This is a genomic window from Pseudomonas sp. MN1F (assembly GCF_009391885.1).
Lineage (GTDB): Bacteria > Pseudomonadota > Gammaproteobacteria > Pseudomonadales > Pseudomonadaceae > Aquipseudomonas.
This window is the reverse complement of sequence record NZ_VZII01000029.1, coordinates 1-56,625: the sequence shown is the minus strand read 5'-3', so window position 1 is coordinate 56,625 and position 56,625 is coordinate 1. Positions and strand designations below refer to the sequence as shown.

The 56,625-nt window shown below is 65.1% G+C and carries 51 protein-coding genes (1 of these 51 only partly in view); 12 read left to right on the top strand and 39 right to left on the bottom strand.

The annotated features are described in order from the left end of the window. On the top strand, positions 1-637 hold the 3' portion of the coding sequence (locus F6X59_RS15460) for an AI-2E family transporter (RefSeq protein WP_152956964.1). The gene continues 371 nt to the left of window position 1, outside the view; 637 of the gene's 1,008 nt are visible here — the last part of the coding sequence; the start codon falls outside the window, past its left edge; its stop codon occupies positions 635-637. A 36-nt stretch (positions 638-673) separates the two neighbouring features. Here the strand turns inward: F6X59_RS15460 and F6X59_RS15455 are convergent, their stop codons facing one another. Continuing rightward, positions 674-1,945: an Hsp70 family protein gene (locus F6X59_RS15455; protein ID WP_152956963.1), complete on the bottom strand. Its 1,272-nt coding sequence runs from the start codon at positions 1,943-1,945 to the stop codon at positions 674-676. 163 nt (positions 1,946-2,108) lie between these two features. On the opposite strand from F6X59_RS15455, the gene cbpA reads away from it, so the two are divergent. Together cbpA and F6X59_RS15445 are read left to right on the top strand one after the other, a co-directional pair. Continuing rightward, positions 2,109-3,077, top strand: a complete 969-nt coding sequence (cbpA, locus tag F6X59_RS15450) for a curved DNA-binding protein (RefSeq protein WP_152956962.1) — start codon at positions 2,109-2,111, stop codon at positions 3,075-3,077. 2 nt (positions 3,078-3,079) lie between these two features. Continuing rightward, positions 3,080-3,385 (top strand): chaperone modulator CbpM, encoded by a 306-nt coding sequence (locus F6X59_RS15445; RefSeq protein WP_152956961.1) that lies wholly within the window; start codon positions 3,080-3,082, stop codon positions 3,383-3,385. A gap of 64 nt (positions 3,386-3,449) precedes the next feature. Here F6X59_RS15445 and F6X59_RS15440 read toward each other — a convergent pair whose 3' ends face one another. From F6X59_RS15440 to cbiE, 19 genes are all read right to left on the bottom strand, one after another. Beyond that, positions 3,450-3,965 (bottom strand): GNAT family N-acetyltransferase, encoded by a 516-nt coding sequence (locus F6X59_RS15440; protein ID WP_152956960.1) that lies wholly within the window; start codon positions 3,963-3,965, stop codon positions 3,450-3,452. A 31-nt stretch (positions 3,966-3,996) separates the two neighbouring features. Beyond that, a complete protein-coding gene (urtE, locus tag F6X59_RS15435) occupies positions 3,997-4,695 on the bottom strand; it encodes an urea ABC transporter ATP-binding subunit UrtE (protein WP_152956959.1) in 699 nt (232 codons plus the stop codon). 19 nt (positions 4,696-4,714) lie between these two features. Next, positions 4,715-5,572, bottom strand: coding sequence for an urea ABC transporter ATP-binding protein UrtD (urtD, locus tag F6X59_RS15430; RefSeq protein WP_152956958.1), 858 nt, complete (start codon positions 5,570-5,572; stop codon positions 4,715-4,717). Beyond that, positions 5,569-6,648 (bottom strand): urea ABC transporter permease subunit UrtC, encoded by a 1,080-nt coding sequence (gene urtC, locus F6X59_RS15425; RefSeq protein ID WP_152956957.1) that lies wholly within the window; start codon positions 6,646-6,648, stop codon positions 5,569-5,571. The genes urtD and urtC overlap by 4 nt, the downstream gene beginning before the upstream one ends. Beyond that, positions 6,648-8,135, bottom strand: a complete 1,488-nt coding sequence (gene urtB / locus F6X59_RS15420) for an urea ABC transporter permease subunit UrtB (protein ID WP_152956956.1) — start codon at positions 8,133-8,135, stop codon at positions 6,648-6,650. Before urtB ends, urtC begins: the two co-directional genes overlap by 1 nt. Before the next feature lie 138 nt (positions 8,136-8,273). Continuing rightward, complete coding sequence (gene urtA / locus F6X59_RS15415; RefSeq protein ID WP_152956955.1) at positions 8,274-9,539, bottom strand: urea ABC transporter substrate-binding protein; 1,266 nt, start codon at positions 9,537-9,539, stop codon at positions 8,274-8,276. Between the two features lie 274 nt (positions 9,540-9,813). Next, positions 9,814-11,220: a D-serine/D-alanine/glycine transporter gene (cycA, locus tag F6X59_RS15410; protein ID WP_152956954.1), complete on the bottom strand. Its 1,407-nt coding sequence runs from the start codon at positions 11,218-11,220 to the stop codon at positions 9,814-9,816. Between the two features lie 172 nt (positions 11,221-11,392). Further along, positions 11,393-12,760 (bottom strand): PepSY domain-containing protein, encoded by a 1,368-nt coding sequence (locus tag F6X59_RS15405; RefSeq protein ID WP_152956953.1) that lies wholly within the window; start codon positions 12,758-12,760, stop codon positions 11,393-11,395. Positions 12,761-12,818: 58 nt separating this feature from the next. Continuing rightward, positions 12,819-14,876, bottom strand: a complete 2,058-nt coding sequence (locus F6X59_RS15400) for a TonB-dependent copper receptor (protein WP_152956952.1) — start codon at positions 14,874-14,876, stop codon at positions 12,819-12,821. 66 nt (positions 14,877-14,942) lie between these two features. After that, positions 14,943-15,380: a DUF2946 domain-containing protein gene (locus F6X59_RS15395; RefSeq protein WP_152956951.1), complete on the bottom strand. Its 438-nt coding sequence runs from the start codon at positions 15,378-15,380 to the stop codon at positions 14,943-14,945. 25 nt (positions 15,381-15,405) lie between these two features. Continuing rightward, positions 15,406-15,891, bottom strand: coding sequence for a copper chaperone PCu(A)C (locus F6X59_RS15390; RefSeq protein ID WP_152956950.1), 486 nt, complete (start codon positions 15,889-15,891; stop codon positions 15,406-15,408). Between the two features lie 46 nt (positions 15,892-15,937). Next, complete coding sequence (locus F6X59_RS15385; protein ID WP_152956949.1) at positions 15,938-16,327, bottom strand: DUF2946 domain-containing protein; 390 nt, start codon at positions 16,325-16,327, stop codon at positions 15,938-15,940. A 120-nt stretch (positions 16,328-16,447) separates the two neighbouring features. Continuing rightward, positions 16,448-17,302 carry an SPFH domain-containing protein gene (locus F6X59_RS15380; protein WP_152956948.1) on the bottom strand — a complete coding sequence of 285 codons (855 nt, stop codon included), beginning with the start codon at positions 17,300-17,302 and terminating at the stop codon, positions 16,448-16,450. Positions 17,303-17,329: 27 nt separating this feature from the next. Then, positions 17,330-17,767, bottom strand: coding sequence for an NfeD family protein (locus tag F6X59_RS15375; RefSeq protein ID WP_152956947.1), 438 nt, complete (start codon positions 17,765-17,767; stop codon positions 17,330-17,332). A gap of 120 nt (positions 17,768-17,887) precedes the next feature. Next, a complete protein-coding gene (vapC, locus tag F6X59_RS15370; RefSeq protein ID WP_152956946.1) occupies positions 17,888-18,307 on the bottom strand; it encodes a tRNA(fMet)-specific endonuclease VapC in 420 nt (139 codons plus the stop codon). Further along, positions 18,307-18,537 (bottom strand): type II toxin-antitoxin system VapB family antitoxin, encoded by a 231-nt coding sequence (gene vapB / locus F6X59_RS15365; RefSeq protein ID WP_152956945.1) that lies wholly within the window; start codon positions 18,535-18,537, stop codon positions 18,307-18,309. The genes vapC and vapB overlap by 1 nt, the downstream gene beginning before the upstream one ends. 81 nt (positions 18,538-18,618) lie before the next feature. Then, the gene (locus F6X59_RS15360) at positions 18,619-19,347 is read right to left on the bottom strand and encodes a cobalt-precorrin-6A reductase (protein WP_152956944.1); all 729 of its coding nucleotides are present in this window, start codon (positions 19,345-19,347) and stop codon (positions 18,619-18,621) included. Next, complete coding sequence (locus F6X59_RS15355; protein ID WP_152956943.1) at positions 19,344-20,438, bottom strand: cobalt-precorrin-5B (C(1))-methyltransferase; 1,095 nt, start codon at positions 20,436-20,438, stop codon at positions 19,344-19,346. Before F6X59_RS15355 ends, F6X59_RS15360 begins: the two co-directional genes overlap by 4 nt. After that, positions 20,431-21,642, bottom strand: a complete 1,212-nt coding sequence (cbiE, locus tag F6X59_RS15350; RefSeq protein ID WP_152956942.1) for a precorrin-6y C5,15-methyltransferase (decarboxylating) subunit CbiE — start codon at positions 21,640-21,642, stop codon at positions 20,431-20,433. The genes F6X59_RS15355 and cbiE overlap by 8 nt, the downstream gene beginning before the upstream one ends. A 180-nt stretch (positions 21,643-21,822) precedes the next feature. Here cbiE and cobG point away from each other — a divergent pair, with 180 nt between their 5' ends. From cobG to cobJ, 4 genes are read left to right on the top strand one after another with little or no spacing between them, the layout of a single operon-like run. Continuing rightward, the gene (gene cobG / locus F6X59_RS15345) at positions 21,823-23,154 is read left to right on the top strand and encodes a precorrin-3B synthase (RefSeq protein ID WP_152956941.1); all 1,332 of its coding nucleotides are present in this window, start codon (positions 21,823-21,825) and stop codon (positions 23,152-23,154) included. After that, the gene (locus F6X59_RS15340; RefSeq protein ID WP_152956940.1) at positions 23,147-23,773 is read left to right on the top strand and encodes a precorrin-8X methylmutase; all 627 of its coding nucleotides are present in this window, start codon (positions 23,147-23,149) and stop codon (positions 23,771-23,773) included. The genes cobG and F6X59_RS15340 overlap by 8 nt, the downstream gene beginning before the upstream one ends. After that, the gene (locus tag F6X59_RS15335; protein WP_152956939.1) at positions 23,770-24,504 is read left to right on the top strand and encodes a precorrin-2 C(20)-methyltransferase; all 735 of its coding nucleotides are present in this window, start codon (positions 23,770-23,772) and stop codon (positions 24,502-24,504) included. The genes F6X59_RS15340 and F6X59_RS15335 overlap by 4 nt, the downstream gene beginning before the upstream one ends. After that, entirely contained in the window at positions 24,492-26,198 is a 1,707-nt protein-coding gene (gene cobJ / locus F6X59_RS15330; protein WP_152956938.1) for a precorrin-3B C(17)-methyltransferase, read from the top strand. The genes F6X59_RS15335 and cobJ overlap by 13 nt, the downstream gene beginning before the upstream one ends. 9 nt (positions 26,199-26,207) lie before the next feature. On the opposite strand, the gene F6X59_RS15325 is transcribed toward cobJ, so the two are convergent. The 12 genes from F6X59_RS15325 to F6X59_RS15270 all read right to left on the bottom strand — a co-directional run bounded on the left by F6X59_RS15325 (position 26,208) and on the right by F6X59_RS15270 (position 41,170). Further along, a complete protein-coding gene (locus F6X59_RS15325; protein WP_152956937.1) occupies positions 26,208-26,804 on the bottom strand; it encodes a MarC family protein in 597 nt (198 codons plus the stop codon). Positions 26,805-26,872: 68 nt separating this feature from the next. Beyond that, complete coding sequence (locus F6X59_RS15320; protein ID WP_372240401.1) at positions 26,873-29,650, bottom strand: response regulator; 2,778 nt, start codon at positions 29,648-29,650, stop codon at positions 26,873-26,875. Between the two features lie 135 nt (positions 29,651-29,785). Beyond that, positions 29,786-31,081 (bottom strand): phosphoribosylamine--glycine ligase, encoded by a 1,296-nt coding sequence (gene purD, locus F6X59_RS15315; RefSeq protein WP_152956935.1) that lies wholly within the window; start codon positions 31,079-31,081, stop codon positions 29,786-29,788. Between the two features lie 182 nt (positions 31,082-31,263). Then, positions 31,264-32,871 carry a bifunctional phosphoribosylaminoimidazolecarboxamide formyltransferase/IMP cyclohydrolase gene (purH, locus tag F6X59_RS15310; protein ID WP_152956934.1) on the bottom strand — a complete coding sequence of 536 codons (1,608 nt, stop codon included), beginning with the start codon at positions 32,869-32,871 and terminating at the stop codon, positions 31,264-31,266. 80 nt (positions 32,872-32,951) lie between these two features. Next, positions 32,952-33,272 carry a DNA-binding transcriptional regulator Fis gene (gene fis, locus F6X59_RS15305; protein WP_008093076.1) on the bottom strand — a complete coding sequence of 107 codons (321 nt, stop codon included), beginning with the start codon at positions 33,270-33,272 and terminating at the stop codon, positions 32,952-32,954. Beyond that, on the bottom strand, positions 33,269-34,282 hold the full coding sequence (dusB, locus tag F6X59_RS15300) for a tRNA dihydrouridine synthase DusB (RefSeq protein ID WP_152956933.1): 1,014 nt from the start codon (positions 34,280-34,282) through the stop codon (positions 33,269-33,271). The genes fis and dusB overlap by 4 nt, the downstream gene beginning before the upstream one ends. 205 nt (positions 34,283-34,487) lie before the next feature. After that, complete coding sequence (locus F6X59_RS15295) at positions 34,488-35,816, bottom strand: DUF3426 domain-containing protein (protein WP_152956932.1); 1,329 nt, start codon at positions 35,814-35,816, stop codon at positions 34,488-34,490. Positions 35,817-35,858: 42 nt separating this feature from the next. Continuing rightward, positions 35,859-36,737 (bottom strand): 50S ribosomal protein L11 methyltransferase, encoded by an 879-nt coding sequence (gene prmA, locus F6X59_RS15290; protein ID WP_152956931.1) that lies wholly within the window; start codon positions 36,735-36,737, stop codon positions 35,859-35,861. Between the two features lie 219 nt (positions 36,738-36,956). Then, positions 36,957-38,063 (bottom strand): acetoin dehydrogenase dihydrolipoyllysine-residue acetyltransferase subunit, encoded by a 1,107-nt coding sequence (locus F6X59_RS15285; RefSeq protein ID WP_152956930.1) that lies wholly within the window; start codon positions 38,061-38,063, stop codon positions 36,957-36,959. After that, positions 38,060-39,082: an alpha-ketoacid dehydrogenase subunit beta gene (locus F6X59_RS15280; protein WP_152956929.1), complete on the bottom strand. Its 1,023-nt coding sequence runs from the start codon at positions 39,080-39,082 to the stop codon at positions 38,060-38,062. Before F6X59_RS15280 ends, F6X59_RS15285 begins: the two co-directional genes overlap by 4 nt. 32 nt (positions 39,083-39,114) lie before the next feature. Beyond that, positions 39,115-40,092 carry a thiamine pyrophosphate-dependent dehydrogenase E1 component subunit alpha gene (locus F6X59_RS15275; RefSeq protein WP_152956928.1) on the bottom strand — a complete coding sequence of 326 codons (978 nt, stop codon included), beginning with the start codon at positions 40,090-40,092 and terminating at the stop codon, positions 39,115-39,117. 22 nt (positions 40,093-40,114) lie between these two features. Next, the gene (locus F6X59_RS15270; protein ID WP_152956927.1) at positions 40,115-41,170 is read right to left on the bottom strand and encodes an NAD(+)/NADH kinase; all 1,056 of its coding nucleotides are present in this window, start codon (positions 41,168-41,170) and stop codon (positions 40,115-40,117) included. A 279-nt stretch (positions 41,171-41,449) separates the two neighbouring features. Between F6X59_RS15270 and F6X59_RS15265 the strand changes: the two genes are divergently transcribed. After that, the gene (locus F6X59_RS15265; RefSeq protein ID WP_152956926.1) at positions 41,450-43,303 is read left to right on the top strand and encodes a sigma-54-dependent Fis family transcriptional regulator; all 1,854 of its coding nucleotides are present in this window, start codon (positions 41,450-41,452) and stop codon (positions 43,301-43,303) included. 64 nt (positions 43,304-43,367) lie between these two features. On the opposite strand, the gene accC is transcribed toward F6X59_RS15265, so the two are convergent. The 6 genes from accC to F6X59_RS15235 all read right to left on the bottom strand — a co-directional run bounded on the left by accC (position 43,368) and on the right by F6X59_RS15235 (position 51,259). Further along, on the bottom strand, positions 43,368-44,723 hold the full coding sequence (gene accC, locus F6X59_RS15260; protein WP_152956925.1) for an acetyl-CoA carboxylase biotin carboxylase subunit: 1,356 nt from the start codon (positions 44,721-44,723) through the stop codon (positions 43,368-43,370). Between the two features lie 17 nt (positions 44,724-44,740). Further along, complete coding sequence (gene accB, locus F6X59_RS15255) at positions 44,741-45,199, bottom strand: acetyl-CoA carboxylase biotin carboxyl carrier protein (protein WP_152956924.1); 459 nt, start codon at positions 45,197-45,199, stop codon at positions 44,741-44,743. A gap of 100 nt (positions 45,200-45,299) precedes the next feature. Then, a complete protein-coding gene (aroQ, locus tag F6X59_RS15250) occupies positions 45,300-45,752 on the bottom strand; it encodes a type II 3-dehydroquinate dehydratase (RefSeq protein ID WP_027920816.1) in 453 nt (150 codons plus the stop codon). A gap of 179 nt (positions 45,753-45,931) precedes the next feature. Beyond that, positions 45,932-47,710 (bottom strand): protein-disulfide reductase DsbD, encoded by a 1,779-nt coding sequence (locus tag F6X59_RS15245; RefSeq protein ID WP_152956923.1) that lies wholly within the window; start codon positions 47,708-47,710, stop codon positions 45,932-45,934. Positions 47,711-47,812: 102 nt separating this feature from the next. Then, positions 47,813-48,592 carry a methyl-accepting chemotaxis protein gene (locus F6X59_RS28985; RefSeq protein WP_372240402.1) on the bottom strand — a complete coding sequence of 260 codons (780 nt, stop codon included), beginning with the start codon at positions 48,590-48,592 and terminating at the stop codon, positions 47,813-47,815. A gap of 1,287 nt (positions 48,593-49,879) precedes the next feature. Further along, on the bottom strand, positions 49,880-51,259 hold the full coding sequence (locus F6X59_RS15235; protein WP_152956921.1) for a diguanylate cyclase: 1,380 nt from the start codon (positions 51,257-51,259) through the stop codon (positions 49,880-49,882). Positions 51,260-51,505: 246 nt separating this feature from the next. Here F6X59_RS15235 and F6X59_RS15230 point away from each other — a divergent pair, with 246 nt between their 5' ends. The 4 genes from F6X59_RS15230 to speA all read left to right on the top strand — a co-directional run bounded on the left by F6X59_RS15230 (position 51,506) and on the right by speA (position 55,767). Continuing rightward, positions 51,506-52,573, top strand: coding sequence for a DUF2333 family protein (locus F6X59_RS15230; protein ID WP_152956920.1), 1,068 nt, complete (start codon positions 51,506-51,508; stop codon positions 52,571-52,573). A 2-nt stretch (positions 52,574-52,575) separates the two neighbouring features. Beyond that, a complete protein-coding gene (locus F6X59_RS15225; protein ID WP_152956919.1) occupies positions 52,576-53,112 on the top strand; it encodes an NUDIX hydrolase in 537 nt (178 codons plus the stop codon). Positions 53,113-53,329: 217 nt separating this feature from the next. Next, entirely contained in the window at positions 53,330-53,701 is a 372-nt protein-coding gene (locus F6X59_RS15220; protein WP_346654028.1) for a translation initiation factor Sui1, read from the top strand. A 152-nt stretch (positions 53,702-53,853) separates the two neighbouring features. Continuing rightward, complete coding sequence (gene speA, locus F6X59_RS15215) at positions 53,854-55,767, top strand: arginine decarboxylase (protein WP_152956918.1); 1,914 nt, start codon at positions 53,854-53,856, stop codon at positions 55,765-55,767. 101 nt (positions 55,768-55,868) lie between these two features. Here the strand turns inward: speA and F6X59_RS15210 are convergent. Next, positions 55,869-56,625, bottom strand: a 757-nt coding sequence (locus tag F6X59_RS15210) for an MATE family efflux transporter (protein ID WP_256669338.1), incomplete at its 5' end; no start/stop codon positions are given.

Here is a 56,625-nt window from a genome sequence, read left to right as displayed (position 1 = left end):
GTTCAAGGTGGCCATCGGTGACTGGATCAAGAGCCACCTCAGCGACCTGCAGCTGGTGGGCAAGGGCATGGCGCACATGTTCGTGACGCTGCTGATCGGCATGATCCTTGGGGCCATCATCGCCCTGCAGCGCATTCCCGACATTTCCCGGCGCAAGCCCTTGGCTGCGGCCCTGTTCGAGCGGCTGAACCTGCTGGTGCAGGCGTTTCGCAACATCGTCTTCGCGCAGATCAAGATCTCGATGCTCAACACCGCGTTCACCGGCATTTTCCTCGCCGTGGTGTTGCCGTCGTTCGGCGTGCACCTGCCGCTGACCAAGACGCTGATCGTGCTGACCTTCCTGCTTGGGCTGCTGCCGGTGATCGGCAACCTGATGTCCAACACCCTGATCACCATCGTCGGCATGTCGTTGTCGATCTGGGTGGCGGCGGCGGCGCTGGGCTATTTGATCGTGATCCACAAGGTCGAGTATTTCCTCAACGCGAAGATCGTCGGTGGGCAGATCAGTGCCAAGGCCTGGGAGCTGCTGCTGGCGATGTTGGTGTTCGAGGCGGCGTTCGGCTTGCCGGGGGTGGTGGCGGGGCCGGTCTATTACGCCTACCTGAAGAGTGAGCTGAAGCGGGCCGAGCTGGTCTGAAAGATTGCTGGGGCTGCAAAGCAGCCCCAGGATGGCTCAGGCAGCGCCGTAGCGCTTGCGGGCCTCGATAGCCAAACCGCTACCGATGCTGCCGAAGATGTTGCCTTCTACATGCCGCGCATTCGGCAGCATCGCCGCCACGCTGTTGCGCAGTGCCGGGATCCCGCTCGAACCCCCGGTGAAGAACACCGTATCGACCTGGCCCGCGCTCACGCCAGCCTTGGCCAGCAACTCGCTCACACTGCCGCGCACCCGCTCCAGCAGCCCTTCGATGGCCTCCTCGAACAGCACCCGGGTCAGGTCGACACTCAGTTCGCGCTCGACACGGCTGAGGTCCACGCGGCGGCTGGCCTGGTCGGTCAGCTCGATCTTGCTGGCCTCCACTTCCATCGCCAGCCAGTGCCCGGCGCGCTCTTCGATCAGCTTGAACAGGCGATCGATGCCCAAGGTATCCTCGATGTCGTAGCGCATGCTGCCCAAGGCCAGCTGCGATTTCTGCGAGTACAGGGCGTTGATGGTGTGCCAGGTCGCCAGGTTCAGGTGGTAGCTGGTGGGCATCAGCGCGCCACTCTTCATCCGGCTGCCATAGCCGAACAGCGGCATCACGCCCTGCAGGCTCAGTTGCTTGTCGAAGTCGGTACCGCCGATGTGCACGCCGCCGGTGGCGAGGATGTCGCTCTGGCGCTCGGCCACCAGGTGGCGCTCGGGCGACAGGCGGATCAAGGTAAAGTCCGAAGTACCACCGCCGATATCGACGATGAGCACCAGTTCTTCACGGCTGATGCCCGACTCGTAGTCGAACGCTGCGGCAATCGGCTCATACTGGAACGACACGTCCTTGAAGCCGATCTTGCGCGCTACCTCGGCCAGGGTGTCCTCGGCCTCCTGGTCGGCGGCCGGGTCTTCATCGACGAAGAATACCGGGCGGCCCAGCACCACCTGCTCGAATTCACGACCGGCGGCAGCCTCGGCGCGCTTTTTCAGCTCGCCGATGAACATGCCCAGCAGGTCCTTGAACGGCAGGGCGCTGCCCAGCACGCTGGTGTCGTGCTTGATCAGCTTGGAACCCAACAGGCTCTTGAGCGAGCGCATCAGGCGGCCTTCGTAGCCTTCCAGGTACTCGTGCAGCGCCAGGCGACCATACGCCGGGCGACGCTCCTCGATGTTGAAGAACACCACCGACGGCAGGGTGATCTTGCCGTCTTCCAGGGCGATCAGCGACGAGGCGCCCTCGCGGTGCCAGCCGACCGTGGAGTTGGAGGTGCCGAAGTCGATGCCCAGGGCGCGGGCCGGCGATACGTCAGACATGGGAAAAGGCTTCCGGAGGCAAAACGGCCGCGCAGTGTATGCGAGTTGGCTACAGAATCAAGACCGATCGTCTGCCTTGAGGCAACCCCAAGCGCACCTTGAAAGGCTATGCTTGAACCCTATCTTCAGCTGCAACACGAAAATTCACACTGGTGATCCATAGATGGACTTCAAAGACTACTACAAGATACTCGGCGTAGAGCCCACGGCGGACGAGAAGGCGATCAAGGCCGCGTACCGCAAGCTGGCGCGCAAGTATCACCCTGACGTCAGCAAGGAACGTGACGCCGAGGACAAGTTCAAGGAGGCCAACGAGGCCTACGAGGTGCTGGGTGATGCGCAAAAGCGCGCCGAGTTCGACGAAATCCGCAAGTACGGCGGCCAGCATGGCCGGCCGTTCCAGGCGCCACCGGGCTGGCAGAGCCGTGGCGGCGCGGGGGGCGCTGGCGGTGGCTTCGAGGGCGGCGACTTCTCCGACTTCTTCAGCTCGATCTTCGGAGCCCGCGGCGGTAACCCGTTCGGTGGTGGCGGCCGGCAACAACAACGCAGTGCCGGTAGGCGAGGGCAGGATGTGGAACTGGAACTGGCGATCTTCCTGGAAGAAACCCTCAGCAAGGAATCCAAGCAGATCAGCTTCCAGGTGCCGCAGACCAACGCGGCCGGCCAGCGCACCGGGTTCACCACCAAGACCCTGAACGTGAAGATCCCCGCCGGGGTCACCGACGGCGAACGCATCCGCCTCAAGGGCCAGGGTGCTCCGGGTGTCGGCGGCGGTGCCAATGGCGACCTGTTCCTGACCGTGCGCATGGCACCGCACCCGCTGTTCGATGTCGAAGGTCATGACCTGATCATCACCGTGCCGCTGGCGCCGTGGGAGGCTGCCCTGGGTACCAAGGTGGCGGTGCCGACCCTCACCGGCAAGATCAACCTGACCATCCGCCCCGACAGCCAGAGCGGCCAGCGCCTGCGGGTGCCAGGCATGGGCCTGGCGAACAAGAACGGCGAGCGTGGCAACCTTTATGCGCAGCTGAAAGTGGTGATGCCGCCGGCTTCCGACGCTGCTACCCGTGAACTGTGGACCCAGCTTTCCGAGAAAGCGGCGTTCGACCCGAGGACACAATGGAGTAAGTGATCATGAGCAGCACCCTGATCGTTCAACTGGATATGCGAACCCTGTGTCAGGAAGCCGATATCACGGCTGACTGCGTGATCGAAATCGTCGAGCACGGCATTGTCGAACCTTCCGGGCGAACGCCGGAGGACTGGTTGTTCGACGATCAGGCGCCGTTGCTGGCCAAGCGCGCGGCGAAGCTGCATCAAGAGCTGGAACTGGAATGGGAAGGGGTGGCGCTGGCGCTGGAACTGTTGCAGGAACTGCAGCAGTTGCGCAGCGAGAACAGCATGCTGAAGCAGCGGTTGGGCAGGTTTATCCAGATGTGATATTGGCTGTGCTGGCCTCTTCGCGGGTTTATACGCGAAGAGGCCAGCACAGCCCACATCCATCTCAGCTGGGTTCAGCCCCCGGATGCAGCACCAGCTGCATGAAGGTCAAATCCAGCCAGCAGCCGAACTTCACCCCCACCTGCGGCATCTGCCCGGTCACCACGAAGCCCAGTCGCTCATGCAGGCGTACCGAGGCGGCATTGCCACTTTCGATGGCCGCGACCATCACATGCTTGCCACACTCACGCGCCCGCTCGATCAGCGCCACCATCAACACAGGCCCCAGGCCCTTGCCACGCTGGTCGCCGCGCACATACACCGAGTGTTCCACGGTCAGGCGAAAACCCTCGAACGGCCGCCAGTCACCGAACGACGCATACCCCAGCACGCCGCTGTCATCCACGGCCACCAGGATCGGGTAACCCTGCTGCGCCCGTGCTTCGAACCAGGCCTGGCGGTTGGCGAGGTCCACCGGTGTTTCGTTCCAGATCGCCGTGGTGTTGCGCACGGCGTCGTTGTAGATGTCGAGGATGCCCGGTATGTCGGTGGCCAGGGCATCGCGGATTACGTAACTCATGACAGCGTCTCGCAGGATCGTTGACTGCAGATTAAATGGTTACCAGCCCGCGCACACCTTCGGCCTGCATGTTTTCACCCCGGCCGCGCTGGATGATTTCGCCACGGGCCATGACCAGGTACTGGTCGGCCAGTTCTTCGGCGAAGTCGTAGAACTGCTCCACCAACAGGATCGCCATGTCGCCCCGCTCGGCCAGGCGGCGGATCACCGCACCGATTTCCTTGATCACCGAGGGCTGGATACCTTCGGTCGGTTCGTCGAGGATCAGCAACCGTGGGCGGCGGGCCAGGGCCCGGCCGATGGCCAGCTGTTGCTGTTGGCCACCGGACAGGTCGCCGCCACGGCGTTGCTTCATCTGCTCCAGCACCGGGAACAGTTCATAGATGAACGCGGGTACTTCACGTGCCTCGCGGGCCGGGAAGCGCGACAGGCCCATCAGCAGGTTCTCCTCGACAGTTAAGCGCGGGAAGATTTCCCGGCCCTGGGGCACGTAGGCGATCCCGGCGTGCACCCGCTGCTGGGGCTTGAGCGTGGTGATCGGCTTGCCTTCCCACTCGATATTGCCTTCGCGGGCCGGCACCAGGCCCATCAGGCAGCGCAGCAAGGTGGTCTTGCCCACACCATTGCGGCCCAACAGGCAGGTGACTTCGCCGACCTTGGCTTCGAAGGACAGGCCGCGCAGGATGTGGCTGCCGCCGTAGTACTGGTGCAGGGTGTCGATTTTCAGCATGTCTTGTCCTTGGTATTGATCAGCGACCCAGGTAAACCTCGACCACCCGCTCATCCGCCTGCACCTGTTCCAGCGACCCTTGCGCCAGCACGCTGCCCTGGTGCAGCACGGTCACATGGTCGGCGATGCTGCCGACAAAGCCCATGTCATGCTCCACCACCATCAGCGAGTGCTTGCCGGCCAGGCCCTTGAACAGCTCGGCCGTGAACTCGGTCTCGGCATCGGTCATGCCCGCCACCGGCTCGTCGAGCAGCAGCAGTTGCGGCTCCTGCACCAGCAACATGCCGATCTCCAGGAACTGCTTCTGCCCGTGCGACAGCAGGCCGGCCTGGCGCTGGGCCAAGGGCAGCAGGCGCAGGGTGGTCAGCACCTCCTCGATGCGTTGCTGCTGTTCACCGCTCAAGCGGGCCGCAAGGCTGGCCCACACCGACTTGTCGGTCTTCAACGCCAGCTCCAGGTTCTCGAACACGGTCAGTGCCTCGAACACCGTGGGCTTCTGGAACTTGCGGCCGATACCGGCCTGGGCGATCTGGTATTCGCTCATGCGGGTCAGGTCGAGGGTGTCGCCGAAGAAAGCGCTGCCGCTGTCGGGGCGGGTCTTGCCGGTGATCACATCCATCATCGTGGTCTTGCCGGCGCCGTTGGGGCCGATGATGCAGCGCAGTTCGCCGACGCCGATGTACAGGTTCAGGGCATTGAGGGCCTTGAAACCGTCGAAGCTGACGCTGATGTCTTCAAGGCTCAGCACCGTGCCGTGGCGGGTATCGAGACCGGCCTTGCGGCTTTGGCCCAGGCCAATGGCGTCGCGGCCGGCGCCGAGGTTGTCGAACACAGGTTCCAGCATGAATTCCGGGTGGACCGGGGGCACGCCTCTCATGGCTGGCTCCTTTTCTTCAACAGGCCGACCACGCCCTTGGGCAGGTACAGGGTGACGAGGATGAACAGCGCACCGAGGAAGAACAGCCAGAACTCCGGGAACGCCACGGTGAACCAGCTCTTCATGCCATTGACCAGGCCAGCGCCGAGCAGCGGGCCGATCAGCGTGCCACGCCCGCCCAGGGCCACCCACACGGCGGCTTCGATGGAGTTGGTCGGTGACATTTCGCTGGGGTTGATGATGCCCACCTGCGGTACGTACAGCGCACCGGCCAGGCCACACAGTACGGCGCTGAGCACCCACACCAGCAATTTGAAACCACGCGGGTCGTAGCCGCAGAACATCAGGCGGTTCTCGGCGTCGCGCACGGCGGTGAGCAGGCGGCCGAACTTGCTTTGGGTCAGGCGCCAGCACAGGTACAGGCTGGCCAGAAGCAGGCCGACGGTGAGCAGGAACAGCATCGCGCGAGTGCCCTGCGCGGCGATGTCGAAACCGAGGATGGTACGGAAGCTGGTGAAGCCGTTGTTGCCGCCGAAGCCGGTTTCGTTACGGAAGAACAGCAGCATGCCGGCGAAAGTCAGGGCCTGGGTCATGATCGAGAAGTACACGCCCTTGATCCGCGAGCGGAAGGCGAACCAGCCGAACACCAGCGCCAGCAACCCTGGCGCCAGCACCACCAGGCACAGGGCCCAGGCGAAGTGCTGGGTGCCGGCCCAGTACCACGGCAGTTCGCTCCACGACAGGAAGGTCATGAACCCAGGCAGGCCGTCGCCGGCCGCCTGGCGCATCAGGTACATGCCCATGGCGTAGCCGCCGAGGGCGAAGAACAGGCCGTGGCCCAGCGACAGCAGCCCGGCATAGCCCCAGACCAGGTCCAGGGCCAGGGCGACGATGGCGTAGCAGAGGATCTTGCCGACCAGGGTCAGGGTGTAGGCCGAAACTTGCAGCGAGTGATCAGCCGGCAGCAGCGACAGCAGCGGCAGGGCCAGCAGCAGCGTGACGACGACCGCGCCGATGGCCAGCGACAGCCGCGGCCCGGCCTTTTGCGAAGCGGTGACAAGCAGTGGCTGGTTCATCAGTCGATTACCCGTCCCTTGAGGGCGAACAGGCCTTGCGGGCGCTTCTGGATGAACAGAATGATCAACGCAAGGATGAGGATCTTGCCGAGCACCGCACCAATCTGCGGCTCAAGCAGCTTGTTGGCGATACCGAGGCCGAACGCTGCCCAGAGGCTGCCGGCCAATTGGCCGACACCGCCGAGCACCACCACCAGGAACGAGTCGATGATGTAGCTCTGGCCCAGGTCCGGGCCGACGTTGCCGACCTGGCTCAAGGCCACGCCGCCCAAGCCGGCGATGCCCGAGCCGAGGCCGAAGGCAAGCATGTCGACGCGCCCGGTGGAGACGCCGCAGCAGGCCGCCATGTTGCGGTTCTGGGTGACGGCGCGCACGTTCAGGCCCAGGCGTGTGCGGTTGAGCAGCAGCCAGGTGAGCAGGACCACGGCGAGGGCGAAGCCGATGATCACCAGGCGGTTGTACGGCAGCACCAGGTTGGGCAGCAGCTGAATGCCGCCGGACAGCCAGGCCGGGTTGCTCACTTCGACGTTCTGCGCACCGAACAGCAGGCGGATGGCCTGGATCAGGATCAGGCTGATGCCCCAGGTCGCCAGCAGGGTTTCCAGCGGTCGGCCGTAGAGATGGCGAATCACCGTGCGCTCCAGGGCCATGCCGACCCCGGCGCTGACGGCGAAGGCCACCGGCAGGGCGATCAGCGGGTAGAACTCGATGGCGCCGGGCGCGTAGCGTTGCAGCAGCACCTGGACCATGTAGGTGCTGTAGGCACCGAGCATGAGCATCTCGCCGTGGGCCATGTTGATCACCCCGAGCAGGCCGAAGGTGATCGCCAGGCCGAGTGCGGCCAGCAGCAGGATCGAGCCCAGCGACAGGCCGCTGAAGGCCTGGCCGAGCAGTTCGCCGACCAGCAGTTTGCGCTTGACCTGGGCCAGGCTGGTTTCGGCGGCGGTGCGCACGGCCGCGTCGCTTTCGGCGTCCGGTTGCAACAGCGCTTCGAGGCGGGTGCGGGCCAGCGGGTCGCCGGTGTCGCCGAGCAGGCGCACCGCAGCCAGGCGCACGGCCGGTTCGCTGGCGCCCAGTTGCAGGTTGGCCAGGGCCAGGCCGAGGGCAGCGTGCACGGCGGGGTCCACTTCGAGGGCGAAGCGCCGGTCGAGGAAGGCCATCTGCGCCGGTTGTGCGCTCTTTTGCAGTTGTTGGGCGGCAGCCAGTCGCGTGGCGGTGTTGTCGCTGAGCAGCTGGTGGCTGGCCAGGGCGTTGTCGATCAGGCCGCGCAGGCGGTTGTTCAGGCGCACCTTGCGGGTGTCATCGGCGGCGATGCGGCCTTGGCGCAGGTTGTCCAGCAGCGGCAGGCGCGCGGCATCGGGTTGTGCCGCCCAGCCTTCGAGCAGTTGAGCCTGCTCGGCGGGCTTGGCGGTGAGGAAGAATTCGCCCTCGCTGGCCTGGGTGGCCAGGGGGATCAGCAGGAGCAGGGTGAGCAGCAGTCTGAGCATGCGGGTAATCCTGAAAATCGGCGGTGGATTCTTCGCGGGTGAACCCGCTCCCACAGGGACCGCGCCGGTTTCAGACCTTGCACCGTACCTGTGGGAGCGGGTTTACCCGCGAATGGGCCGCATAGCGGCCCCATGCACTCAGTTACCTTTCACCGCGTAATCAGGCCGTTTGTCATTGCCCGGGATGAACGGGCTCCAAGGCTGTGCCCGCAGCGGCTGCTCGGTCTCCCAGACCACGCTGAACTGCCCGTCACCCTGGATCTCGCCGATCATCACCGGCTTGTGCAGGTGGTGGTTGGTCTTGTCCATGGTCAGGGTAAAGCCCGACGGTGCCTTGAAGGTCTGCCCGGCCAAGGCTTCGCGGACCTTGTCGACATCGGTGGACTTGGCCTTCTCGGCCGCCTGGGCCCACATGTGGATGCCCACGTAGGTGGCTTCCATCGGGTCGTTGGTCACGGCCTTGTCGGCCCCCGGCAGGCCCTTGGCCTTGGCGTAGGCTTTCCAGTCGGCGACGAACTTCTGGTTGACCGGGTTATCCACCGACTCGAAGTAGTTCCAGGCCGCCAGGTGGCCCACCAGCGGCTTGGTGTCGATGCCGCGCAGCTCTTCTTCGCCCACCGAGAACGCCACCACCGGCACGTCGGTGGCCTTCAGGCCCTGGTTGGCCAGTTCCTTGTAGAACGGCACGTTGGAGTCGCCATTGACGGTGGAGATGACCGCGGTCTTGCCGCCGGCGGAGAACTTCTTGATGTTGGCGACGATGGTCTGGTAATCGGCATGGCCGAACGGGGTATAGACCTCTTCGATGTCCTTGTCGGCCACGCCCTTGCTGTGCAGGAAGGCGCGCAGGATCTTGTTGGTGGTGCGCGGGTAGACGTAGTCGGTGCCCAGCAGGAAGAAGCGCTTGGCGCTGCCGCCATCCTCGCTCATCAGGTACTCGACGGCCGGGATGGCCTGCTGGTTGGGCGCGGCGCCGGTGTAGAACACGTTGGGCGACATCTCTTCACCCTCGTACTGCACCGGGTAGAACAGCAGGCCGTTGAGCTCCTCGAACACCGGCAGCACCGACTTGCGCGAAACCGAGGTCCAGCAGCCGAACACCACTGCGACCTTGTCCTGGGTCAGCAGCTGGCGGCTCTTTTCAGCGAACAGTGGCCAGTTGGAGGCTGGGTCGACCACCACCGGTTCGAGCAGCTTGCCATTCACACCGCCCTTGGCGTTGATCTCGTCGATGGTCATCAGCGCCATGTCCTTGAGCGAGGTCTCGGAAATCGCCATGGTCCCGGACAGCGAATGCAGGATGCCGACCTTGATGGTCTCGGCGGCCTGGATGCTCCAGCTCAGGCCCATGGCGGCAATGGATGCGCTGAGGGTAAAGGCCTTGATCAGACTGCGACGCTTCATGTGCTCTCTCTCCGCTGAGTTTTTTTATGGTGTTGGCCAAGCGGGGAGGGGCGTTGCAAGGGGTGTGCCTAGTGGCGGAAGGTGCGTGATAGAGGGGTTGTGCGAGGTGTTGGGGCGTTTAGCCGATCCAGGTTGGTGCCTTGGAGATTTGTGTGCACAGGATTGGGGCCGCTGTGCGGCCCATCGCCGGCAAGCGCGGCTCCCACAGGAAATTGCGTTCCCAGGTGGGAGCCGCGCTTGCCGGCGATGGGCTGCAAAGCAGCCCCCTTGGCCATCAGCCGTTACGCACCGCCGAGCGCGGATGACGGCGGCTACGCACGAACTGGTAGGTCACCGCCAGCAGCAGGAACCAGATCGGCGTCACCACCAGCGCCGAGCGGGTGTCTGCTTCCAGGCTCAGCAACACCAGGATAAAGGCGAAGAACGCCAGGCACACGTAGCACATGAAGCGCCCGCCCGGCATCTTGTACTTCGACGCCTGGTGCAGCGCATCGCGGTGCGTGCGGTACTTCAGGTACGACAGCAGGATCAGCGTCCAGACGAACATGAACAGCACCGCCGAGACGGTGGTGACCAGGGTGAACGCTTCGATCACGTTTGGCACCAGGTAGATCAGCACCGCGCCCAGCAGCAGGCAGGTGCAGGAGAAGTACAGGCCGTTGGCCGGCACCGAGCGGCTCGACAGTTTCTCGAACGCCTTGGGCGCATCGCCTTCCTGGGACAGGCCATAGAGCATGCGGCTGGTGGAGAACACGCCGCTGTTGGCCGACGAAGCGGCCGAGGTCAGCACCACGAAGTTGATGATGCTCGCCGCTGCCGGCAGACCGGCCAGCACGAACAGTTCCACGAACGGGCTTTTGCCCGGTACCACGTCGCGCCATGGGGTTACCGCCATGATCGCAATCAGCGCCAGCACGTAGAACACGATGATGCGGATCGGGATCGAGTTGATCGCCCGTGGCAAGGTGCGCTCGGGGTTCTTCGCTTCAGCTGCGGTGGTGCCCACCAGCTCGATGCCGACGAAGGCGAACACGGCGATCTGGAAGCCGGCGAAGAAGCCCATCAGGCCATTGGGGAACATGCCGCCATCGTTCCACAGGTTGGCCAGTTGTGCAGTGCGCCCGCTCGGCGAGGTGAAGCCGGTGATGACCATGTACAGGCCGGTAACCACCAGGCCGAGGATGGCGACGATCTTGACCAGGGCGAACCAGAACTCCAGCTCGCCGAACATTTTCACTGTCACCAGGTTCAGCGACAGCAGCAGGCCGACACAGGTCAGCGCCGGTATCCACTGCGGCAGGTCGGGGAACCAGAATTGCGTGTAGGCGGCGATCGCGACCACGTCGGCGATGCCGGTGACCACCCAGCAGAACCAGTAGGTCCAGCCAGTGAAATAGCCAGCCCAGGGGCCGAGCAGGTCGGCGGAGAAGTCGATGAACGACTTGTAGTTGAGGTTCGACAGCAGCAGTTCGCCCATGGCGCGCATGACGAAGAACAGCATGAAGCCAATGATCATGTAGACGAAGATGATCGACGGCCCGGCCAGGCTGATGGTCTTGCCCGAGCCCATGAACAGCCCGGTGCCGATGGCGCCGCCAATGGCGATCAGCTGGATATGGCGGTTGGTCAGGTTGCGCTGCAGATGCTGGTCACCTGGCGCAGTCGGAGAAGTTTGCGTCATAAAGCTGCAATCCCTTGAAAGGTCAGTCTGCTTGTCAGAGGTAGCCGGGTAGGCTAACACGCTCGTGCCAGATAGACGCGCGACAGATCGACTCGACTATTGCGGTGCAGCATTTCTCCTGTGCCGGCCTCTTCGCGGCTTTACCCGCGAAGAGGCCGGTGCAGGTCAACACTCAGGCATTGGCCAGCACCCGGCGGCGCTTCACCAGCAGGCTATCCACCACCCACATCACCACCATCGACACCCCCACCAGCGGGAACATCACGCCCAGCACCAGCATCACCCCCACTGCCGCCTTCCAGCGCGGCAGGTCATGGCGCAGCGGCGGTACGCCCAGGCCACCCTCCGGCCGGCGTTTCCACCACATCACCAGGCCGCTCACCGAACCCAGCAGGATCATCAGGCACACCAGCAGGATGATGATCTGGTTCAGCGCCCCGAACATCTTGCCCTCGTGCAGCATCACGCCCAGCTCGGTAGCGCGGGCCACCGGGCTGTAGTCCTGCCAGCGCACATCGGCCAGCACCTTGCCGGTGTACTGGTCGACATGCAGGGTGGCATCGTTGCGCGGGTCGTCGGCGAACACGGCGATGGTGTACACGCCTTCGGCAGTGGTCGGCGTGGTGATGCTGTAGCCCGGCGCGACCTGGCGCGCCGTGGCGATGTCTTCCACCTGCTGCAGGCTGACCTGTGGCGCGGCCGGTGCACTGTCCATCCTGTGGTGCCCGGCATGCTCGGCATGGGCGCCGGATTGCGGCATCGGCGTGTTCTCCATCGCCCATGGCACGGTCTGGCGATGCGCGCTGTTCAGTTCGCGCGCCTCCTGGTCCGACTTGGGCACGTCATTCCACATTGCAGCCGGAAAGCGGTTCCACAGATCGGCGTACTGCTTGCCCCACAGGCCGGTCCAGGTCATGCCGCTGACCAGCATCAGCAACAGCAGGGCAGAACCCCAGAACCCGGTCACGGCATGCAGGTCGCGCCAGAACAACCGGCCTTTCGCCGCGAAGCGTGGCCACAGCACGCCGGCACCGTTGCGCCCGCGTGGCCACCACAGGTACAGGCCAGACACCACCAGCACGATGCCCCAGCCGGCAGCCAGTTCCACCAGGCGGTCACCGACCGTGCCGACCATCAGTTCGCCGTGCAGGGCGCGGGCGATGGCCTGCAGGTTCTGCTTGCCGTCCTGCTCGCCAAGGATCTTGCCGCTGTACGGGTCAACGAACACGTTCAGCTCGCGGCCAGCGTCATGCACCACGAACTGCGCGCTGCGCTCGGCATTGATCGGCGGCAGGTACTGGCCGACATGGCCTTTCGGGTAGGCCTGGCGCACTTCAGCCAGCAGCGTGTCGGCGCCCTGTCGGTGGTGGCCGGCTTCGACCACCATCAAGTCACGGTACAGCAGCGGGTCGAGCTGCGGCTTGAACAGGTAGATGATCCCGGTGAGTGCCAGCAGGATCATGAAAGGGGCGACGAACAGCCCGGCATAGAAGTGCCAGCGCCAGGCCAGGTTGTAGAAGGAAACGCGTGTTCCGCTCATGGGAACCTCCTGTTTGACCAGCTGATGGGCGCGCCCGAAGCCGCGCCCGTTGTTGTTGTCAGAAGCTGAAATCGACCTTGGTCCAGAAGGTCCTGCCTGGCTCGTTCACCGGCTGTGGATCATTGGCCGGGTAGCCGAACCCGGCATTCCCGGCCAGGTTCAGGTGCTCGGCGTAGGCCTTGTCGAACAGGTTGTCGACCCCCGCGCTGAGCTTGAGGTTGTGGTTCACCTTGTAGGCGCCGTTGAGCGAGAACACGCCGAAGCCGGCGCTCTTGTCGAAGTCCTTGCCGACCACGTTGCCCTGGTTTTCGGCGATGCGGTTCTGCTCAGCCACCAGGCGCCACAGCGCTCCGGCGCTCCAGCTGTCGCGGCTGTAGGTCAGGCCCAGGCGGCTTTCCAGCGGCGGCATCTGCGGCAGTGCCTTGCCGTCGCTGCTGTTCTTGCCCCAGGCGTAGGCCAGGGTGGCATCGGCCTTCCAGCGCTCGGTCAGCTTGTAGGCCGCGCCCAGTTCGCCGCCCATGATGCGGGCGTCGATGTTCTGTGCCTGGGAGCTGCTCATGCCCATCATCCCGGTGCGGTAGTCGAACAGGATGTAGTCGCGAATCTGCCCGACATAGCCCGAGGCCCAGGCGTCCAGGCGCTCGTCGCGGTACTGGATGCCAAAGTCGAGCTGGGTGGTCTTCTCGGGCTTGATGCTGTCGAAGGCATTCACCGAGCCGGCAGGGCCCTGGTCCGGGGAGAACAGTTCCCAGTAGTCCGGGAAGCGCTGGGCGTGGCCGAGGCCGATGTAGGTGGTGGCCGGCAGCGCTGCCAGGTCGTGCTCGTAGCGGATGAAACCGCTGGGTAGCGTGTCGGCGCGGGTGTCGCCGTTGGTGGTGCTGTCATCGCGGAAGTCCCGGGCCGAGGCGCGGTCCAGGCGGGCGCCGGTGATCAGGCGATCTTCAGCGGTGGCGTACCAGGTCAGTTCGCCGAATGCGCCGTAGTTGTGGAAGTCGGCGTCCTTCTCCCAGGGCTTGTCCTTGTAGGTGTCGATGCCCATGGCGCTGCGTGCGCGGTGCTCGTTGGTCTGCGCATCGATGCCGCTGACCAGTTGCACGTCGGCCCAGCGCCAGGTGGCCTTGATCCGTGCACCCAAGGTGCGGCGGTCGACGGCGGCGGCCATGGGGCCGGCCATCATGCCGGTGCCCGAGGGGGTACGCAGGCTGTAGTTGTCCATCACGTGGTCGGCGTAGTTGTAGTAGACCTGCGCCTCGACCTTGTCGAGCACCTCGCCGAGGTTGGACTTTTCAAAACGCAGGCCCAGGCTTTCGCGCTTGAATTGCGCGCCATCCATGCCACGGCCGGCATAGCGTGCCTCGCCGTCACCCTTGCCGGCGGTGAGTTCGAGCAGCGTGTCCTGGTCGGGCGTCCAGCCCAGGGCCACGTCGCCGTTCCATTTCTCCCAGCGCGAAGGCACGGTGTCGCCGTTGCCATCGTGGTAATCGTCCGAGTGCGACTGGTTGCCGACGAAGCGCGCATAGCCCTGGCTGTTGCCGGCCGCCGCATCGAGCACCTTGTCGAAGCGGCCGTTGGAGCCGGCCAGCAGGCTGGCGTTGACCCGGCTGCCGAGGGTGCCGAACTTCTCCGGCTCACGCTCGAAGAGGATGGTGCCCGCCGAGCCGCCTGGCCCCCAGATCACGCTTTGCGGGCCTTTGATCACGGTCAGGCGGTCGTAGGTTTCCGGGGCGATGTAGGAGGTCGGGGCGTCCATGCGGTTGGGGCAGGCGCCGAGCATCACGCCGCCGTTGGTGAGGATGTTCAGGCGCGAGCCGAACATGCCGCGCAGCACCGGGTCGCCATTGGTGCCACCGGCGCGGATGGCCGAGAAGCCGGGGATGGTCTTCAGGTAGTCGGCCCCGTCGCTGGCCGGCACGGGTTGGCGCGGGTCCTTGGGGTTGGTGACCACAGTCAGCGGCGAGCTCGGCGCAAGCGCGGTGATCACCGTCGGGCTCAGCTCGGCCTCAGGGCCTTCATGGCCAGGTTCGGCAGCCAGGGCCATGGGCGCGAGCAGCGAGCCGCACAGCGCAGCGAATGTCCCTCGCAGGGATGGGAATAAAACAGGGGTGCAGCCGGACATAATGATTCCAGTCGATCAGTCATGAGTGTGCGCGAAGCCTCCTGGCTCCGGGCGATAACGGGGGTGTCAGACGCTGATCGAAAGGGGCGGCGCGCGGCTGCGCGCACCGGGGAACACAGCCTGCCGGGCATGGCCCTGGCGCGTGGGGGCCGGGAGGAGGGTGGGGGGAACTGCGCTGGCGACGCTGAGCGGGCTGAGGGTTTGCGGCAAGGCCGGGCAGTTGAACAGCAGGCTGCAGTAGCCACACTTTTCCCACATCACATGCAACTGGCCATCGTTGCCGTGGCCGTGATGGGTATCGCTGCCATTGCCGTGGGCCGCAGGCATGGACATCGACATGTCCATCGGCATGCTCATGCCGGCGTGGTGGTCCATCGGCATCGACTGGGAAATCAGCGGGCCGATGAAGATCATCCACATGGCGAACAGGCTCAGCCAGCCGCCACCGACGCGCCTGCGTTCAGGGCGGGTGGTACGGCTGAAACTGTTGCGCGGCAGGCTCATGTTGGCGAGCGCCTGTCAGCGGGCGTCAGTGCGCGTGTTCGTGGCCCTGGGGCTGGTCCGCTGGCGCCTGCTTCTGAACGGCCACGTCGACGGTGATGTCGCCAGCCTTCTCGAAGTGCAGGGTCAGCGGGAAGCGCTTGCCGTCGGTAAGCAGGCTGCGGTCCTTGGGCTGCATCAGCATCACGTGGTAAGCGCTGGGGGCGAACACCAGGTCTTTGCCGGCGGGCACTGCCACGCTTTGTACCTGCTGCATCTTCATCGCGCCGCTGGCGCTCATGGCGTGCTCATGCAGCTGTGCGTCATCGCTGATCGGGCTGTCGACACCCAGCAGACGGTCATCGGCCTTGCCGTTGTTGTGCACGACGAAATAGGCGGCAACGTTAGGAGCGTTGGGCGGCAATTGCAGTGACCACGGGTGGGCGATGTGCAGGTCGCCCACGGTGTATTCATGGGCGTTGGCGTAGGCGCCGGGCAGCAACAGGGCAGCCAGGACAAGGGCTTGCTTGAGCATGGTGAGTCTCCGATCGGTTCAGGTTCAGGCAGACAGCGTGATGAACTCAGACCAGCGGAGAGGCACGGGGATTGAGCGCGGGCCATAGCTGGCGCGGCGTGGGTTGGTAACTGGCAGGTGGCGGCTCGCGCCCGGCCAACAGCGTCGGCGGGTTGTGCAGTTGCGGCGGATAACCCGGCAGGGCCAGCAGCGGTGCAGCGCCCGAACAGCACCAGCAGTGCTGCATGTTGGCGTGCTGGTCGCTTTGCGTGCCGAGGTCGATCTTGGCCAGGGCCTGGACATCGGCCTTGGCCTTGCCGGCCAGGCTGGAACAGAAAGCCCCCCACAGCAGCTGCTCGGCCGGGCTTTTGGGCGCGGCAGAAGACAGCGGCATGGCCAGCAGGTTGAACAGCACTGCTAGGCAGGCTATCCAGGCAATGTGCCGACGTGGGGGCATGGAGAGATCCGGTCAGGAATCGTGGGCGGTATTGTAAGGCGGAGTATAGGTAAAAATGCTGGGGTGCGGTGAAGTGACGCAGGCGGGGTGGTTTGGGGCCGCGAAGCAGCCCCGGAATGCTCAAGCCTTGTTGCGGCCCATCAGCCCGCGCACGGTCTCCTGCAGGTCCGCTGGCAGCACCACGACTTTGGCATTGCTGCTGCTGGCCAGGTTCTCCATGGCTCCCACATAACGCTCGCCCAGCAGGTACATGGCCGGTACGGTCTCGTTGCCCACCGCTTCCTTGACCAGCGAAATGGCCCGCGCCGAGGCCTCGGCCAGGTTGATTTGCGCTTCGGCATCCAGCTTGGCCGACTGCAGGCGCGCCTCGGCTTCGAGGATCGCCGCCTGCTTGGCCCCCTCGGCACGGGTCACGTCGGCTTTACGCTCACGCTCGGCGGCCGCCTGGCGTTCCATGGCCAGCTGCATGTTCTCTGACGGCTTGATGTCCTGGATCTCCACCGAGCGCACGGTCACGCCCCAGTCTTCGGTCTGCTCGGACATCGCTTCACGCAAGCGCGCCTTGATCTGTTCGCGGCTCGACAGCGCTTCGTCCAGGTCCATGGCGCCGACGATGGCGCGCAGCGAGGTCATGGTCAGGCTGGTGACGGCGAACGAGAAGTTCTGCACGCCGTAAGAGGCCTTCTGCGGGTCGACCACCTTGGCGAAGCACAGGGCGTTGGCGACGATCACCGCGTTGTCACGGGTGATGATCTCCTGCTCCTGCACGTCGAGGATGATGTCCTTGGTCGGCAGGCGGTAGGCAACCACATCCATGTACGGGATGACGATGTTCAGGCCGGGTTTGAGGGTGCTGTGGTAGCGGCCCAGGCGCTCGACGATCCACTCCTCGCCCTGGGGCACGATACGCACCCCCTTGAACACGGTGATCAGGACAAACAGGGCGATGGCGCCGACGACGATGAGACTGGTCATGATGCAAACTTCCTTTTAAATGCCGATTCAGGCCCGGACTACCCGGGCGGTATTGCCTTCGATGGTGACGAGCCGCACACGCTCGCCTGCCGGGATGTCGCTGTCGGCGACGCAGGTCCATTCCTCGTTGCCGAGCAGTGGCTTCTGGAAACGCACGCGGCCTTTCTGGAATGGCGAGACACTGCTGGTCAGCAGCCCGACTTCACCGATCACGCTGTCGGCAGTCCAGCGCACGTCCGGTTGCTTGCGTTTGAACAGCTTGAACCAGAGGAACGTGGTTACCGAGGAGAACAGCACCCACAGCAGCACCTGCATATCCAGTTGCAGGGTGGGGGCGGCCAGGGCGATGAGCGAGACCAGCACGGCACCAATGCCGAACCAGATGATGAAGAACGTGGGCAGGACCAGTTCGAGCAGGATCAGGCCGATACCGAAGACCAGCCAGATCCACCATTGCATTTCCATATGAATCACGCCTTCCAAGGGGAGGCGCAAAGTCTACGGGGCTCAGTGGGCGAATGGCCACTTGGAAATTTCTGAGTGTTTCGTTGCCGATGAGGAGGTGATGGGGAGGAAATTTCCGCGTTAGGCCCGGACGGCAGGATTGGCCAGCCAGTCTTCAACTCTCAAACCTGGGACTCGTTGGAATTCACGCAGGTTGTTGGTTACGAGCACCAGCCCCCGAGCCCGGGCATGGCCAGCTATCAGCTGGTCGAATGGACCGATCGGTGTTCCAGCCAGTGCCAATTCTGCACGTAGTTGCCCACTGTGTTCGGCTGCCTGATTATCGTAATCGAGTACTTCCAGGCGGGCAGCGAAGCCTTCCACTACCGAAAGATTGCGCTCGGGGTGTGCTGATTTCTCTGCGCCAGACACCAGCTCCATTAACGTAACGGTACTGATGGCCATCTGACCGTGGTGGCGGTTGAACGCTTCACGAACCAATTGTGGTTTGTTCTTGATAGTGAAGATGCAGATGTTCGTGTCGAGCATGTACCTGAGCATTAAAACCCTTCGCGTTCCTGGTCGGCAGGTTGATCACGGCTGGCCATGAAGTCCGTACTTGCGTCGTTGCCATCAAACCAGCTGTCCCATGACTCACCTGCTGGGCTGATGATGCGGGTTCGCCCCACGGCAACGATGTCTACGCGGGTCACTTCATCGGGAAGGGCAACGGATTTCGGCAAACGGATGGCCTGGCTGCGGTTACTTTTGAAGACTGCACCTTGCTCCATGATGGGCCTCCTTGGAAGCAGCAAACTGTGACCGGGTTTAAGTGAGAGGGCGTATATGTCAATGGGATATACGCTCTGGCGTCATTTCAAACAGTCCTTGATCTTGGTCAGCAATAGGCCTGTCTGGGTGAATTCCTGATCCACCACAGGTAATGCAGGGCGTTTCAGTATCAGCACCGGCACGCCGCGTTCCCGCGCTACATCGAGCTTAGGCTCGGTCGCTACGCTGCCACTGTTCTTGCTGACCAGTACATCGATGCGGCGGCGTTCGAACAGCGCCCGCTCGTCCTCGATCTGAAACGGCCCACGTGCGCCGATTACCTCACAGCGCTCATTGCCCGCGCAGGCTTCCAGCGCGCGCAAGGTCCAGAACTGCTCCGGCGGAATCTCCGCAAGATGTTGCAGCGGCTCGCGCCCGAGCGTGAACAGTGGTCGCTTGAACGGCTTGAGCGCCTCGATCAGCCCTGCCCAGTCTTCCACGTCGCGCCAGTCGTCCCCCGGTTGCGCCTGCCAGGCCGGGCGGCGCAAGGCCCAGCAGGGGATGCCGGCGGTCTGCGCGGCGCTGGCCGCGTTGCGGCTGATCTGCGCGGCATACGGGTGGGTGGCATCTATCAGCAGAGTAATGCCAGCTTCACGCAGGTAAGCGGCGAGGCCCTCAGCGCCCCCATAGCCACCGACCCTTACCTGGCACGCCAGGTCCTGCGGCACGCGGCCGATGCCGGCCAGGCTGTAGACGTGTTCGGGGCCGAGCTGGCGGGCGATGGCCAAGGCTTCGGTGACGCCGCCGAGCAGCAGGATACGGTGGTTCATTGCACACCTGCCTTGCCGACGATGCCGCCCTGGCGGTCAATGGCAAACACTTCGACCTGCACCTGGGCTGGCACCACGCTGCGGGCGAAGGCCAGGGCATGGGCGCACACCGCGTCGCCCAGGGCGATACTGGCGGCATGTGCCAGGGCCAGTGCTTGCTGGCTGGTGTTGGCGGCAATGATGGCCGCTTGCAGCTCGGCGTCGGCGCCGATGTCCGCGGCCCAGCCAGCCAGTTGCGGCAGGTCGATGCTGGAGTGGCGGCTGTGCAGGTCCATGTGGCCGGCAGCCAGCTTGCTGATCTTGCCGAAACCACCGCACAAGGTCAGGCGTGGCACCGGTACCTTGCGTACGTGCTTGAGCACTGCGCCGACGAAGTCGCCCATCTCGATCAGGGCGATCTCGGGCAGGTTGTAGACCCGGCGCATGGTGTCTTCGCTGGCGTTGCCGGTGCAGGCGGCGATGTGGGTGTAGCCGTTGGTGTGGGCGACGTCGATACCCTGGTGGATCGAGGCGATATACGCCGCGCAGGAGAAAGGCCGGACGATACCACTGGTGCCGAGAATCGACAGCCCGCCGAGGATGCCCAGGCGCGGGTTCATGGTCTTCAGCGCCAGCTGTTCGCCGCCCTGCACATTGACCGTGACCTCGAAGCCGCCCGGATAGCCGCAGTCGTCAGCCAACTGCTGCAGGTGCTCGCTGATCATCCGCCGTGGCACCGGGTTGATCGCCGGCTCACCCACCGCCAGCACCAGGCCGGGGCGGGTGACGGTACCGACGCCCTGGCCTGCGACGAAGCGTATGCCGGGTTGCGCCTGCAGGCGGATCTGGCTGTAGAGCAGGGCGCCGTGGGTGACGTCCGGGTCGTCGCCGGCATCCTTGAGCGTGCCGGCTTCAGCGCGTTCGTCTACCAGGCGGCAGAACTCCAGGCGCATCTGCACCACCTTGCCCTTGGGCAGGGTGATGCTCACCGCGTCATCGCACTGGCCAGTCAGCAGCAACTTGGCCGCGGCCAGGCTGGTGGCGGTGGCGCAGCTGCCGGTGGTCAGGCCGCTGCGCAGGGGCGCGGGTTGCTCGCGGGTTTCTTCACGCATCGAGGGGTTTCACCACGTCGAGCAAGGTGATCGGCAGTGCCTGGCGCCAGGTGTCGAAGGCGCCCAGTGGCTGGGCCTGGGCGACATGGATACGGGTCAGCTCGCCGCCGTGCTGTTCACGGAAATGCGCCAAGGCCAGTTCGCTTTGCAGGGTCACCGCATTGGCCACCAGCCGCCCACCGGGACGCAAGCGTTCCCAGCACAGTGGCAACACACCCTCGCGGGTAACACCGCCGCCAATGAAGATTGCATCCGGGCGTTCCAGTTCGCCCAGGGCGTCGGGTGCCTTGCCGCGAACCAGCTGCAGGCCAGGCACGCCGAGGGCATCACGGTTGTATTCGATGAAGCCCTGGCGACCTTCGTCGGCTTCGATGGCCAGGGTGCGGCAGGCCGGGTGGGCGCGCATCCATTCGATGCCGATCGAGCCGCAACCGGCGCCGACATCCCATAGCAATTCGCCGGGCTGCGGCGCCAGGCGCGCCAGGGTGATGGCGCGCACATCGCGCTTGGTCAGCTGGCCGTCGTGGCGGAAGGCGCTATCCGGCAGCCCGGGCACAGGCGACAGACGCATGGCGTCCGGGCTGGCCAGGCACTCGATGGCGACCAGGTTGAGGGCGGCGATTTCGCTGTGGGGCCAGTCATCGGCGGTGCCGCAGAGATGACGCTCGGCCGTACCACCGAGGTGCTCCAGCACGTGCAGGCGGCTGGGCCCGAAACCGCGTTCACGCAACAGTGCAGCGATCGCCGCAGGGCTATCGCCGTCGTTGCTCAGCACCAGCAGGCGCTGGCCGCTGTACAGGTTGGCATTGAGCGCCGCCAACGGGCGTGCGACCACCGACACCACCTGCACCTCCTGCAGCGGCCAGCCCAGGCGGGCGGCGGCCAGGGCACAGGAAGAGGGCATCGACAGCACCTGCATTTCTGCAGCCGGCACCTGCCGCGCCAGGCTGGCGCCGACGCCAAAGAACATCGGGTCGCCGCTGGCCAGCACGCACACCGGCTCACCGCGCAGGGCCAACACCGGTGCGAGGGAAAACGGGGTCGGCCAGTCTTGCCGCTCGGCGCCGATGCAGCGCGGCAGCAGGGCCAGCTGGCGCGGGCTGCCGATGATCCGCGAGGCACCCAGCAGGGCGCGCCGGGCCTGTTTGCCCAGGCCGCTGAAGCCGTCTTCGCCGATGCCTACTACTGTCAGCCAGGGGGTCATGTGTTTCGTTCCGCCATTTTTGCGGCCGCTTCGCCCCCATCGCGGGTTTACCCGCGAAAAGGGCGACGCGGTCCTGAATTTCTGCTCAATTGCTGTGGATGCTCGACCACCGGTTTTTCATGCCGCCGGACAAAGCAGGCATAATACCGCGCCTTCTACACTCAAGCGCATTTTCAGCGATTGCCGGACGCCCCTTTGACCCCAGCCAACACGCCCGTAGCATCACCCCGTCCCTCGGCCTGCCCGGGGTTGTGGCGCATCGTCAGCGCCCGTGACGGTGGCATCTGCCGCATCAAGCTGCCCGGTGGCCTGCTGCTGGCCGACCAGGCAGACGCGGTGGCAGCGGCAGCCGAGCGTTTCGCCGGTGGGGTGATCGAGGCCACCAACCGCGGCAACCTGCAGATCCGCGGCATTGGCAGCGATCATGCCGGGCTGGTCGAATGCCTGCTGGCCGCCGGCCTTGGTCCGCGTGACGCCGCCAGCGATGACGTGCGCAACCTGATGCTCAGCCCCCTGGCTGGGCATGATCCGTCGATGCTGCTGGATGTACGCCCCTTGGCCGGGCAGATCCTCGACTTGCTGCAAGGCACGCCGCGCTTCCATGAGCTGTCGGCCAAGTTCGCTGTGCAACTGGACGGTGGTGAGGGCGTGGCGATGCTCGATCACCCCCACGACTTGTGGCTCTCGGCACTGCGCCTGGAACAGCGCGACTGGCTGGCATTCGGCCTGGCCAGCTGCCCGGCCGATGGCCAGGTGCTGGGTGCGGTGCCGCTGGAGCAGGGCCTGGCGTTGGTGCGTGCGGTGCTCGATCGCTTCCTCGACCTGGCCAGCCCGGAGCAGTCGCGCATGCGCCAACTGCTGCAAGGCTGCCCGGCCGAGGTCTTCATCAACAGCCTCGGTGTGCAAATCCGCCGTGACACGGCGGTACTTGAATGGCATCGCCAAGCGGCCGAACACCCATGGCTGGGGGCTGTGACCCAGCGCGATGGCATGGCGTTGGGCGTAGCGCCACCGTTGGGCCGCCTGTCGCCCGCCATGTTGCGGGGGGCTGCCCGGGTAGCCCGCCAATGGGGTGATGGCAGCCTGCGCCTGAGCCCGTGGCAAAGCCTGATGCTGACCAATATCACTGCAGCCGGCCTGGAACAGGCCCGTGCCGCGCTATCGGCGCTGGGCCTGCTCTGCCAGGCCGATGAGCCTTTGGCGCGCATGGTCGCCTGCACCGGCAGCAGTGGCTGCGCCAAGGGCCTGGCCGAGACCAAGGCCGATGCCGTCGAGCTGGCGGCGCTGCTGGGCAGTGGCGCGCCCGGCAGCGTGCACCTGTCCGGTTGCCCCCGTTCCTGTGCCGTGGCCCATGTTGCCCCGGCTACCTTGCTGGCCCGTGCACCTGGCCGCTATGACCTGTATCTGCGTGACGCGCACTTGCCGGGCCTGGGTGCCCTGCGCGGCACCGACCTTACCTTGAATGAAGCAGGCGCCATGCTCGCCCTGCCGACGGAGCACCTTGATGATTGACTACATCCGCGATGGTCAGGAGATCTATCGCAATTCCTTCCGGATCATCCGCGAGGAAGCCCGCCTCGAACGGATTCCCGCAGACCTGGAAAAACTCGCCGTGCGCGTGATCCATGCCTGCGGCATGGTCGAGGCCATCGATGGCTTGCAGTTCTCCGAAGGTGCCGGCCGCGCCGGTCGTGAGGCCCTGGCCAATGGCGCGCCGATCCTCTGCGACGCGCACATGGTTGCCGAAGGCATCACCCGCGCACGCTTGCCCGCCAACAACCCGGTGATCTGCACCTTGCGTGACCCGAGCGTGCCAGGCCTGGCCAAGGATGCCGGCAACACCCGCTCCGCCGTTGCCCTGGAGCTGTGGCGCCCGCACCTGGAAGGCAGCGTGGTGGTGATCGGCAATGCCCCGACCGCGCTGTTCTACCTGCTGGAGATGATCGATGCCGGCGCGCCCAAGCCCGCTCTGATCCTCGGCTTCCCGGTCGGCTTCGTCGGTGCCGCCGAGTCCAAGGCGATGCTCGCTGCCGACAGCCGCGGCGTGCCGTTCGTGATCATGCAAGGCCGCCTGGGCGGCAGTGCGATGGCCGCTGCCGCGGTCAACGCCCTGGCCACGGAGGTGGAATGATGGCGCCGCGCGGACGACTGCTGGGCCTGGGCGTAGGCCCCGGCGACCCTGAACTGATCACCGTCAAGGCACTGCGCCTGCTGCGCGAGGCACCCGTGGTGGCCTACTTCGTGGCCAAGGGCAAGCGCGGCAACGCCTTCGGCATCATCGAGGCGCACCTGCAAGCCGAGCAGACCCTGCTGCCGCTGGTGTACCCGGTGACTACCGAGGCACTGCCTGCGCCGCTGTCCTACGAGCAGGTGATCAGCGATTTCTACGATGAAGCGGCCGTACAGGTAGCCGAGCACCTGGATGCCGGCCGCGATGTGGCGGTGATCTGCGAAGGTGACCCGTTCTTCTACGGTTCCTACATGTACCTGCATGACCGCCTGGCCCAGCAGCATGAGGCCGAAGTGGTCCCGGGCGTCTGTTCGATGCTCGGTGGCGCCTCGGTACTGGGCGCGCCGCTGGTGTATCGCAACCAGAGCCTGTCGGTACTGTCGGGCGTGTTGCCGGCCGAAGAGCTCAAGCGCCGGCTGGCAGACGCCGATGCGGCGGTGATCATGAAGCTGGGCCGCAACTTCCCCAAGGTGCGCCAGGTGCTCGCCGAACTGGGCCTGGACGGGCGCGCGCTGTATGTCGAGCGGGCGACCATGGCCAACCAGAAGATCGTGCCGCTGGACGCGGTGGACCCGCAGTCCTCGCCGTACTTCTCGCTGATCATCGTGCCGGGGGAAAAATGGCAGGGCTGAACAGGCAACAGGCGCCGGCCATCGTCATCCTCGGTGGCGGCAGCCTCGCTACGGCGCAGCGTATCCAGCAGTGTTATCCACAGGCGACCATCCACGGCCTGCGTGGCCGGGTCGAGGGCGCCGATCAGTATTACGACGGCTTTGGCGACACCTTGCGCGTGCTGTACCAGCAGGCCACCCCGATTATCGCGCTGTGTGCAGCCGGCATCGTCATCCGCAGCCTGGCCAGCCTGCTCGATGAAAAAGGTGCAGAGCCGCCGGTACTGGCCGTGGCCGAGGACGGCAGCGCGGTGGTGCCGCTGCTGGGCGGCCTGAGCGGGGTCAACGTCATGGCGCGCGAACTCGGCGAAGCGCTGGGTGTGGCGGCGGCGATCACCACCAGTGGTGAACTGCGCTTCGGCACCTGCCTGCTCAACCCACCCGAAGGCTATGCCCTGGCGGACCTCGAGCAGGGCAAGCGCTTTGTCTCCGACCTGCTGGCCGGCGAAAGCGTGCGTGTCGAGGGCGATGCACCGTGGCTTGCGCAGGCACACCTGCCGGCCAGTGACACGGCCCGGCGCACCATCCATGTCGGCTGTGACGCGCGCGTGGCCAGCCGTGACGAGCTGCTGATCCACCCGCGCAGTGTGGTGGTGGCGCTTGCTGCAGGCGGGCCCGGTCTGGCCGAGCAGGTGCGTGGCGCCTTGCGTGAGGCCGGCATTGCCGAGCCCTCGCTGGCTTGCCTGCTGGTCGCCGAGCAGGCGATGGCCGAGCCATCGTTGCACGAGGCCGCCGCCGAACTGGGTGTCGTGCTGCGTTTCGCGGCAATGAACGGCACCTTGGCCAACATGGCAGCCGAGGCGTTGCCCGAGGCTCGCCTGATCGAACAGTCGGGCCTGGTCATCGCAGCGGCCCCGCGGCCGGTCGACACGGCAAGCCTGGGCCGCAAGCGTGGCCGATTGGCGGTGATCGGCCTGGGCCCTGGCGCTGCCGAGCTGATGGTGCCTGCCGTAAAGGCCGAGCTGGCGCGTGCCGAAGATATCCTCGGCTACGAGACCTACGTGCGCATGGCCGGGCCGTTCCGTGACGATCAGGTGCAGCACTGCACCGACAACCGTGAAGAGATGCAGCGTGCGCGGCATGCCTTCGAGCTGGCGGCCCTGGGCCGCTCGGTGGTGGTGGTGTCTTCGGGCGACCCGGGTGTATTCGCCATGGCGGCGGCGGTGCTCGAAGCCCTGCATGAGTCCAGCGACCCTGCCTGGCACCGTGTCGACCTCGAGATCCTGCCAGGGGTATCGGCTTCGCTGGCAACCGCCGCGCAAGCGGGTGCGCCGCTGGGGCATGACTTCTGCGTGATGTCGCTGTCGGACAACCTCAAGCCTTGGTCGATCATCGAAAAGCGCCTGGACCTGGCGGCCCAGGCCGACCTGGTACTGGCCTTCTACAACCCGATTTCCAAATCCAGGCCGCACCAGCTTGGCACGGCACTGGAGGTCGTGCGCCGGCACCGTGATGGGCAGACGCCGGTGGTGCTGGGGCGCGATATCGGCCGGCCGGGGCAGACGCTGAGGGTGGTGACCTTGGCCGAGCTGACGCCGGAGATGGTCGACATGCGCACCATGGTACTGGTCGGTTCGTCCACTACCTGCACCTTCGACCGCGCCAATGGCGGGCAGTGGGTGTACACCCCACGCTGGTACCCGGTCGCGCCCTGAGCACGAGGGCTATCCGACCAGGTAGCCCTTGATGCCGGTGAAGATGATTTGCGCCGCCAGGGCGCAGACGAACAGCCCCATCAAGCGGCTGACGATCTGCAGGCCCTGGTCACCGAGCAGTTTTTCGATGCCGTGCGAGAGGTACAGCACCAGGCCGACGGTGAAGCTGGCCAGGGCGATGCTGATGATGGCCAGCAGCTTGTCGTCCCAGTGGGGTTGGCCAACGCCCATCACCAGCAGTGCACCGATGGTGCCGGGGCCGACGGTGAGTGGAATGGTCAGCGGCACGATGGTCACGTCCTGCTGCACGTTGTCGGCCTGCACGGCCGGCTTGCCTTGGGCCATGCCCAATGCCGAAATGAACAGCACGCTACCGGCACCGATGCGGAAGGCGTCGGCGGTGATGCCGAAGATGCCGAAGATCACCCGCCCGAACAGATAGAGCAGCACGCTGGCCACCAGCGCGGCGAAGGCCACCTTCCAGGCCAGCTGCTTGCGCTCCTTGCTGGAATGACCACGGGTCAGGCTGATAAAGCACGACAGCACGAAGAACGGGCTATAGAGCACCAGCATTTTCAGGTAGACACTGAACAACTCGTGGAGCATTGGGTAGCCCTTGGCAGGGAAGGTGAGGAGAAGTGTATCAGCCGCATAGCGGTTGTTCGCACTGGCAATCAGGAAGTATGCGCAGGGTCAGCCTTGGCTTCGCGCTGATTGGCCCAGTACTGGATCAGCTCGCGCAACTGCGACAGCTCCACCGGCTTGGCCATGTGCCCGTCCATGCCGGCCAGCCGTGCGCGCTCCTTGTGCTCTGCCAGTATATGCGCGGTGAGCGCCACCACTGGAGTCCGCTGGCGCTGGTTGGTGGTTTCCCAGGCACGCAGCTGCTGGGTTGCGGAGAAACCGTCCAGCACCGGCATTTCGCAGTCCATCAGTACCAGGTCGTAACGCTGTGCCTTCATCGCCTGCAAGGCCTCCTCGCCGTTGCTGGCGGTATCGGGCTCCAGGTTGAGCTTGCCGAGCATGCCGCGGATGACCTTGGTCGAGATGCTGTTGTCTTCGGCCACCAGCACCCGGAAGTCGTTCGGTAGCTCAAGTGTGCCCTGCGCGCCGGGCAACGGAGCCGGCACGGTTTGCTCGCGGCCGCGTTGCGCCAGTTCTTCGGCCAGGGTGGTCTTGAGCGTATAGCCGGCAACCGGCTTGGCGAGAATGCGCTTGACCCCGGCATTGCGCGCGATGACCTTGCTGGGCGCGTTGCTGATGCCGGTGAGCATCACCACCAGGATGTCGTGGTTCAGGCTCGGGTCTTCCTTGATCTTGGCCGCCAGCTGCATGCCGGTCATGCCCGGCATGTTCTGGTCCAGCAACACCGCGTCGAAGTAGTCGCGCAGGTGCGCCTTGGTTCGCAGCAGGGCCAGCGCCTCCTTGCCGGACGGCACCGCGCTGACATTCATGCCCCAGGCGCTGCACTGCTGCACCAGCACTTTGCGGCAGGTGTCGTTGTCGTCCACTACCAGCACGCGGGCGTCGCGCAGTGGGCCGTCCAGGTCTGCCGGTGGCTGCTCCAGGCGTGATGGGTCGAGCGGCAAGGTCAGCCACAGTGTGTTGCCCATGCTGGTGCTGCTCTTGATGCCGAACTCGCCTTGCATCAGGCCGATCAGCTGCTTGGCGATGACCAGCCCGAGGTGGCCGCCGAGCTTGTTGCTGGAGAGGAAGTGGTGGCTGTGCAGTTCGGCCTGCAGCAAGGCTTCGCGCTCGGCAGCAGGCAGCGGATCCCCACTGTCCTGCACGGCAATGCGCAGGCGCGGGGTTTCTCCGCGCTGGTCCAGTGCCACCACCAGCAGGATCTCGCCCTGGGAGGTGTTCTTCAGGGCATTTTCCAGCAGGCTCGACAGCGCCTGGCGCAGGCGTGTCGGGTCACCACTGATGACCTGCGGCACCTGCGGCTGGGTGAAGCTGATCAGCTCGATGTTCTGCTGCTCGGCCTTGGCGCGGAAAATGTTCAGGCAGTCTTCGATCAGGGCGTTGAGGTCGAACTGCACGTCATCGAGTTCGATCTGCCGCGATTCGAGCTTGGAAATGTCGAGAATCTCGTTGATCAGCGTCAGCAGCTCGTTGCCGGCGCTGTGGATGGTCTGTACATAGTCGCGCTGCTTGACCGACAGCGGCGTGCCGAGCAGCAGTTCGGTCATGCCCAGGACACCGTTCATGGGGGTGCGGATTTCGTGGCTGATCTTGGCCAGGAATTCCGCCTTGGCGTTGATCTCGGCATCGCTGGCGGCCAGTGCGCGGCTGGCGCTGAAGCGTTCTTCGCTGATGCGCCGCAAGCGCTCACTGACGGCCAGGTTGAGCAGCAGGCCGCTGACCACGGTCATGCCCAGCAGGATGCACAGTAGCCAGGGCGTGGAGGTGCGGGTCAGGCCAAGCAGGGCGGGCAGGAGCACCAGGCCGCCAAGGTTGAACACCAGCATGGCGATACTGAACAGCCGTGCTGGCGCATAGCCCTTGTACCAGTGGTAGCTGCTGGCCAGCAGCATGGTCACGCTACCGATGGCCAGCAGGGCATAGGTCATCAGGTTGAGTGGCAAGGTGTCGACGAACAGCAGAATCAGGCCGCTGACAGCAGCGACCAGCATTTCGCCCTGCAGCAGGCGGTTGAGCCGCGGTGAGTTGCAGGGGGCGAAGAAATGTTGGGTGAAATACAGCCCCGACAGGCCGGCCAGCACCAGGGTCAGGTAGGCGGCCGGGGTTTGCGCACTGTGCCACAGATGCCACCACGGGCCGCTGAGGTTGAGCAGGATCAGGCCGCTGAGCAGCATCAGGCCGTGGTACAGGGCGAGGTACAGGGTGGTGCTGGAGCGGGTATAGATGAAGCGGATGAGGTTATGCAGGATGAGCATCACCAGGCCGCCGAACAGCATGCCGAACAGCAAGGGTTGGCTATGGTCGGAAGCCGCTACCGCTGCAGGCTCCAGGCTGATCGCCGGGCGCAGTTGGTGCTCCGAGACCAGGCGCAGGTAGATGTCCAGCGCGTGCTGGCTGTTGGGCAAGGGCAATACATGGTCGCTGCCGCGCAGGGTCGGGCTGCCAGTGCCGCTGCCGGCCTGGCGGCCATGGTGCAGCTGGCGCAGCAGCCTGTCGCCATCGAGGGCGTACAGATCGAGGCGGGACAGGTCGGGGGCGAAGATGCGCAGCAGCTGCTCCTGATCACCCGGTTCCAGGCGATAGTGCAACCACAGGGCCTGTTCGGCCGGTGCGGCATCGAGTTCACCAAGGGTGATCGGGCTGAACTGGCTGCGATAGCGATCGGAGCGCACGTCGCTCAATTGCAGGTTGGCCTGTTCATCGAGCAGAACGGACCAGCCTCCGCCCTGTTCGGCCGAAACCGGCAACAGGCAGAACAGGGTCAGCAAGCTGACGATCAGAGCTGTGGCAATCCGAAGCCGACGCACTACGAGATCCCTTCCTAGCCGATGTGCCAGATGCTAACTATGCGCGGCGCGCCAAGTCGAAGGCAAGGCCCGCATGGGGCCCTGTCGACGAGCCGGATGCCGCATGCACAAGGTGCTGCGGCAATCCGGTACAACTTACTGCTGGTGCTCACCGCGCTCGCGGGCGATGGCCCGGTAGCCGATGTCGGTGCGGTAGAAGCTGCCGTTCCAGCTCACTTCCTTGGCCAGGCGGTAGGCCTGTTGCTGGGCATCGGCAACGCTGGCACCCATGGCGGTGGCGCAGAGCACGCGGCCGCCGTTGGTGACGACCTGGCCGTCCTTCAGCGAAGTACCGGCATGGAATACCTTGCCTTCGATCTTGGCCGCAGCCTCCAGGCCGTTGATCACGTCGCCCTTGGCGTAGTCGCCCGGGTAACCGCCGGCAGCCAGCACCACGCCCAGGCTTGGACGCGGATCCCACTGTGCTTCGACCTTGTCCAGCGCCTTGGCGAAGGCGGCTTCGATCAGCAGCACCAGGCTCGACTCCAGGCGCAGCATGACCGGCTGGGTCTCAGGGTCGCCGAAGCGGCAGTTGAACTCGATGACCTTGGGGTTGCCCGCCTTGTCGATCATCAGGCCGGCATACAGGAAGCCGGTGTAGACGTTGCCTTCTTCGGCCATGCCACGCACGGTCGGCCAGATCACCTGGTCCATCACGCGCTGGTGCACGTCCGGGGTAACTACCGGGGCAGGCGAGTAGGCGCCCATGCCGCCAGTGTTCGGGCCGGTGTCCTGGTCGCCGACGCGCTTGTGGTCCTGGCTGGTGGCCATTGGCAGCACGTTGTGGCCGTCGACCATGACGATGAAGCTGGCTTCTTCGCCGTCGAGGAACTCTTCGATGACTACCCGCGAACCCGCCTCGCCGAAGGCGTTGCCGGCCAGCATGTCACGCACGGCGGCTTCGGCTTCTTCCAGGGTCATGGCGACGATCACGCCCTTGCCTGCAGCCAGGCCGTCAGCCTTGATCACGATCGGTGCGCCTTTTTCCTGCAGGTAGGCCAGGGCCGGCTCGATCTCGGTGAAGTTCTGGTAGTCGGCGGTCGGGATCTTGTGGCGCGCCAGGAAGTCCTTGGTGAAGGCCTTGGAGCCTTCCAGCTGGGCCGCGCCCTTGGTCGGGCCAAAGCAGTCCAGGCCACGGCTGCGGAACAGGTCGACCACGCCGATCACCAGCGGCGCTTCCGGGCCGACGATGGTCAGGTCGACGTTCTTCTCGGCGAAGTCGGCCAGTTGCTCCAGGGCGCAGACGTCGATGGCGACGTTCTCGCACTTGGGCTCGATGGCGGTGCCGGCGTTGCCTGGGGCAACGAAGACTTTCTCGACGCGTGGGTCCTGGGCGACTTTCCAGGCCAGGGCGTGCTCACGGCCGCCGCTGCCGATGATCAAAACTTTCATGTCAAAACCTCGAAATCTGTCGAACGAGAGACCGTGCCTCTCGCTGTACGAGGTCGCAATGAAGCAGGTAGATGCAAGGCGGGGCCGGTTCCGATGAGCGCAGTTGCCTTCTGGCAATGAGCATCAGCGGAAACGGCCCCAACGCAGCAGATGCCTGCTTCAGTGCGGCCGATTGCCGTAAATCAGTGGCGGAAGTGGCGCATGCCGGTGAACACCATGGCGATGCCGGCTTCGTCGGCAGCAGCGATGACTTCAGCATCACGCATCGAGCCACCTGGCTGGATCACGGCGCTGATACCCACTTTAGCCGCATTGTCGATGCCGTCGCGGAACGGGAAGAACGCATCCGACGCCATCACTGCACCCTGCACCTGCAGGCCAGCATGCTCGGCCTTGATGGCGGCGATGCGGGCGGAGTTGACGCGGCTCATCTGGCCGGCGCCGACACCGATGGTCTGGCGCTGCTTGGCGTAGACGATGGCGTTGGACTTGACGAACTTGGCCACTTTCCAGGCAAACACCAGGTCGTGGATTTCTTGTTCGGTCGGGGCACGCTTGGTGACGATCTTCAGGTCATCGGCGGTGATCATGCCGATATCGCGGCTCTGCACCAGCAGGCCACCGTTGACACGCTTGAAGTCCCAACCGGCAGTACGCTCGGCTGGCCACTCGCCGCACTCCAGCAGGCGCACGTTCTGCTTGGCCGCCACCACGTCGCGGGCAGCCTGGGAGATCTTCGGCGCGATGATCACTTCGACGAACTGGCGGTCGACGATGGCCTGGGCGGTTTCGCCGTCCAGCTCGCGGTTGAAGGCGATGATGCCGCCGAATGCCGACTCGGTGTCGGTGGCGTAGGCCAGGTCGTAGGCCTTGCGGATACCGCCTTCGTCTTCAGGCACCACCGCCACGCCGCACGGGTTGGCGTGCTTGACGATGACGCAGGCTGGCTTGACGAAGCTCTTCACGCACTCCAGCGCGGCGTCGGTGTCGGCCACGTTGTTGAACGACAGTTCCTTGCCCTGCAGCTGCACGGCGGTGGAAATGCTCGCTTCGCCTTTTTTTGCTTCAACGTAGAACGCCGCGCTCTGGTGCGGGTTCTCGCCGTAGCGCATTTCCTGGGCTTTGACGAACTGGCTGTTGAAGGTGCGTGGGAACTCGCTGCGCTCGGCGGTCGACAGGGTTTCCTTGGCCTGGTCGATGGTGCCCATGTAGTTGGCGATCATGCCGTCGTAGGCGGCGGTGTGCTCGAACGCCTTGAGCATCAGGTCGAAGCGCTGGGCGTAGGTCAGGCCACCGGCCTTCAGGCCTTCCAGCACGCCGGCGTAGTCGCTGGCGTTGACCACGATGGCGACATCCTTGTGGTTCTTGGCTGCCGAACGGACCATGGTCGGGCCGCCGATGTCGATGTTCTCGATGGCGGTCGGCAGGTCACAGCCTGGCTTGGAAATGGTGGCTTCGAACGGGTACAGGTTGACTGCAACCAGGTCGATCGGCTTGATGCCGTGCTCGTTCATGATGGCGTCGTCGGTGCCGCGACGGCCGAGGATGCCACCGTGGATTTTCGGGTGCAGGGTCTTCACCCGGCCATCCATCATTTCGGCGAAGCCAGTGTAGTCGGCCACTTCCACCGCGTTCACACCGTTGTCCTTGAGCAGCTTGTAGGTGCCGCCGGTGGACAGGATCTCGACACCGAGCTGTTGCAGCTCACGGGCGAATTCGAGGATACCGGTCTTGTCGGAGACGCTGATCAGGGCGCGGCGGACTGGCAGGCGGGTAGTCTGGTCGGTCATTTCGGGTTCCAATAACGCGGTGGAGTCAGCAAAAAAGGCGTCTCTTCGCAGAGGCCGCCTTTTCTGATTGGGATTCTGGCTTACAACAAGTCGTACTGCTTGAGCTTCTTGCGCAGGGTGCCACGGTTGAGCCCGAGCATCTCACTGGCCTTGGTCTGGTTGCCCTTCACGTAGTTCATCACGCTTTCGAGCAGGGGCGCCTCGACTTCGGAGAGCACCAGGTTGTACACGTCGGTGACGGTCGCGCCTTCCAGGTGTGCGAAGTAGTTGTGCAGCGCCTTCTCGACGCTGTCGCGAAGGGTCTGGCCCTCTTCGCTCGGCGTGTTCAGGTGCTGTTTGAGGTTGGCGTTGTCGCTCACGGGCGTTGTTCCACTCACTAATGTCTCAGTCATCATCGTCATGCGGCCACCCCTTGTCCGTCCTCTGTCTCAAGGCTCTGTCGACGCTCGCTGAAATACGCGCGAACGTTGGCGCACTGCGCTTGTGTGTCTTCCAAAGCGTTGAACCGGGAGCGAAACTCCTTGCCGCCGGGTCGTGTTGCCAGGTACCAGCCCACGTGCTTGCGGGCGATACGTACGCCCATCACGTCGCCATAGAAGGCATGCAGCGCGGCCAGGTGCTCCAGCAGGATGCGTTCCACTTCGTCCAACTGCGGGGCCGGCAAATGCTGGCCAGTCCCCAAAAAATGTTCGATCTCGCGAAAGATCCACGGCCGCCCCTGGGCCGCCCGGCCAATCAGCAAGCCGTCGACCCCGGTGGCATCCAGCACCGCCCGGGCCTTTTCTGGCGAAGTGATATCGCCATTGGCGAAAACCGGGATCGACACCGCCTGCTTGATGGCAGCGATGGTGTCGTATTCGGCCTCGCCGGTGTACAGGTCGGCGCGTGTGCGGCCATGCACCGCCAGCGCCTGGATGCCGGCCTGTTCAGCGATCTTCGCCACGTTCAGGCCGTTCTTGTTCGCCCGGTCCCATCCGGTGCGGATTTTCAGGGTCACCGGTACGTCCACCGCGCCGACCACGGCGTGGAGGATTTCGGCGACCAACGCTTCATCTCTCAATAAAGCAGAGCCTGCAGCTTTGTTGCAGACTTTTTTTGCCGGGCAGCCCATGTTGATATCGATGATCTGGGCGCCTGCCTCGACGTTGGCCCGGGCCGCCGCCGCCATCATCTGCGCATCACCCCCGGCGATCTGTACCGAGCGTGGCTCGGGATCACCTTCATGGATGCGGCGCAGGCTGGACTTGCGGCTGTTCCACAGGCTCATGTCGCTGCTGACCATCTCCGACACCACCATGCCAGCGCCCAGGCGCTTGCAAAGTGTACGGAAAGGCTGGTCCGTGACCCCGGCCATGGGCGCGAGGATCAGGTTGTTGCGTAGTGTGTATGGGCCGATGCGTACCGCCGACATAGGTGTTCCCTGTTGTGGGGCCGAATCATTGGAGTCGAAAAAGGGTTGGCATAATACCCGCTCTCGGTGACCGGATAAAGAAGGATTTGGATAAAATCTGAACAGTTGCGAGCTGTAGCGCTGAGCTTCAAGCGGCAAGCTTCAAGCGGCAAGAGGCGAGAGACCGGCTATCGGCTCGCTTGGCTTGCAGCTTGCAGCTTGTCGCTTATTCCGGCGAGCGGAAGCTGAGGCTGTAGTTCACGGCCTTGGGGCCTGGGTCGAGAATATCGAGGGCGATGTGGATTGGTGTCTGGCTGGGCATTTCGCCGCGCCCGGCCAGTTCACCCGACAGGTATTCGCTGGGCTTGAACCGACGGCTGGCGATCAGCTGGCCGTTGAGGTCGGCGAAGCGCAGCTCCAGCAGCGGGAACGGCTGGGCGAACGGTGCGCGGTTGTAGATGATCGCATCGACGATCAGCGCGCCCTTGAAGTCCGGGTGGCTGCGCACCACCAGGTTGCTGCTCTTGATCCGGCCAATATCGACGCGGGTCGGCACTTGGCAGCCGAGCATCGGGCACACTTGCTGGAAGATTGGCCGGTACTGGTCCTGGCGGGCCAATTCGTCGAAGTGGAACCATACGTACTGGAATGCCAGCAGGCCTGCGGCCAGCAAGGTCAGGAAGCTCCACAGCAGGCGCTTGCCCCAGTTGGGCCGGGGTTTTTCCCAACCCAGCTGCAGCGGGTCGTCGACCACCTCGACCAACGGCTCCTTGCGTGACGGGCGCTCCGGCTTGGCGGCAAAACCGGGCTCCAGGCGTTCGCCGGGCAGCGGCTCGAGCGGGTCGTCGTCGCGGGCCGAGAAATGGAGGTCGGTGTCGTCGTCATCACGGGCGCTCAGGCCCTTTTCGTGAATGACGTCGTCATCGTGTTCGTCGAACCGTTGCATGGGCTCTGGCTCGGCAGCGCGCTGTGCAGGCGGTTCATCGTCGAGGTCGAGGTCCAGGTTGCCACCGAGGGTTGGCTCGGTGCGATCCCCTGGCTCTGGCGCCAGGGGCTGTTCATCCAGCAGCACCGGGGTCGACGCGTGGGCCTCATGTGGCTCATGCGGCTCATGCGGCTCGTCGGTCGCGGTACCGAACAGTTCATCAGCATGCTCATCGGCCGCCGGCTCGTCGCGACGGGCCTGCAGAGCGGCGCCCTGGGTGTCCGGGCGCGCCTCGGAAGGCTCGCCACGTCGTTCGAGGCGGGCAAGTTCCTGGTCCAGATCGAGCTCATCCAGGGCCTGGGCGGTGACGGCCCAGTCCTCTCTCTCGACCGGTAGCGGCTCGCTGGCAAGCGGTTCCGGCGCCACGACCGGTTCGACCACCGCTGGCGGTGGCGTTACGGGCGCGACACTGGCCGCGGCACGGTTCTGCTCCAGCAGCTGCTTGGCCGCGTTGAACACCTGCAGGCAGTGACCGCAGCGCACGACGCCGCGAGCCACGCTCAACTGGTGATGGGTGACGCGAAAGCTGGTCTGGCAATGCGGGCACTGGGTGACGAAACTGTCGGTCATGCGGCGATCCGGGAGCTGTGCAGAGAACTATTCTAGGCCCGCTTAGCGGCGCCGACCACTGATGCGCACCCAGCCGTCGCGTACGACGATCGGGTCCAGATCGAAATCGGCAGCGTAGGCGGCAGCCACTTCCTCGCCCTGTTCGGCGAGGATGCCCGACAGGGCCAGCAGGCCACCTGGGCGGACCAGGCCGGACAGCTGCGGCGCCAGCGACACCAAGGGGCCGGCGAGAATGTTGGCGACCAGCACATCGGCCTGGATGGCCGGCATGTGCTCGGGCAGGTACAGCGCGAACTTGTCGTCGGCGATGCCGTTGCGCTGGGCGTTGTCACGCGAGGCTTCGATGGCCTGCACGTCGATGTCGGTACCAACGGCCTCGCGCGCGCCCAGCAGCAGGGCAGCGATGGCGAGGATGCCCGAGCCGCAGCCGAAGTCCAGCACCTGGGTGCCTTGCAGCTGCTGGCCGTCGAGCCATTCCAGGCACAGTGCGGTGGTCGGGTGGGTGCCGGTGCCAAAGGCCAGGCCCGGGTCGAGCAGCAGGTTGACCGCGTCCTGTTCCGGGGCCTCGTGCCAGCTCGGCACGATCCACAGGCGCTGGCCGAAGCGCATTGGCTGGAAACCGTCCATCCAGCTGCGTTCCCAGTCCTGGTCCTCGATCACCTCGGCCTGATGCTCGGGCAACTCGGCGCCGGTCAGCAATTGCAGGTGGGCGAATACCGCTTCAGGCTCGGCGTCGGCTTCGAACAGTGCCAGCAAGTGAGTGTGCGACCACAGCGGGGTGGTGTTGAGGTCGGGTTCGAAGATCGGCTGGTCTTCGGCGTCCATGAACGTGACCGATACGGCGCCGACTTCGAGCAGGGCGTCTTCGTAGGTTTCGGCTTGTTCCGGGCTGATGGCCAGGCGTACTTGCAGCCAAGGCATGGCGGGCACCTTTGGTAAATCTGACAGGGGCAGCCCTAGGCTGCGCGAAGCCTGGCAGTTTACGCGAGTGCGGGGGGTTTGTAGAGCAGAGCCGGCAGACCGCGTCGCCTACTTCGCGGGCACGCCCGGTCCCACAGGTATTCCACAGTGCGTGAGGCCTGTGCAGTACCTGTGGGAGCTGGCTTGCCTGCGATGGGCCGCAGAGCGGCCCCGGCGATCTCAATGCCTGGCGAGGAATTCGGCCATCTTTTGATTCACCTGCTCCGCCGCCTCCATCTGCACCATGTGCCCGACCCCAGGCAGCACAAGCACCTCGGCCTCGACCCCGTCGGCATGCGCCGCTGGAATGATTGCATCCTCGGCCCCCCAGATCACCAGTGCCGGGTGCTGCCCGAGCACCCCACGCAGGTCATGCCGCTGGCGGTCACCGTCGGCCAGCGCCGCCGCCAGTTGCCGTAATGCGTCGTCCACGCCTTCCAGCCGCTTGAACTTGAGCATGTCCTCGAGCATCTGCCGGGTCACCAGCCCCGGGTCGGCGAACAGCTGCACCATCTGCGGCTTCAGCGCATTGCGGTTGGCAGCGGCGACGAAGCCTTGCAGGTACTGACCATTGATTGTGTCACCCAGGCCGGCACTGGCCACCAGGCTCAAGCTCGCCACCCGCTGCGGTGCCAGGCGCGCCACATTCAGGCTGACCGCGCCGCCCATGGAATGCCCGGCCAGGTGGGCACTGGCGATGTCCAGATGATCGAGCAGGGCCAGCACGGTCTCGCTCAATTCATCCAGGCCACCTTTTGCCAGGGCCTTGGCCGATTCACCATGCCCCGGCAGGTCCAGGGCAATGACCCGACGCTCGGCCGCCAGCGCCGGGTGGTTGAACAGCCAGTTGTTGAGGTCGCCGCCAAAGCCGTGCACCAGCACCAACGGCGTGCCACCTTCACCCAGCTCGAACCAGCGCAGCAGGCGCCCGGCTACCTCGGCCTTCTGCGGTGCCGGCCCCTGGGCCTGGTCGGCGCCGCCTTCGGCGACGAACTCGGCCTGGAAGCGCTGCACCACGGCGTCGATCTCCGACTCCTCGGCTTCACCTTCCACCACCACGGCCAGCAGCGCGCCGACCGGCAGGGTTTCGTCGGGTCGCGCCACCTGGCGGCGCAGAACGCCGCTGAACGGCGCCTCGACGCTGCTGCTGATCTTGTCCGTTTCGACATCCAGCACTTCGTCGCCCTTGCTGATTTCGTCCCCCTCCTGCTTGAGCCAGGCGTCGACCCGGCCTTCGGTCATCGACAGGCCCCACTTGGGCATGGTCAGGGTATGGATCTGGCTCATGCGGCACTCCTTGCAGCTTCGATCACCTTGCGCACCGCCGCTTCGATCTTCGCCGCGTCTGGGATGTACAGGTCTTCCAGGGCATCGGAGAACGGCACAGGGGTGTGCGGCGCGGTGACCATCTCGATCGGGCCCTTGAGCGCGGCGAAGGCCTTTTGTGCGACCAGTGCGCTGATGTCGGTGGCCATCGAGCAGCGCGGGTTGGCTTCGTCGATCACCACCAGGCGGCCGGTCTTTTCCACGCTTTCGAGGATGCTGTCCTCGTCCAGCGGGCTGGTGGTGCGCAGGTCCAGCACTTCGCAGTCGATGCCCTGGCGGGCCAGGTTGTTGGCGGCTTCCATGGCCACGTGGACCATGCGCCCATAGGTCACCAGGGTCACATCGTCGCCGTCGCGCAGGAAGTTGGCCTCGCCGAACGGCACGGTATAGACCTCCTCCGGTACCTCGCCCTGCATGCTGTAGAGCAGCTTGTGCTCGCAGAAGATCACCGGGTCGTTGTCGCGGATCGCCTGGATCAGCAGGCCCTTGGCGTCATACGGCGAGGAAGGGCAGACCACCTTCAGGCCGGGGATGTGGGTCCATAGCGAGGTGAGCATCTGCGAGTGCTGGGCAGCGGCGCGCAGGCCGGCGCCGTACATGGTGCGCATTACCAGCGGGGTGACCGCCTTGCCGCCGAACATGTAGCGAAACTTGGCGGCCTGGTTGAGGATCTGGTCCAGGCAGCAGCCGGCGAAGTCGACGAACATCAGCTCGCACACCGGGCGCAGGCCTTGGGTGGCGGCACCGACGGCGGCACCGACGTAGCCGATTTCCGACAGCGGCGCATCGAGCACGCGCCCCGGGAACTGATGGTACAGGCCTTTGGTGACACCGAGCACGCCACCCCAGGCGTCCTCTTCACCCGGGGCGCCTGCGCCACCGGCAACGTCTTCGCCGATGATGAACACGCTGGTGTCGCGGCGCATTTCCTGGGCCAGGGCTTCGTTGATAGCCTGCTGATAGCTGATTTTTCTAGCCATGGTGGTTCTCCTGTTGTTCTTGTTGTCCGGGCTCAGGGGTAGCTGACGTAGACGTCGGTGAGCAGGTCGGCGGGCTGCGGCTTGGGGTCGGCCTTGGCGCGGCGCACGGCGTCCTCGATCAGGTCGTCGACACGGGCGTCGATGGCGTCCAGTTGCGCTGCCTGCAGCAGGCCGGCACGGGTGGTCTTGTTGCGGAACTGCAGCAGGCAGTCGCGGGACTCGCGCAGGTTCTTCACTTCGTCCGGGGCGCGGTAGGTCTGTGCATCGCCTTCGAAGTGGCCGTAGTAGCGGCTGAGCTTGACCTCGATCAGCGACGGCCCTTGCCCGGCGCGGGCGCGCTCGATGGCGGCGCCGGCAGCCTCGTGCACGGCAAAGAAGTCGAAGCCGTCGATGGTCACCCCTGGCATACCGAAGCCGGCAGCGCGGTCGGCGATGTGGTCGCAGGCCACCGACCAGGTCGAGGCGGTGGCTTCGGCGTAGCCGTTGTTCTCGGCGACGAAGATGCACGGCAGGTTCATGATCGAGGCCAGGTTCATCGCCTCGAACACCGCGCCCTCGTTGGAGGCACCATCGCCGAAGAAGGCCACGGCGACGTTGTCGTTGCCCTTGATCTTGGCCGCCAGGGCGGCACCGGCCACCAGGGGCGCACCGGCGCCGACGATGCCGTTGGCACCGAGCATGCCTTTTTCCAGGTCGGCGATGTGCATCGAACCGCCCTTGCCGCCGCACACGCCGGTCTTCTTGCCGTAGATCTCGGCCATCATGCCGTACACATCGACGCCCTTGGCAATGCAGTGGCCATGGCCGCGGTGGGTCGAGGCGATGCAGTCGCTGTCGCGCAGGTGCGCCATGACCCCGGCGGCCGAGGCTTCTTCGCCGGCATACAGGTGGACGAAGCCGGGTATCTCGCCGGTGGCGAACTCCACGTGCAGGCGTTCTTCGAAGGCGCGGATGGTGCGCATCACTTCATAGGCATGCAGCAATTGCTCTGAACTGAGGTGAGTGGACATCTTGTTGTTCTCCAGGGTTGTCTCAACACGGGGTTGCAGGGTGCAGCCGATGGCCGCGCGGGACGGCCAGCAGGTGATGACGGGCGGCATGTGCCAGCACGGCCTCGACCTCAACGGTCAACGGGCCTTGCAGGTCGAGGGTGATGGTCGGGGTGTCGTGTTCGGCGAACTCGATCTCGCGCTCGCCATCCAGGGCCAGGGTGCCGGCGGTGAGGCTCAGGCGGTGCGCCACCCCCGGGCTGAGCATGCCGCTGGCGGTGATGCCGCAGCCTTGCAGCAGGCCGGGGGCCAGTGGCGCGAGCAAGGCCTGTTCGGCGCCGGGGTTGAGCCGCACCCAGGCGCCGTGAGGTTCATGGCGGGTGACCGGCTGCCACAGCCCGCAGAGCGCAGACAGGCCAATGGCGTGGGGCTCGGCGAAGCAGGCGAAGATTTCGCTGAGGTCTTCGCTGCGGCTCAGCGCGCGGGCGCCGATGAAGCGTTGCGGCGACACTGCGACTTCGACCAGCGCCCACTCGCACAGCTGTTGCTGCGGCACCCTCACCAGCAATCGCTTGTTACGGCGCAGGCCGATGCTGGCCGGTACCCGGCCGCCAGCGAGCAGGCCGCCGGCGAGGCCGGCGCTGGTGGCTTCGCGCAGTTCCGGGAAGGCGTTGTTGGTGCCGGTGGACAGGGTGAGCAGTGGGGTGTCCCCAGCTTCGGCCGCCACGGCCTTGTGCGTGCCGTCGCCACCCAGCACGGCGATCATCGCCACGCCGCGCTCGACCATCTGCCGGGTGGCCAGGCGGGTATCGCTGACGGTTTGAGTCAATGGCAGGTCGAGCAGTGCCAGGCGCGGCCAGTGCTGGGCCTGTGCCACGGGGCCGAGGCTGGCCTTGAGCACGGCGGCGGCGATGCCGGTCATGTCGGTGGGCAGCAGCACCTCGGCCACGCCAGTGGCGCCGAAGGCGGCGAGCAGGCGCTGGATGACCGAGGCCTTGTCGGTGCTGGAGTAGAGCCCGGCGTTGCTGGTCAGGCGACGCAGGTCGCGGCCGGAGGCAGGGTTGGCAATGATCCCGATGGTCGGGGCGGGCTGCGGCATGGCACACCTCATGTTCTTGTTTGCCTAGGCTTGAGCAAGGTGGGTGCCAGCTTTCTTCGCATGCCCTGCAAGGGCCGTTGCAGAGGGGTTCGAGGGCTGTAGGGCCTGGCTGCAGCGGCCCTTGCCTGAGACGCTGCGTACCAGTCTTGCCGGGTGCTTGCCGGGCGGCTGAGACGCTGCGTCTCAAGCCCACCGGTAATCACACAGCGCTTGTCGGAGCATGCCGGCAGGCGCTTAATGGCCGCACAACGACAAGAACAAACAGGAACCGGAGGTCTCATGCTTGCCGCGAACTCCCGAGCCCATGTCGATTGCGTCAGCCGGGTGCTGAAGAACGCCGGCCGCCTGCCCCAGGCGCCGGTGCCGCCGCTGATCCTCGACTCATGGCGCCGTTCCATGGAGCTGTACCGTCTTGACCCCGGGTCTCAGCAGGGGCCGCGCATCCTTTCCCAAAGCCTGCTCAACGAATGCCGCGAGCGCGCCGAACTGTTCCTGCGCATTGCCAGTGATGCCGTGGCACGCCTGCATGCACGGGTGCGTGGCGCCGACTATTGCGTGCTGCTGACCGATGCCTTGGGACGCACCATCGACTACCGGGTCGAATCGGTCATTCGCAACGACTGCCGCAAGGCCGGCCTGTACCTGGGCACCTGCTGGTCGGAGGGCGAGGAGGGCACCTGTGGTGTGGCGGCGGTGCTGACCAGCAAGGCGCCGGTCACGGTGCACAAGCGCGACCACTTTCGCGCCGCCTTCATCGGCCTGACCTGCACGGCGGCGCCGGTGTTCGACCCGCAGGGCGAGTTGCTTGGCGTGGTGGATGTGTCGGCCCTGCAATCCCCGGACGACCGACGCAGCCAGCACCTGATCCTGCAACTGGTGGAACAGACCGCACGGGAAATCGAAAACGCTTTTTTCATGCACAGCGCCCAGGGCCACTGGGTGATGCGCGCCCATGGCACGCCGGGCTACGTGGAGAGCCAGCCCGATTACTTGCTGGCCTGGGATGCCGACGGGCGCCTGCAGGCGATCAACAGCCTGGCCCGCGAGCGCCTGTTGGCGCGTCACGGGCGTTTGCCTGAACACATCGGTGAGCTGTTCGACATCGGCCAGCTGCGCCGCGCCAACGAGGCCTCGGCCCAGCGCCTGCCAGGTTGGGGCGGGTTGTACGGGCGGGTCAGCGCGCCCCAGCGGCGGGGCCGGGCGCAACCCTTGCAGCAAGCACAGGATGCGCGCCTCGAACAGCACCTTCGGTTGGCCACAAGGGTCAAGGATTGCAACCTGGCCGTACTGGTGCAGGGCGAGACCGGTGCCGGCAAGGAAGTCTTCGCGCGCCAGTTGCACCAGCAGAGCCAGCGCCGTGATGGGCCGTTCGTCACGCTGAACTGTGCGGCCATCCCTGAGAGCCTGATCGAGAGCGAGCTGTTCGGCTATGTCGCCGGGGCGTTTACCGGTGCGTCGAGCAAAGGTATGCAGGGGCTGCTGCAGCAGGCCGCTGGCGGCACCTTGTTCCTCGACGAGATTGGCGACATGCCGCTGAGCCTGCAGACCCGCCTGCTGCGGGTGCTGGCAGAAGGCGAAGTGGCGCCGCTAGGCGCTGCGCGGCGGGAGCGGGTGGATATCCAGGTGATCTGTGCAACCCACCGCGACCTGGCGGCGATGGTGAGCGATGGGCGTTTCCGTGAGGACCTGTATTTCCGTCTGGCCAATGCCCGGTTTGAGTTGCCGCCACTAAGGGAGCGGGAGGATCGGTTGGGCTTGATTCATCAGTTGCTGGCGGAGGAGGCCGAGGCTTGCGGGGTTGAGGTGATGCTGGCTGACGATGCGTTGCAGGCGCTGCTGGTGTACCGCTGGCCGGGGAATTTGCGCCAGCTGCGGCAGGTACTGCGTTATGCCTGTGCGGTCAGCGAAGGCGGGCAGGTGTGCCTGGAAAATCTGCCGCAGGAGGTGCGGGGTGATGCCGTGCCTGTGGCTGATGCCGGGGTATCGAGCCCGGCTCGGCAGTTGCTGCTCGATGCCTTGATACGGCATCGCTGGAAACCGGCGGAGGCGGCGCGGGCCTTGGGGATATCGCGGGCGACGTTGTATCGGCGGGTGCATGAGCACCGGATCGAGATGCCGAGGATGAAGGGGTAGGCCCTGACGGGCAATAAAAAACCCCGGCACTGGGCCGGGGTTTAGGTGCATCACGCTAACGCGATCACTCCTGGCTGGCCAGTTTGTGCTCGAGGTAGTGGATGTTCACGCCGCCTTTGCAGAAACCTTCATCACGCACCAGGTCGCGGTGCAGCGGGATGTTGGTCTTGATGCCGTCGACGACGATCTCGTCCAGGGCATTGCGCATGCGCGCCATGGCTTCGTCGCGGTCCTTGCCGTAGGTGATCAGCTTGCCGATCAGCGAGTCATAGTTCGGTGGAACCGAATAGCCGCTGTACAGGTGCGAATCGACGCGTACGCCATTGCCGCCCGGAGCGTGGAAGTGCTTGACCTTGCCAGGGCTCGGAATGAACTTCTTCGGGTCTTCGGCGTTGATCCGGCACTCCAGCGAGTGGCCACGGATGACCACGTCTTCCTGGCGGAACGACAGCTTGTTGCCAGCGGCGATGCTCAGCATCTCCTTGACGATGTCGATACCGGTGACCATCTCCGACACCGGGTGCTCAACCTGCACACGGGTGTTCATCTCGATGAAGTAGAAGCGACCGTTCTCGTACAGGAACTCGAAGGTACCGGCACCGCGGTAGCCGATCTCGATGCAGGCGTCGACACAACGCTTGTAGACTTCCTGACGGGCTTTCTCGTCGATGCCCGGGGCCGGGGCTTCTTCCAGCACCTTCTGGTGACGGCGCTGCAGCGAGCAGTCACGGTCGCCGAGGTGGATGGCGTTGCCCTGGCCGTCGGACAGTACCTGAACTTCCACGTGACGTGGGTTGGTCAGGAACTTCTCCAGGTAGACCATCGGGTTGCCGAAGGCAGCACCGGCTTCGGTACGGGTGAGCTTGGCCGAGGAAATCAGGTCCTCTTCCTTGTGCACCACGCGCATGCCGCGACCACCACCGCCACCGGCGGCCTTGATGATCACCGGATAGCCGACGTCACGAGCGATCGCCAGAGCGACCTCTTCGTCTTCTGGCAGCGGGCCATCGGAGCCCGGTACGGTCGGTACGCCCGACTTGATCATCGCGTCCTTGGCCGAAACCTTGTCGCCCATCAGGCGAATGGTGTCGGCTTTCGGGCCGATGAAGGCGAAACCGGACTTTTCCACCTGCTCGGCGAAATCGGCGTTTTCCGCGAGGAAGCCGTAACCCGGGTGGATCGCGGTGGCGCCGGTGACTTCGGCGGCAGCGATGATCGCCGGGATGTGCAGGTAGGAATCCTTGGACGATGCAGGGCCGATGCAGACCGACTCGTCTGCCAGGCCCAGGTGCATCAGTTCACGGTCGGCCGTGGAGTGCACGGCGACGGTCTTGATGCCCAGCTCTTTGCAGGCACGCAGGATCCGCAGGGCAATTTCCCCACGGTTGGCGATCAGGACTTTTTCGAGCTTCCCAGACATCGTTGGCTCTCCGCGATTCAAACGATGGTGAACAGCGGCTGGTCGAACTCAACCGGCTGGCCGTCTTCCACCAGGATGGCGTCGATGACACCGCCAACATCGGCTTCGATGTGGTTCATCATCTTCATGGCTTCGACGATGCACAGGGTGTCGCCTTTCTTCACGCTCTGGCCAACTTCAGCGAAGTTCGGCGAGGTCGGCGAAGGCTTGCGGTAGAAGGTACCGACCATCGGCGAACGGATCACGGTGCCTTTCAGGGCTGGAGCAGCAGCGGCTTCGGCGGCTGGAGCAGCAGCGGCAACCGGAGCAGCGACAGGCGCGGCAGCCATTGGCGCAGGTGCGTAGAACTGCTGGGCAGCCGGGGTCTTGCTGTGGCGGCTGATACGGACCGACTCTTCGCCTTCCTTGATCTCCAGCTCGTCGATGCCAGACTCTTCCAGCAGCTCGATCAGTTTCTTGACTTTACGGATATCCATTAATCATCAACTCCCAAAGGTTCGGTCAGGGGGCGAAATTTAAAAACGTATCTGAACGTTTCTCTGTAACCCCGGCCCACTGAGGCCAGGGTTTTCGTTATCAGGGCTGTGCGTTGGCAGCCAGTTGTTCCAGTGCAGACTCCAGGGCCAGGCGATAACCGCTGGCGCCCAGGCCGCAGATCACTCCTACTGCAACATCGGAAAAGTAGGAGTGGTGACGGAACGGTTCGCGTTTGTGCACGTTGGACAGGTGCACTTCGATGAATGGGATGCTCACCGCGAGCAATGCGTCACGTAATGCGACGCTTGTGTGGGTGAAAGCAGCCGGATTGATCAGGATGAAGTCCACACCCTCGTTGCGTGCGGCATGAATACGCTCGATGAGTTCGTACTCGGCATTGCTCTGCAGGTACTGCAAATGGTGGCCAGCGGCGCGGGCGCGCTGCTCCAGGTCCTGGTTGATCTGGGCCAGGGTCACGGCGCCGTAGTGGCCCGGTTCGCGAGTCCCGAGCAGGTTCAGGTTGGGGCCGTGGAGCACCAGTAGGGTTGCCATCTGCGGTTTCCTTGGATTTGTAGGGCAATTCGACACAGCGCGGCGAGTGTGCCGCAAAGCGACGGCAAGTGTCCAGTTCCCGGCAATAGCCAGCACGTTGCCCGAGGTTCGCGCGAAGTATGTGACCAAATAATTAATTCTGGTCACTCATTGGGAGAAATTTCCCGGCACGCGGGAAGTTATAGACCGAGTTTGCCACGCACGCGCGTCAGAATCTGCGCAAATTCGCCGGCGTTTATCTCGCCAATCACACGATCGGTGGTCATTTCGCTACCGTTCGCCGCAAAGAACAGCAACGCTGGCGGCCCGAACAGCTGATAGCGGTCGAGCAGCGTGCGCTGTTCGGCGCTGCTTTCGGTGATGTCGAAGCGCAGCAGCTTGAAGGCACCCAACGGCCCTTGAACCTGCGGCGCATTGAGCACTTCGTGTTCGATCACCTTGCAGCTGATGCACCAGTCGGCGTACCAGTCCAGCAGCACCGGTTGGCCAGCAGCCTTGGCCTCGGCCAGGGCGGCGTCCAGTGCGGCCGGGGTGGTGACGGTTTGCCAGGCATCGGCCTTGGCCACTGCACCGCTGACGGTGGCCGCAGCGGGGGGCGGCAGTGGGCGCAGCGGGTCACCTTGACCACTCAGCGCGCCGTACCAGCAGGCCAGCGCATACACCAGCAGCGCCAGGCCCAACAGTTGTGCCAGGCGTTGGCGTGGCGCCTTGACCACGAACTCCAGGGCACCGAGGAACAGCGCCACGCCAGCCGCCAGGAACCCGACCAGCAGCAAGGTCGCCGGCCCCGGCAAAATGCGGCTGAGCAGCCCGATGGCCAGGCCCAGCAGCAACACGCCTATGGCATTTTTCACGGTGTTCAGCCAAGGCCCGCTCTTCGGCAGCCAGGCCGCGCCACCGGTGGCAATCAGCAGCAACGGGGCGCCCATGCCCAGGCCCAGGGCGAACAGCTTGAGCGCGCCGCCCACGGCATCGCCGCTGGCGCTGATGTACAGCAAGGCGCCGGCCAGCGGCGCCGACACGCAGGGCGAGACCAGCAGGCTGGAAAGCACGCCGAGCAGTGCCGCACCGAGCAGCGAGCCGCCCCGGGTGTGGTTGGCGATGTTATTCAGGCGGTTGTTCAGGGCCTGCGGCAACTTGAGCTCGAACAGGCCGAACATGGCCAGGGCGAACACCACGAAGAACAGTGCGAAAGGCACCAGCACCCAGGCCGATTGCAGGCGTGCCTGCAGGTTCAGGCCAGCGCCGAACAGGCCCATCAGCGCGCCGAGCACGGCGAAGCTGGCGGCCATCGGCAGCACGTAGGCCAGCGACAGCGCGAGGCCGCGCAGGCCACCGACCTGGCCGCGCAGGACCACGCCAGACAGGATCGGCAGCATCGGCAGCACGCACGGGGTGAAGGTCAGGCCGACCCCGGCGAGGAAGAACAGCAGCAGTGACTTCCAGCTCCAGCCCTGTTGGTTACCTGCAGGCAGGGCGGCGCCAGCAGCGGGAACTTCGCCATCAATGTTCAGGCGCTCGGTTTCCGGCGGGTAGCACAGGCCCTTGTCGGCGCAGCCCTGGTAGCCCACCAGCAGGGTGAAGGCGCGGGCGTCGGTACGTGGGATCTCGATATCGAGCACGCCGTGGTACACCTCGACGTCGCCGAAGAACTCGTCGTGCTTGGCTTCGCCCTTGGGGATGCTTGGCGGGCCGAGGGCGATGTCTGCCGGTTCCGTGCGGAAATGGAAGCGGTGGCGGTACAGGTAGTAACCGTCGGTGGCGACGAAGCGCAGCTTGAGGGTTTGCGCGTCGGCCTGCACCAGGCTGAGCTTGAAGGCTTCGTGCACCGGCAGGAAGTCGGCATTGTTGGACAGCGAAGCGGCGCCGAGGGTGGCGCTGGGGCGGTTGTCGAGCAGGCCCGAGGCGAAAGCAGGGCTGGCCAGCAGCAGGAACAGCAGGAAAAACAGGCGGCGCATGGCGGACTCGCGAGGTGGAACGTGCCCGCATGATAACGGAGTTGGCGCAGGTTGAAAGGGACGGCGACACATGGCGCCAGCTGTGTATTGCCTGTGCCGGCCTCAGACCCTGAACGCCCGCACTGCCTTGCTCAGCTCCCCGCCCAGGCTCAGCAGTTGCTGCCCCTGCTCGCGCCCTTCGCCAATACGCTGCAGGTTGTCTTCGCCCAACTGGTGAATCCGCTCACTGTGATCGCGAATCTCACTCACCGCGCCACTCTGTTGGGCGGTGACATCGGCAATGCGCACCGCCGTATCGGCAATCGTGCGGATCGCGCTGACGATCTCATCCAGCGCGCCATCGGCGGCCTGGGCCTGGTTGGCGGTGGCTTCGGCATGTTCAAGCTGGGTGCGCATCCCGGCCACCGACTCGCGCGCGGCCTGCTGCAGGCGGTCGATCAGGGCCTGGATCTCGCCGGTAGCCCCCGTGGTGCGCTGCGCCAGTGAGCGCACCTCGTCGGCGACCACCGCGAAGCCACGGCCCATCTCACCCGCACGGGCGGCCTCGATGGCGGCATTCAATGCCAGCAGGTTGGTCTGTTCGGCGATGGAGCGAATCACCGTCAGCACCCCACCAATGGTGGCCGATTCCTCGGCCAGCTGTTCGATCATGCGCGCGTTGCCCTGCACTTCTTCGACCAGCGCCCGCAGCCCCGAGAGGCTCTGGCCGATCACCGTCTGGCCCTGTTCCACGGCACGGCCGGCATCGCGGCTGGCATCGGCGGCGGAGCTGGCGTCACCGGCCACTTGCTGAATGGTCGCTTCCAGCTCGCCCAGCGCATTGCGAATCTGCCCGGTGTCGCCGGCCTGGCGCTCGGCGCCGTGGTGCAGGGCGGCGCTCATGCCGGCCAGGGCGTGGCTGCTGCCGGCGACTTGCTCGGCGTTGTGGCGGATGGTGCCGACCAGCTCCACCAGGTACTGGCGCAGGCGGTTGAGCGAGTCCTGGATGTCGTGCAGCTCGCGGTTGGTCTTGCCCAGCGCGATAGGCGCGGCAAAGTCGCCTTCGGCCCAGCGCGACAAGGCCGGGGCCAGGCTGGTCAAAGTGCGGGCCAGGCGCCGCTGCAAGGTGTCGATGAGCAAGGCGATCAGCAGGATCAGGCCGATCATCAGCCCCTGGATGATGCGCACTTCGCCAGCGATCTTTGCGTGCTGGCCGCGCACTTCCGGCTCCAGGCTGGCAATGGCCAGTTGCACGGCTTCGAGCCGCTGGTTGGTGCTGGCGGCCAGGGCGGTGCGGCGCTCGATCTGTTCGCGGGTGCGTTGCAGCTCGGCGGGGTAGCGGGTGAGCAGGCTTTGCAGCTCGCGCTTGAGGCCGACCGCCACGTCTTCCTGCTGCTCGCTGGCCTGGGACTCCAGGCCCATCATGGCGGCGAAGTCGTCGGCGCTGGATGCGGCGGCTCGGGTCACGCCCAGCAGCGGCAGGCCGTCGATGACCTGGGCCTGGGTGCGGATCAGTTGCAGTTCGCGCTCGACTTCGTCGGCCAGCTCGGCGCGGCCGCTGCTGACCAGTTTGTCCCGGGCCAGCGATAGCCGGCCCAGGTGCACGGTGGCGTCGAGCAGTGGCAGCAGATAGCGGTTGGCTTCGCTGCTGCCGCTGTCGCGGGCATAGGCCGTCAGCTGTTCGAAGTTGGCCCCAAGCTCCCGTTCGGCCTGCAGCAGCAGGGCCTGCGGGTCGCCGGCCAGCTTGCCGGCGGCGAGCAGTTCGTTGGCGGTGAAGGCCTGCAGGGTGTCCAGGCTCGGGCGCAGCGTGCTGGCGAGCTCTGCTGGCCAGTCGGTCAGCGAGGCTTCGAGCTGCTGGTTGGCGTCGACGGCAGCGGCGTGGCGCAAGGCATCGCCACTGCCCAGGTAAGCCTGGATGTTGCGCGCAGTCTGGTTCTGGAACTGCTGCGACAGGCCCAGGTAGCGCTCCATCAACTGATAGGGCCGCTCCAGGGCGCGTTGCGACCACCACAAGGTCGCGCCCAGGGCGATACACACGGTCACCAGCAACAGGGTGTTGAAATTGGTCAGCCACTTCAGGCGCATAGCCGCGAACTTCCTGCGGGGGAGTCGAGAGATAGGTGCCTGAATTTATGGCGAATTTGTTACCAGGTGATGACGATGGTGGCGTTGAGCTATTGCGCGCGACGGTTACAGGTCGACCCTGACCACACAGTTACGCCCGGCATGCTTGGCCCGGTACAGCGCCTCGTCCGCCGTGCTGGCCATGCTCAGCGCATCCAGCTCATCAATCAGCTGCACCACCCCGGCACTGAAGGTGCATTGCAGATCTTCCGGCTGCGCCGGGTACAGAATTTCGGCAAAGCGCCGGCGAATCTCGTCCAGCACCTTGTGCGCGGCTTCCAGCGAGGTGTTGGGCATGACGATGGCGAACTCCTCGCCACCATAGCGGCCAATGAAGTCGGTCTTGCGCAGGCGCTGCTTGAGGAACAGCGCCAGGCTCTTGATCACCCGGTCGCCCATGGGGTGGCCGTGGCGGTCGTTGATCTTCTTGAAGTGGTCGATGTCGAGCATGGCGAAGCTCAGCGGTTGTCGCTCGCGGCGGGCGCGGTAGCTGCAGTCTTCGAGCAGTTGCAGGATGTGAGTGTGGTTGTACAGCCCGGTCAGGCTGTCGCGGACCATGCGCGCCTTGAGGTGGCGGGCACGGGCGGCGCGGTTGCGCACGGTGGTGATGAGGTGCCGCGAGCGGAACGGCTTGGTCAGAAAGTCGTCGCCGCCCTCGCTCATGGCGTCGAGCTGCTTGTCCAGGTCGTCCTCGGCGGACAGGTAGATGATCGGCACGCTGACGTAGCGGTCATTGTGACGGATCACCTTGGCCAGCTCCGGGCCGGAGCACGTCGGCATGTACAGGTCGAGGATGATCAGGTCGGGCTGGAAGTCGGCAAGCTCGACCATGGCGCGGATCGGGTCGTTCAGGCTGCGGGTCAGCATGCCGGCGCTGGCCAGTACCCGTTCGGTATGCAGGGCCTGGGCGCGTGAATCGTCGATGATCAGCACGCGCAAGGGGTCTTGCTGTGCGTGGCTGGTCATGGCTTCGAGTTTTTCCAGCAAGCTGGAGGCTTCCAGCGTACCGGTCAGAAACGCCTGGCCGCCAGCGCGCACTGCGGCCAGGCGAGTCGGCGTATCGGCTTCGTGCAGGCTGAAGAACAGCAGCGGTATGGGCTGCGCCTGGCCCCGCTGCGCCAGCGCCGCCAACGGCAGGCCAGCACCGGGGCCGGAAAAGTCGACATCCATGACGATGGCGGCCGGAGGCTGCTCGGCCAGCGAAGCCAGAAACGCACTGGCGCAGGGCTGCGGCTGCGCGCTCAGGCCGAAGAATTCCAGCTGCTGGGCGAGGCGCTCGGCACGTTCATGGTCGTGCAGCAGCAGGTAGACCGGTTTGCGCGCAGGTGGCAGCTCCAGCTGATCGGGCTGGTCGCCATGGCGCAGACGCGTACGCGACAGGCGCTGCAACAGCTGGTCGAGCTCCTGCGAGAGGTGCTCCTGGCTCGGCTCTGCGGCTTGGGTCATGTCCTGGCTACTTATTAGTGGGCTATGCAGGTTCGATGATGGCTCTATGCTAGCACCACTTTTTCCACCCGTACGTGCGCCGCATCAACAAAGGCTCGCGAACGAATATTCAGTTACTGACTCATTGGTCGCTTATGCGTACGGCGGCGTCTGCTTTATAGTGCTGCGACGCGGGCTTGCCGTGGCACCCTGGCGTTGGCCTGTGGTCCAAGCCCTGAACCGTCGTGACTGATTAAGGACAAAGCCATGCTGGACTGGAAAAACCGCGAGGCCAAAGCCGAGCCCCGCGAGCGTGTCGATGGCCGCCGTGCCGCTGCCCGTAGCTATCTGGGCGGGCTCTGGAGCCGTGCCCTGGGGACCCTGATCGGGTTGTACCTGCTGGTGTGCCTGGGCCTTGGCTGGTATTGGAGCGAAGAGCCGGCGCTGTTCCCGGTGCAGCAGAATGCCCAGGCCGCCGCCGAGCGCAACGGCCAGCAGATGGTGGTGGGCTATACCACTATCGAAACCCTCAAGACCGTGGCCGGCACCCTGTTGAACAAGCCGGGTGGCTACATCTCCAACGACCGCTTCCCGCCCGGGCTGTGGCTGGACAACATGCCGAGCTGGGAATACGGCGTGCTGGTGCAGGTGCGCGACCTGTCCCGGGCCCTGCGCAAGGACTTCGCCCGTTCGCAGTCGCAGTCCACCGAAGATGCCGACCTGGCCAAGGCCGAGCCGCGCTTCAACTTTGACAACAAGAGCTGGATCCTGCCGTCGAGCGAGTCGGAGTTCGAAGAGGGCATCAAGTCGCTGAGCCGCTACCAGGCCCGCCTGGCCGCTGGTGACAAGGGCGCCGCCTTCTATACCCGCGCCGACAACCTGAACAACTGGCTGGGTGACGTGGCCACCCGCCTGGGTTCGCTGTCGCAGCGCCTGTCGGCCAGTGTTGGCCGGGTCAAGCTCAACACCACCCTGAAGACCGAGTCGGTAGTCCCCGGCCAGGCGCCGCAGGTGGATGAAGAGCTGGTAGAAACCCCGTGGCTGCAGATCGACAACGTGTTCTACGAAGCCCGTGGCCAGGCCTGGGCGCTGTCGCACCTGCTGCGCGCCATCGAGGTCGACTTCGCCGACGTGCTGGCGAAGAAGAACGCCACCGTCAGCGTGCGCCAGATCATTCGTGAGCTGGAAGCCTCGCAGGAACCGCTGTGGAGCCCGATGGTGCTCAATGGCAGTGGCTTCGGCATGTGGGCCAACCATTCGCTGGTCATGGCCAACTACATCTCCCGGGCCAATGCTGCGGTCATCGACCTGCGTCAGCTGCTGTCGCAGGGTTGAGCATGGCCATCAGCGCCAACGAGGCCGCCCACCGGGCGGCTTCCGACCGTGAACTGGTCGCCTGGGTCGACGCCGCCGACCAGGTGCTCGGCGCGCTGCCCAGGGCCGAGCTGCGTGAGCGCGGGCTGATCGGCCGCTGCACGTTCATCCTGCTGTTCAACAGTGCCGGTGAGCTGTGCGTACACCGGCGGGCTTTGAGCAAGGCGCTGTACCCGGGGTACTGGGACGTGGCGGCCGGAGGCATGGTGACGGCGGGGGAGGCGTATGACGACTCGGCTGCCCGCGAGCTGGCCGAGGAGCTGGGTATCGACGGCGTCGACCTGCGCTTTCATGAGCGCTTCTATTTCGATATGCCGGATAACCACCTGTGGTGTGCGGTGTATTCGGCGGTGTCGGATGCGCCACTGCGGTTGCAGCCGGAGGAAGTGATCGAGGCGAAGTTCATCAGCCTTGAGCAAGCCGAGCAGGAAAGCCTGACCAAGCCGTATTGCCCGGACTCGCTGGCCGCATTGCAGCGCTACAAGGCCAGCCTGAAATGAAGCTGGGGCCGCATCGCTGCCCCAAGGTCGCAAAACATTCGCAAAATGGCGCATTCCAGTACTTAGCAACGGCCTGATTTATCGTTACACTGCGCGCCCTTTTCGGGCTGCCGCAGGATCTTGCGGCAGTAGCGCCGCCCCTGCCAGAGTGGGGCTTCGCGGTCGGGCTCAACCCCTGGGGCCGACCAGTTTTTGTCCTCAGCACAGAGGAACAAAAGTGGCCAAGAAAGCTTCTTCCTTCGCCGCCCTTGGCGGTCTCGTTTACTCCACCGATGCCGGTCGGCACTGCCCCGACTGTGGCCAGCCGGTGGACGCCTGCACCTGCAAGCAGCAAGTCATCCCCGAAGGTGACGGCATCGCCCGTGTGCGTCGTGAAAGCAAAGGCCGTGGCGGCAAGACCGTGACGACCGTCACCGGCGTGCCGCTGCCGCTCGACTCGCTCAAGGAGCTGGCCACCACCCTCAAGCGCCGCTGCGGTACCGGCGGTGCACTCAAGGATGGGGTCATCGAGATCCAGGGCGACCACGTCGAGCTGCTGATCGCCGAGCTGATCAAACAGGGCTTCAAGGCGAAAAAGGCCGGCGGCTGATACGCCCAGGCGATTTTTTGCCCAACGCTTTCTAAACTCGTTCCCGTGACCAGGGTCTACCCCAGGGCACGGACGAATCGTCATTTTTGGCTTTTACACTGCGCCCGCCTCCTCGTGGGGCAGTGTCTTCGACTTATCTATAGGGGACTTGAATGTCCGTACGACGCACACGCAAAGACGATGGTAGCCAATGGACCGTGGCCGACAGCCGCAGTGTTTACGGCATCCGCCATTGGGGCGCTGGTTATTTCGCCATCAATGAAGCCGGGCGCGTCGAAGTGCGCCCTAACGGCCCCAGCAGCGCGCCGATCGACCTGTTCGAACAGGTCGACGAGCTGCGTCAGAGCGGCCTGTCGCTGCCACTGCTGGTGCGCTTCCCCGACATCCTGCAGGACCGTGTGCGCCAGCTGACCGGTGCCTTCGATGCCAACATCGCGCGCCTGGAATACCAGAGCCAGTACACCGCGCTGTACCCGATCAAGGTCAACCAGCAGGAAGCGGTGGTGGAAAACATCATCGCCACGCAGAACGTCTCGATCGGCCTGGAAGCCGGTTCCAAGCCCGAGCTGCTGGCGGTCCTGGCGCTGGCGCCGAAAGGCGGCACCATCGTCTGCAACGGCTACAAGGATCGCGAGTTCATCCGCTTGGCGCTGATGGGCCAGAAGCTCGGCCATAACGTGTTCATCGTCATCGAGAAAGAGTCGGAAGTGGCTCTGGTGATCGACGAGGCCGCCGACCTCAAGGTCAAGCCACAGGTCGGCCTGCGCGTGCGCCTGTCGTCGCTGGCGTCGAGCAAGTGGGCAGACACCGGGGGCGAGAAGTCCAAGTTCGGTTTGTCCGCCGCCCAGCTGATCTCGGTGGTGCAGCGCTTCCGCGATGCCGGCCTGGACCAGGGCATCCGCCTGCTGCACTTCCACATGGGCTCGCAGATTGCCAACCTGGCCGACTACCAGCACGGTTTCAAGGAAGCGATTCGCTACTACGGCGAACTGCGTGCGTTGGGCCTGCCGGTGGACCATATCGACGTCGGCGGTGGCCTGGGCGTGGACTACGACGGGACCCACTCGCGTAACGCCAGCTCGATCAACTACGACATGGATGACTACGCCGGCGTGGTGGTGGGCATGCTCAAGGAGTTCTGCGACGCGCAGGGCCTGCCGCACCCGCACATCTTCTCCGAGAGCGGCCGTTCGCTGACGGCGCACCACGCGATGCTGGTGATCCAGGTGACCGACGTCGAGAAGCACAACGACGACGTGCCAACCATCGAGAACAAGGAAGCCCTGCCGGAAACCGTGCAATGGCTGGTCGATCTGCTGGGCCCGACCGACATCGAGATGGTCACCGAAACCTACTGGCGCGCCACCCACTACATGGGTGACGTGGCGGCGCAGTATGCCGATGGCAAGCTCAGCCTGGCTGAAAAAGCCTTGGCCGAGCAGTGTTACTTCGCCGTGTGCCGCCGCCTGCACAACTCGCTGAAGGCCCGCCAGCGCTCGCACCGCCAGGTGCTGGACGAGCTCAACGACAAGCTGGCCGACAAGTACATCTGCAACTTCTCGGTGTTCCAGAGCCTGCCGGACACCTGGGCCATCGGCCAGGTACTGCCGATCATCCCGCTGCACCGCCTGGACGAAGAGCCGATGCGTCGTGCGGTGCTGCAGGACCTGACCTGCGACTCCGACGGCAAGATCAACCAGTACGTCGACGAGCAGAGCATCGAGACCAGCATGCCGGTGCATGCGGTCAACGAAGGTGAGGACTACCTGCTGGGCGTGTTCCTGGTCGGTGCCTACCAGGAAATCCTCGGCGACATGCACAACCTGTTCGGTGACACCGACTCGGTGAACATCTACCAGAACGCCGATGGCAGCGTGTATCACGCCGGTATCGAGACCCACGACACCATCGAAGACATGCTGCGTTACGTGCACCTGTCACCGGAGGAGTTGATGACTCATTACCGTGACAAGGTGGCCAGCGCCAAGATCAGCGCCCGTGAGCGGACCCAGTTCCTGGATGCGTTGCGTCTGGGGCTGACGCGTTCTTCCTACCTCTCCTCGTGATCGCAGGGTGTCCGCCGGGGCACCTTCAGCGCCTATGAGACCGAGCGCCGCCCGCGCGGCGCTCGATTTACGCGCCCCCGCAAAACCCGAGGCTTGCACCCTCAGCCAACCCACAAACCTCGCTGCTTCAACCGCCAGCCAACCCACCCCAACGTCACCGCCCGCAACGCCATGAACGCAAGAAAGGCCAACCACAACCCATGGTTGCCAACCCCGCTCATGACCACCCCAAAGGGCAGCGCAATCAGCACCGACAGCACCATCGCATTGCGCATCTCCCGCGCCCGCGTTGCGCCGATGAACAGCCCGTCGAGCAAGTAGCTCCACACCGCAATCAACGGCAGCAGCGCCAGATACGGCAGGTACGGATAAGCCGCTGCCCGCACGCTATCGATATCGGTCTGCAAGTCGATGAACAGATGCCCGCCCAGCAGGAACAAACCGGCAAACCCCACACTGGTGATCAGCGACCAACCACAGGCCACCACCAACGACCGGCGCAAGGTATCCCGGTCCCGCGCACCAATGGCATGCCCGCACAGCGCCTCCACGGCATGCGCCAGGCCATCGAGGGCGTAGGCGGTGAGCAGCAGCCCGTTGAGCAGCAGAGCATTGGCCGCCACGGTGGCTTCACCCAGGCGCGCGCCCTGCACGGTGATCAGCAGGAACACCAGCTGCAGCGCCAGGCTGCGCAGGAAAATGTCACGGTTCACCGCCAGCAACGGCCGCCAGGCCTGCCAGCGCTTGAGCGCAGCCCAGGCGATCTGCCCGGGGTAGGCGCGCAGGGCCGGGCGGGTCAAAGCCAGGCCGAGCAATGCGGCGCACCATTCGGCGACCACCGAGGCCCGTGCCGAACCC

Coding starts and splice junctions, on each gene's coding strand:
- F6X59_RS15455 (WP_152956963.1), bottom strand. CDS start 1,945: ATGTCTGACGTATCGCCGGCCCGCGCCCTGGGCATCGACTTCGGCACC.
- cbpA (WP_152956962.1), top strand. CDS start 2,109: ATGGACTTCAAAGACTACTACAAGATACTCGGCGTAGAGCCCACGGCG.
- F6X59_RS15445 (WP_152956961.1), top strand. CDS start 3,080: ATGAGCAGCACCCTGATCGTTCAACTGGATATGCGAACCCTGTGTCAG.
- F6X59_RS15440 (WP_152956960.1), bottom strand. CDS start 3,965: ATGAGTTACGTAATCCGCGATGCCCTGGCCACCGACATACCGGGCATC.
- urtE (WP_152956959.1), bottom strand. CDS start 4,695: ATGCTGAAAATCGACACCCTGCACCAGTACTACGGCGGCAGCCACATC.
- urtD (WP_152956958.1), bottom strand. CDS start 5,572: ATGAGAGGCGTGCCCCCGGTCCACCCGGAATTCATGCTGGAACCTGTG.
- urtC (WP_152956957.1), bottom strand. CDS start 6,648: ATGAACCAGCCACTGCTTGTCACCGCTTCGCAAAAGGCCGGGCCGCGG.
- urtB (WP_152956956.1), bottom strand. CDS start 8,135: ATGCTCAGACTGCTGCTCACCCTGCTCCTGCTGATCCCCCTGGCCACC.
- urtA (WP_152956955.1), bottom strand. CDS start 9,539: ATGAAGCGTCGCAGTCTGATCAAGGCCTTTACCCTCAGCGCATCCATT.
- cycA (WP_152956954.1), bottom strand. CDS start 11,220: ATGACGCAAACTTCTCCGACTGCGCCAGGTGACCAGCATCTGCAGCGC.
- F6X59_RS15405 (WP_152956953.1), bottom strand. CDS start 12,760: ATGAGCGGAACACGCGTTTCCTTCTACAACCTGGCCTGGCGCTGGCAC.
- F6X59_RS15400 (WP_152956952.1), bottom strand. CDS start 14,876: ATGTCCGGCTGCACCCCTGTTTTATTCCCATCCCTGCGAGGGACATTC.
- F6X59_RS15395 (WP_152956951.1), bottom strand. CDS start 15,380: ATGAGCCTGCCGCGCAACAGTTTCAGCCGTACCACCCGCCCTGAACGC.
- F6X59_RS15390 (WP_152956950.1), bottom strand. CDS start 15,891: ATGCTCAAGCAAGCCCTTGTCCTGGCTGCCCTGTTGCTGCCCGGCGCC.
- F6X59_RS15385 (WP_152956949.1), bottom strand. CDS start 16,327: ATGCCCCCACGTCGGCACATTGCCTGGATAGCCTGCCTAGCAGTGCTG.
- F6X59_RS15380 (WP_152956948.1), bottom strand. CDS start 17,302: ATGACCAGTCTCATCGTCGTCGGCGCCATCGCCCTGTTTGTCCTGATC.
- F6X59_RS15375 (WP_152956947.1), bottom strand. CDS start 17,767: ATGGAAATGCAATGGTGGATCTGGCTGGTCTTCGGTATCGGCCTGATC.
- vapC (WP_152956946.1), bottom strand. CDS start 18,307: ATGCTCAGGTACATGCTCGACACGAACATCTGCATCTTCACTATCAAG.
- vapB (WP_152956945.1), bottom strand. CDS start 18,537: ATGGAGCAAGGTGCAGTCTTCAAAAGTAACCGCAGCCAGGCCATCCGT.
- F6X59_RS15360 (WP_152956944.1), bottom strand. CDS start 19,347: ATGAACCACCGTATCCTGCTGCTCGGCGGCGTCACCGAAGCCTTGGCC.
- F6X59_RS15355 (WP_152956943.1), bottom strand. CDS start 20,438: ATGCGTGAAGAAACCCGCGAGCAACCCGCGCCCCTGCGCAGCGGCCTG.
- cbiE (WP_152956942.1), bottom strand. CDS start 21,642: ATGACCCCCTGGCTGACAGTAGTAGGCATCGGCGAAGACGGCTTCAGC.
- F6X59_RS15340 (WP_152956940.1), top strand. CDS start 23,147: ATGATTGACTACATCCGCGATGGTCAGGAGATCTATCGCAATTCCTTC.
- F6X59_RS15335 (WP_152956939.1), top strand. CDS start 23,770: ATGATGGCGCCGCGCGGACGACTGCTGGGCCTGGGCGTAGGCCCCGGC.
- cobJ (WP_152956938.1), top strand. CDS start 24,492: ATGGCAGGGCTGAACAGGCAACAGGCGCCGGCCATCGTCATCCTCGGT.
- F6X59_RS15325 (WP_152956937.1), bottom strand. CDS start 26,804: ATGCTCCACGAGTTGTTCAGTGTCTACCTGAAAATGCTGGTGCTCTAT.
- purD (WP_152956935.1), bottom strand. CDS start 31,081: ATGAAAGTTTTGATCATCGGCAGCGGCGGCCGTGAGCACGCCCTGGCC.
- purH (WP_152956934.1), bottom strand. CDS start 32,871: ATGACCGACCAGACTACCCGCCTGCCAGTCCGCCGCGCCCTGATCAGC.
- fis (WP_008093076.1), bottom strand. CDS start 33,272: ATGACGATGATGACTGAGACATTAGTGAGTGGAACAACGCCCGTGAGC.
- dusB (WP_152956933.1), bottom strand. CDS start 34,282: ATGTCGGCGGTACGCATCGGCCCATACACACTACGCAACAACCTGATC.
- F6X59_RS15295 (WP_152956932.1), bottom strand. CDS start 35,816: ATGACCGACAGTTTCGTCACCCAGTGCCCGCATTGCCAGACCAGCTTT.
- prmA (WP_152956931.1), bottom strand. CDS start 36,737: ATGCCTTGGCTGCAAGTACGCCTGGCCATCAGCCCGGAACAAGCCGAA.
- F6X59_RS15285 (WP_152956930.1), bottom strand. CDS start 38,063: ATGAGCCAGATCCATACCCTGACCATGCCCAAGTGGGGCCTGTCGATG.
- F6X59_RS15280 (WP_152956929.1), bottom strand. CDS start 39,082: ATGGCTAGAAAAATCAGCTATCAGCAGGCTATCAACGAAGCCCTGGCC.
- F6X59_RS15275 (WP_152956928.1), bottom strand. CDS start 40,092: ATGTCCACTCACCTCAGTTCAGAGCAATTGCTGCATGCCTATGAAGTG.
- F6X59_RS15270 (WP_152956927.1), bottom strand. CDS start 41,170: ATGCCGCAGCCCGCCCCGACCATCGGGATCATTGCCAACCCTGCCTCC.
- F6X59_RS15265 (WP_152956926.1), top strand. CDS start 41,450: ATGCTTGCCGCGAACTCCCGAGCCCATGTCGATTGCGTCAGCCGGGTG.
- accC (WP_152956925.1), bottom strand. CDS start 44,723: ATGTCTGGGAAGCTCGAAAAAGTCCTGATCGCCAACCGTGGGGAAATT.
- accB (WP_152956924.1), bottom strand. CDS start 45,199: ATGGATATCCGTAAAGTCAAGAAACTGATCGAGCTGCTGGAAGAGTCT.
- aroQ (WP_027920816.1), bottom strand. CDS start 45,752: ATGGCAACCCTACTGGTGCTCCACGGCCCCAACCTGAACCTGCTCGGG.
- F6X59_RS15245 (WP_152956923.1), bottom strand. CDS start 47,710: ATGCGCCGCCTGTTTTTCCTGCTGTTCCTGCTGCTGGCCAGCCCTGCT.
- F6X59_RS28985 (WP_372240402.1), bottom strand. CDS start 48,592: ATGAGCGCCGCCCTGCACCACGGCGCCGAGCGCCAGGCCGGCGACACC.
- F6X59_RS15235 (WP_152956921.1), bottom strand. CDS start 51,259: ATGACCCAAGCCGCAGAGCCGAGCCAGGAGCACCTCTCGCAGGAGCTC.
- F6X59_RS15230 (WP_152956920.1), top strand. CDS start 51,506: ATGCTGGACTGGAAAAACCGCGAGGCCAAAGCCGAGCCCCGCGAGCGT.
- F6X59_RS15225 (WP_152956919.1), top strand. CDS start 52,576: ATGGCCATCAGCGCCAACGAGGCCGCCCACCGGGCGGCTTCCGACCGT.
- speA (WP_152956918.1), top strand. CDS start 53,854: ATGTCCGTACGACGCACACGCAAAGACGATGGTAGCCAATGGACCGTG.